Origin of the sequence: Actinomadura logoneensis (genome assembly GCF_003428695.1) — a bacterium.
Lineage (GTDB): Bacteria > Actinomycetota > Actinomycetes > Streptosporangiales > Streptosporangiaceae > Spirillospora > Spirillospora logoneensis.
This window is the reverse complement of record NZ_QURH01000211.1, coordinates 1-54905: the sequence shown is the minus strand read 5'-3', so window position 1 is coordinate 54905 and position 54905 is coordinate 1. Positions and strand designations below refer to the sequence as shown.

Here is a 54905-nt window from a genome sequence, read left to right as displayed (position 1 = left end):
AGGGCGGCCGCGATCACCGGACGGCGCTGCACCGCGGTCGCCCAGCGCTCGGCGGGCGTCCGCCGGGCCGGGCCGGCGCCCTCGCCCCGGGCCGCGCGCCGGGGCAGCCGCAGCGCGTTGATCCGGTGGCCGGTGAAGCCGAGGAACGCGGGTAGCAGCGTCACCGCGGCGACCATCGTGACCAGCACGGTCACGGACGCGGCGACGCCCACGCCGGTCATCAGCCGCTGTCCCATGGCGACCAGGCCGAGCAGCGCGATCACGACGGTCGTCCCGGCGAACAGCACGGCGTGCCCGGCGGTGGTGATCGCCCTGACCGTCGCGGCCTCCGGGTCGTCACCGTCCTTCAGGGCGTCCTTGTAGCGCGTCACGATGAACAGTGCGTAGTCGATGCCGACGCCGAGCCCGATCAGGGCGGAGACGATCGCGGTGAAGTCCGGCGCGGGGAAGACGTACCCGACCAGCTTCATCAGCGCGATCCCGCCGACGATCGCCATCAGCGCGGTGACGATCGGCAGGCCCATCGCGACGAGCGAGCCGAACGCGATGAACAGGATGATCGCCGCCGCCAGGATCCCGACCGCCTCACCCGGTCCCTGCGCGGGAGCCTCGGCCTTCTGCGCCTGCTCGCCCGCGAGCCCGAGGGTCACGGCGCCGCCCGACGCGTCCTTGACCGCCGTGACCAGCGACGCCACCTCGGACTTCTTCACGTCCTGGCTGGTCAGCGGGATGGTCGTGCGGGCGATCCGGCGGTCCTTGGTGACCAGCGACGGATCGGTGTAGGGCGAGGTCACCGGGCCCGTCACGGGCGAGGCGTCCAGGACGGAGACGACCTTCTCGATCCGCTGCCGGGCGGCCGGGTCGTCGATCCCGCGGTCCGCCTTGATGGCGAGGGTCAGCGTGTCACCCTGCTGTTCGGGGAAATGCCGCTTGATCAGTGTCTGCGCCTCGGCGGACCCGGATCCGCCACCGGAGAAATCGTTGTTCGAGGCGGCCCCGAAGCCGAACCCGCCGACCGCCACCGCGAGCACGCCCACGATCCAGGCCAGCAGGACCAGGCGTCGTCGCCGGTAGCAGAAGCGGGCGAGTCCCGCCAGGACGCCGCCCTCGCGTGGGGTCTCGGTCGTCATCATCAAACTCCTTGTGCCGTTGTTCCGCGGCCGAACGGAATTGATGATTTCGCGCGCATTCGTGAAAGTCGTCCGCCCGTCGTGGTGAATTCGCGCTACGCCCGGCGCCGCATTTCTCCGGCCCTTTCTGCTGCGGACGCCGTGGGCCTACTGCGCTCGCGGTAGTGGCCCCCTCGTCCGCGGGCAGGAGGTGCCGCCGCCCGGTTTTGGTTAGGTTGCGCCTATGAGCACCGGACTGTCCGCCGTCTGGTCCAGGCACAGGGACTGGCTGATCGCCGTCTTCCTCGCGGCGGCGCTGCTGATCACCGCCGCGGGCGAGGGGCACCCCGCCGTCGGGCTGGACCTCTGCGGCTACGCGCTGATCGCGGTCAGCGGCCTCGCGATGGCGTTCGTCCGCCGGGCCCCGGTCCCGGTGCTGGTCGTCGCCTGGATGTGCGTCGCCGGCTACCAGGCGGTCGGGTTCGAGGTGCCCGCCGTCGCGTACCTGTTCGCCACCTACACCGCGGTCCGGGCCGGGCACCGGCTCGTCACGGTTGCGGCGAGCGTGATGCTGCTGCTGACGCTGCCGGTCGCGGCGATGGTCTCGCCGCACCACTGGTCGGTGGGCGAGTCGTTCGTGCAGGCCCGGGGCGTCCTGGAGATCGCGTGGCTGATCGCCGCCGGGGCCGCCGGGGAGGCGCTGCGGCAGGCCGAGCGGCGCGCGGACGAGGCCGAGCGCACCCGCGAGGAGGCGGCGCGGCTGCGCGCCAGCGAGGAGCGGCTGCACATCGCGCGCGAGCTGCACGACTCGCTCACCCACCAGATCTCGATCATCAAGGTGCAGGCCGGGGTGGCCGTCCACCTGGCGCGCAAGCGCGGCGAGCGGGTGCCCGAGGCGCTGCTGGCGATCCAGGAGGCCGGACGGGAGGCGTCCCGCGAGCTGCGCGCCACGCTGGAGACCCTGCGGGACGACTCGGGCTCCCCGGCGTACGGCCTGGACCACGTCCCCGACCTGGTCGAACGCGCCCGGGGGACGGGCCTGAACACCGTCCTGACGATCGAGGGCCGGCCGCAGGACGTGCCGGCGGCGGTGGACCGCACCGCCTACCGGATCGTCCAGGAGTCGCTGACGAACACCGCCCGGCACGCCGCCGCGACGACGGCGTCCATCGTGATCGACTACCGTCCGGACATGCTCGCGATCCGGGTCGACGACGACGGCGGCGCCGTCCCCGGCAGCCCGCCCGTTCCCGGCGTGGGACTGCTCGGGATGCGCGAGCGCGTCACCGCGCTCGGCGGGCGGCTGCGCGCCGAGCCCCGCGACGAGGGCGGTTTCAGCGTGCGGGCCGAGCTGCCCGTGTCGCCCGCGGCGCCCGTCCCGTGATCGGCGTGCTGCTGGTGGACGACCAGCCGCTGCTGCGCGGCGGGTTCCGCGCGCTGCTCGACGCCGAGGACGACATCGAGGTGGTCGCCGAGGCCGGCGACGGCGCGGAGGGGCTGGCGCTCGCCCGCGAACGGCTCCCGGACGTCGCGCTCGTCGACATCCAGATGCCGGTCATGGACGGCATCGAGACGACCCGCCGCATCGCCGCCGACCCCGCGCTGGCCGGGGTGCACGTCGTCATCCTGACCAACTACGGCTTCGACGAGTACGTGTTCAACGCGCTGCGCGCCGGGGCCGCCGGGTTCCTGGTGAAGGACATCGAGCCGGAGGACCTGCTGCACTCGGTGCGGGTCGCGGCGCGCGGCGACGCGCTGCTCGCGCCGTCCATCACCCGGCGGCTGATCGGCGAGTACGTCACGCGGCCGGTCCGCCCGGGGCCGGGGACGGGCCTGGAGAGGCTGACCAACCGGGAGCGGGAGGCCGTCGCGCTGGTCGCGCAGGGCCTGGCCAACGACGAGATCGCGGTCCGGATGGACATCAGCCCGGTGACCGCGAAGACGCACGTCAACCGGGCGATGGTCAAGCTGGGCGCCCGGGACCGCGCCCAGCTCGTCGTCCTCGCCTACGAGTCCGGCCTGGTCACCCCGCGCGGCTGAGCCACGCGGCGGCTGAGTCACGCGCGGCCGGCCTGCTCAGGGGCGGAGTGGTCATCCCGCACGGTGGCTGGAGCTGGGCGCGGGGCGGTGGGCGAGGGTGGCGAGGATGCGGAGCGCCGCCTCGGACGGGGAGTCCTCCTCGACGGTGTGCGCGACGAGCGCCTGGTCCGGGTCGTCCGGGAGGCGCAGGGTCTCGTAGCCGAGGTCGATCCGGCCGACGACCGGGTGCAGGTAGACGTAGCGTCCGTGGGTCTTGTCGCGGACGCGCTGCTCCGCCCACGCCGCCGCGAACTCGGGGGTGCCCGCCGACAGCTCCTCGACGAGCGCGGCGAGGCGCGGGTCGTCCGGGTGCCGGGACGCGTCGAGCCGCAGGTAGGCGGCGACGTCGGCGACCTTGCCGGGCCAGTCCTCGTAGAGCGCGCGCATGCCCTCGTCCCGGCAGACGAGCCGGGCGAGGTTGCGCTCCTCCGGCGGCAGCGCGCCGAAGTCGATGACGAGCGCGGCGGCGAGGTGGTTCCAGGCGAGGACGTCCGTGCCGCGCCCGACGATGTACGCGGGGACGTCCGACGCCGTGTCCAGCAGCCGCCGCAGTCCCGGCCGGACGGTCTGCGGCCCGGCGGGCGCGCCCGTCCCGGACCACGGCCGCGCGAGGCGGGCCAGGTGTTCGCGCTCGGCCGCGTCCAGCCGCAGCGCGCGGGCGACGGCGTCGATGACCTCCTCGGAGAAGTGCAGCGTGCGGCCCTGTTCCAGGCGGACGTAGTGGTCGACGCTGACCCCGGCGAGCCGGGCGAGCTCCTCGCGCCGCAGACCGGGGACGCGCCGCCGCCCGCCGTAGTCGGGCAGCCCGAGCTCCTCGGGCCGCAGCCGCGCCCGGCGGGATCGGAGGAATTCGCCCAGTTCGGCGCGTCTGTCCAAAGCCATGGCCCCAGTATCGCGGGCGAGGACCACCGCAGCCTGGTCACGCGGTGCCCAGGCACGGGCGGGCACTGGGTAGGCCGTTCGCGCCCGGCCAGGGTTCTGGTCAGCGGAACCCACCGAGCAGGAACGGAACGACGAAGATGACCGACAGCAGGATCAACGAGACGGTGCGGTTCGGCGGCACCGACATGGACGTCACCCGCCTCGGCTTCGGGTCGTGGGCCGTGTCCGGGGCGGGCTGGACGTTCGGCTGGGGCGAGACGGACGACGCCGACTCGGTCGCGGCGATCCGGCACGCGCTGGAGCTCGGCGTCAACTGGATCGACACCGCCGCCGTCTACGGCCTCGGCCACTCCGAGGAGCTCGTCGGCCGGGCGATCGCCGGGCTGCCCGAGGCCGACCGCCCGTACGTGTTCACCAAGGCGGGCCTCGTCTGGGACCCGGAGAACCCGTCGGCCGCGCCCCGCCGGATCATGAGGCCGGAGAGCGTCCGCCGGGAGGTCGAGGACTCGCTGCGCCGCCTCGGCGTCGAGCGCATCGACCTCTACCAGGTGCACTACCCCGACACCGGCGAGTCGCTGGAGTACGCGGGCGGCGGGTTCGGCGCGGTGTCGCCGAACGCGACGCCGCTGGAGGAGTACTGGCAGGTCATGGCCGACCTGAAGGCGGAGGGGAAGGTCCGCGCGATCGGCCTGTCGAACCACTCGGCCGAGCAGCTCGCCGCCGCCGAGAGGATCGCGCACGTGGACGCCGTCCAGCCGCCGTTCTCGGCGATCAACCGGTCGGCCGCCGCCGAGATCGCGTGGGCGAAGGAGAACGGGACCGCGGTGATCGGCTACTCACCGCTGCAGTCCGGGCTGCTCACGGGCACGTTCTCGGCCGAGCGCGTGGCGAACCTGCCGTCCGACGACTGGCGGACCGCGCACGCCGACTTCACCACCGGTCTCGCCGCGAACCTGCGGCTCGCGGACGCGCTGCGGCCCATCGCCGAGCGGCACGGAGTGAGCGTCGCCGAGGTCGCGATCGCGTGGGCGCTGGCCTGGCCCGGCCTCACCGGCGCGATCGTCGGCGCCCGCTTCGCGCGGCAGGTGGACGGCTGGATCGGCGCGGCGGACGTCCGCCTGACCCGGGCCGACATCGACGAGGTGGCCGACGCCATCACCGCGACGGGAGCGGGCACCGGCCCGGCCCGCCCGTGAAGGTCGCGAGACGGATGCGAGAAAAAACGAAGGGGCAGGACATGAGTGAGCCGAACGTGAAGGAAAAGGACGTGACTCTGTTCGTCGTCGCGGAGCTCCGCGCGATGGGAGGGCAGGAGGACCGGCTTCGCACCGCGCTGGAGGCGATGGTCGAACCGTCGCTGGACGAGCCCGGATGCCTCGCCTACCGGCCGTACGCCGATCCCAACGACCCCTCCCGGATGGTGGTCGTCGAGGAGTGGACGGGCCCGGCGGCCCTCGGCGCCCACTTCGCGACGCCGCACTTCCGGCATGCCGAGATGGTGTTCGACCGCATCCTCGCCGAGCCGATGACCGTCCGGCGTCTGGGCGCGGTCACGCCCTGACGAGGTCGTCGCCCAGGGGCGTGCGGCGGTAGAGGACCTGGCGGCCGTCGCGGGCGCGGCTCACCAGGCCGGTCGCGTGCAGCACCCGCAGGTGCTGGGAGACGGCGCTCGGCGTGACGCGGAGGCGGCGCGCGACCTCGACGGTCGGCAGCGGCTCGGCGAGCAGCAGGAGCAGGCGCGCTTTCGGCGCGCCGAGGAGTTCGCCGAGCGCGTGCCGGTCGGGCGGCGGCGCGGCGGCCCACAGCGTGGCCACACCCCGGGACGGATAGGCGAGCATCGGCGGCTCGTCCGGGCCGAGCGGCGGGGCGGGCTTGTGGGCGAACACCGACGGCATCAGCAGCAGGCCGCGACCGCCCGCGACGACGTGGTGGCGGCTGATCATCCTGCTGATCCGCAGCACGCCGTCGTTCCAGCGCAGGTTCGGGTGCATGTCGGCGAACAGCAGGCGCGCGCCGCCGACGGCGAGGCGGCGCGCGCGGTAGGTCATGTCCGCTTCCAGGACGAGCCGTACCTGCTGCCAGTGCGGCTCGACCGCCAGTCGCCAGTACCGGTGCAGGACGTCGCAGATCGCGGCGCGTAGTTGTTCGGCGGCCGTCTCGTCCGCCGGCTCGTCCAGCGCTTCCCGGAGCGGCGCGGGCAGGGCGCCGGGCGCGTGGGCCGCCTCCAGATCGCCGCGGACGACCGGACCGGGCGTCCGCCGGACGACGGACGACCGGACCGGGCGTCCGCCGGACGACCTCCAGCTCCGCCTCGAAGGCGGAGGCGAACACCTCGGGACGCGGCGTCAGGAAGTCCGGCAGGGTGAGGCGGTCGCTGACCAGGGAGAGCAGGAGCCGCAGGTCGGGGGGGTCCAGTTCGGCGAGGACGGCGCGCCGCCACGGCAGGTGCAGCGCGAACAGGGCCGGGTCGCGCAGCACGCGCAGGCTGATGACGGTCTCGTGCAGCGGGGACAGCGCGAACCTGGTGTCGGCGAGGTCTTCGACGTCCAGCTCGAAAGTGACCATTTAGCCGCAGGCTACATCGATTGGCCCGCGCGTCCCCGGCCGGTGGACTCGGCCGTATGACGCTCATCCTCCACCGGGCGGACGCCGGCCGCGGCGTGATCCCGCTCCTCGCCCTGACCTGCGGCGTGGCCGTGGGCAACGTCTACTTCCCGCAGGCGGTCGGCCCGTCGGTCGCGGCCGGGCTGGGCGTCCCGCCCGACACGGCCGCGCTCGCGGTGACGGCGACGCAGTTCGGGTACGCGGCCGGGATCTTCCTGCTGGTCCCGCTCGGCGACCGGATCCCGCACCGGCGGCTGGTCGTGGCGCTGCTCGCGCTGACCGGGGCCGGGCTGGTCGCGGCCGGCGCCGCCCCCGGCATCGCACCGCTGGCCGCCGCGTCGGCGCTCGTCGGCGCGGCCACGGTCGTCGCGCCGATCCTCGGGCCGATGGCGGCGGGCCTGGTCGATCCCGGACGGCGCGGGACGGTCAGCGGCGTCCTGCTCGGCGGGTCCATCGGCGGGATGCTGCTGTCCCGGACGCTCGGCGGGTTCGCCGGGGAATGGCTCGGCTGGCGCGCCCCCTACTTCTGTGCCGCGGCGCTGACGTTCGTGTCCGCGCTGGTGCTGGCGCGCGTCCTGCCGGACACCGAGCCGGGGACGCGCGAGCGCTACCCGGCCCTGCTGGCCGCGCCGCTGCGGCTGCTGCGTGCCGAGCCGGCACTGCGCCGGTCGTGCTTCTACCAGGCCGCGGTCTTCGGCGGGTTCTCGGCGGCGTGGACGGGCGTCGCGCTGCTGCTCACCGGACCGGGCTACGGCCTGACGACGCGCGCGGTCGGGCTGCTCGCGCTGGTCAACGCCGCCACGATGTTCTGCACACCGCTCGCCGGACGCCTCGCCGACCGGCACGGCCCGGAGCCGGTGAACCGCGTGAGCATGGCGGCGGTCGTCGCGTCCGCCGCGGTCCTCGCCCTCGGGACGGCGGGCGGGACGGCCGGGATCGCCGTCCTCGTGGCGGGCTTCCTGGTCCTGGACGTCGCGATGCAGTCCGGCATGGTCGCGAACCAGGTGCGCAACTACGCGCTGCGCGACTCCGAGCGCAGCCGCGTCAACACGGCCTACATGACGTGCGCGTACCTGGGCGGCGGCGTCGGCTCGTGGCTCGGCGCGCAGGCGTACGCGCGGATCGGCTGGCTCGGCGTGTGCGCTCTCGTGGGCGGTCTGGCCGTCCTCGCGCTGGCGAGGTCGGTCGGCGTCCGCCGCGCGGCGGCCCCGTCCCGCTGACCACGCACTACAACGGCCAGTTGCGATCATCCCGCGTCTCCGTTGTGGGACAGCGTGCTCACCGCGCAGAGGGGATGCCCGGAGGGGCGGGCTGTTCGGCGCGCAGGCGATCGACCCGGCCGGGTGACGGCCGGGTCGATCGGAGGAGCAGGGGCGGGACGGTCAACGTCCGCGCTTGAGGGCCGCGGCGGCGACAACGGCCCCGGCGGCGACGAGGGCGGCGTTGACGCCGATCGCGACGCGGATGCCGGGCAGGACGTCCGCCGCGGTGGAGCTCGCGATCACGACCGCGCTCATGACCGGCGTGCCGAGCGTGATGCCGATCTGCTGCGTCATGGTGGCGACGCCCGTCGCGCGGCCCTGGTCGGCGTCCGGCAGCCCGGACGTGGCGGTGACCATGAAGGCGACGATCATCAGCATGTTGCCGACGCCGCCGGCGAAGGTCGCCGCGAGCAGCAGGGCGATCCAGGCGTGCGACGTGCCGAGCGCCACCAGGGTCGCGGTGGCCGCCGCCTGCGCCAGGCCGCCGCCGAGGAGGGTGGCGCGGGTGCCGAACCGGCCGACGACGCGTCCGCCCAGGGTCCCGCCGAGGACGGTGCCGAGCCCGAGGACGCCGAACGCCAGCCCGGTCGCCAGCGGCGAGTAGCCGAGGACCTTCTGCAGGTAGAGCGTGAGCAGGAAGACCAGCGAGGTCTCGGTCACGAACGCGACCAGCCCGGCGGTGTTGCCCCAGATGACCGTGCGCCGCCTGAGCAGGGCGGTCGGGACGAGCGGTTCGGCGGCGCGCTTCTCCACGAACCAGAACGCGACGACCAGCACGGCCCCGGCGGCGAGCGGGCCGAGCGTGCCGGGCGCGGTCCAGCCGTGCTCGCCCGCCCGGGTGAGGCCGAACACCAGCAGCAGGAGGCCGGCGGTCACCGAGGCCGCGCCGGGCACGTCCAGCCGGGGCCGGACGGCCGGCCGCGACTCGGTGATCATCCGGGGCGCGAGCGCCACCACCAGCGCGGCGACCGGCACGTTGACCAGGAACGCGAAGCGCCAGGACAGCAGGCTGGTCAGCAGCCCGCCGAGGATCGCCCCGGCGGTGAACCCGGCCGACATCAGCGCGCCGTTCAGGCCGAGCGCGCGCTCGCGCAGCGGCCCCTCGCGGAACGCGGTGGTCAGCAGGGCGAGGCCGGCCGGGGTGACGGCGGCGGTCGCGAGGCCCTGCAGGACGCGCGCCGCGAGCAGCACCTCGGGGCCGGTCGCGAGCCCGCCGAGCAGGGAGGACGCGCCGAGCACGGCCATCCCGCCGACGAACAGCCGCTTGCGTCCGACGAGGTCGGCGAGGCGGCCGAACAGCAGCGTGAACCCGGCGGCGGCCAGCGCGAACGCGGTGGCGATCCACTGCAGGTCCGCCAGCGCGAAGCCGAGGCCCGCGCCGACCTCGGGGAGCGCCACGTTCAGGATCGAGAAGTCGACGGCGACCATGAACTGCGCGCCGAGCAGCAGGGTGAGCAGCAGCCGCTGCCGCCCGGTCATCCGGTGCGGCGCGTCGGCCGGACGAGCGGCGGGAGGTGCCGTGCTGGGCGGTGCCGTGCTGGGCGGTGCGGACGCGGATGATGCGGTGGTGGGTGTGGCCATGGGGAAGCCTCCGGCTCTAAACGGTTCTGTAGTTCCGTTAGGATGGGGCGACCGTACCACCCGTCGCGCCTAAATGGAACTGGAGACCCGTTATGCCCGAACCGGAGACCGCGCCCGGCACCCTGCGCCCCGGCGGGCGGACCGCCCGGGTGCGGGCCGCCGTGCTCCGCGCGGCCGAGGACGCGCTGATCGAGTGCGGCTTCGACGGCATCGACCTGGCCGAGGTCGCGCGCCGCGCGGAGGTCGGCAAGACGACCGTCTACCGGCGCTGGGGCAGCCCGCGCGTCCTGGTCGCCGACCTGCTGGACGACATGGCCGAGCAGTCCGTCGCCCGCGCGGAGACCGGCTCGCTGGACGGCGACCTGCGCGCGAACGCCCGGCTTGTCGTCCGGACGCTCACCGACGAGCGGCAGGGCGCGCTGTTCAAGGCCGTGATCGCCGCCGCGACCGGGGACGAGCGCACCGCCGAGGCGCTGCACCGCTTCTACGCCACCCGCATCGCCGAGTGGGCCCCCTGCGTGACGGAGGCCGTCGAGCGCGGCGAGGTGCCGGAGGGCACGGACGCCGCCGAGGTCGTCCGCGCGGTGTCGGCCCCGCTGTACTACCGCTTCCTGGCCAGCGGAGACCCCCTGGACGAGGCGGTCGCGGACCGCGCCGCGCACGCCGCCTGCTGTGCCGCGCGCGCAGGAGCTTATGTCGAGCCTAGGAGCTCGCTTGCCGAGTAGTTAGGTCGAACCTAAGATTCCGCGCATGACGTTGCGACTGATGACCGTGCACGCCCACCCGGACGACGAGTCGAACAAGGGCGCGGCGACGCTGGCCAGGTACGCGGCCGAGGGCGTGGACGTGCTGGTCGTCACCTGCACGGGCGGCGAGCGCGGCGACGTCCTCAACCCCGCGATGGACCGTCCCGGCGTCCGGGAGGACCTGCCCGCGATCCGGCGCGCGGAGATGGAGGCGGCGCGGAGGGTGCTGGGTGTCGGGCACCGGTTCCTGGGGTTCACGGACTCGGGCCTGCCCGGTCCCGGTGAACCGCTGCCGGACGGGTGCTTCGCGCGCACGCCGCTGGAGGAGGCCGCGGGCCGGCTCGTCGCGGTCATGCGGGAGTTCCGTCCGCACGTGGTCGTCACCTACGACGAGACGGGCGGGTATCCGCACCCCGACCACGTGCGCACGCACGAGGTGACCGTCGCCGCCTTCGACGCGGCGGGTGACGGTGGCCGGTTCCCCGGCGGCGGTGAGCCGTGGCAGCCGCTCAAGCTCTACTACCACGGCGCTCTGTCGAAGGCGTGGTTCCAGGCGCTGCACGACGGGATGACCGCGCGCGGTCTCGCATCGCCCATGGCGGACGTCCTGACGGAGTTCCCCGACGACGTCCCGGCGCCGGAGTTCACCACGCGCGTCCGGTGCGCCGAGTACTTCGCCGTCCGGGACGAGGCGCTGCTCGCCCACGCGACGCAGGTCGGTCCGCACAGCGGGTTCATGCTGCACGACCGGGACGTCGAACGTGAGGTGTGGCCGACCGAGGACTACTTCCTCGCGAAGGCGCTCGTTCCCGTCACGCTCCCCGAGGACGACCTCTTCGCGGGCGTCCCTACGGAAGGCTGACGGGCAGCAGCTCGGGGCGCTTGGCGGTGCGGCCGTCCGCCGACGAGCGTCCCCGGACCCGCCGCCACACCCACGGACCGAGGAACCCGGCCGCCCAGGCCAGCTCCCCTCCGACGCGCCGCCATCCCGGGACGGGCGGCAGCGGCGGCAGCGGATCGGCCCAGGACGCGTCGCTGCCCGGCAGGCCCAGGGCGTGCGCGGCGGCGGCGGCGATGCGCGCGTGCCCGAGCGGCGACGCGTGCAGGCGGTCGGGGTTCCAGATGCGCGGATCGGTGACGACCGGCCGCCCCCACGTGTCCACGAGGACGGCGCCGTGCCGCTCGGCCATCGCCCGCACCCGTTCGTTGAACGCCACGATCCGGGGACGCAGCCGCGCGACCAGCGGCGCGATCTCGCCGACGTCCGGGAAGGTGAAGGCCACCACGGTCGCGCCCGACGCGGTGAACGCGGCGAGCATCGCGTCCAGCTCGGCGGCGACCGCGTCGATGTCGCATCCCGGTCTGATCAGGTCGTTCATCCCGGCCGTGACGGTGATGAGGTCCGGCTCCAGGGCGAGCGCGGCGTCCATCTGGTGCGCCCGGACCGCCGCCGCCAGATGCCCCCGGACGGCGAGGTTCGCGTACCGGAACTCCGGTTCGCGGGCGGCCAGCATCTCGGCGAGCCGGTCGGCCCAGCCCCGGTAGCCGGACACCTCGTCGCCGTCCATCAGTCCCTCGGTCTGGCTGTCGCCGACCGCCACATAGCGCAGGTAGCGCATGGTCCTCACTCCACTCGCGAGCGGCGGGCCTCCAGGACGGCGAGCGCCCGCTCGCCCCACCGCAGGTTCTCCCGCTCGAACTCCAGGCCGCGCATGAGCGTCAGGTAGGGGCCGACCCGCTCGGCCTCGGCGAGGTGCTCCCCCTCGGTGCGTCCGGCGAGCAGCCGCACGCGCAGCCGCTCGAACCGCGCGACCTTCGCCTCGGCCCACGCCATCCGCTCCCGGACGGCCTCGATCACGGCCTCGACGTCGCCGCCGTCCACCGCCTGGACCTTGACCATCAGCTCGTCCCGGATCGCGCCTGGACGCGGCGGCGCGGCCGTGAACTCGCGCAGCGCGCGGCGCCCGGCGTCGGTGAGCGAGAAGAGCCGCTTGTTGGGCCGCCGCTCCTGCTGGACGACCCGCGCCTGGATCAGGCCCTCCCCGGCCATCCGCTCCAGCTCGCGGTAGAGCTGCTGCGGCGTGGCCATCCAGAAGTTGGCGACGCCCGCGTCGAAGTTCTTGGCGAGGTCGTAGCCGGACGCCTCACCGTCCAGGAGCGCGGCCAGCACCGCGTTGCGCAGCGACATGGCACCATCGTAGTGATTATTCAATTTGTTGACTAGGTGCGAGCGGCGAGGCACCGTTTCAGTGCGCCGGGAAGGTCCAGAGCTTGGTGACGCCGCTCGCCCCGCCGCTGGCGAAGGAGCGGCCGTCCGGGGCGAAGGCCACGCACTCGACCTTCCTCGGATCGCCGTGCACGGCCGCGACCGGCCGCCCGGTCGGGACGTGCCAGAGCCGGACGGTCCCGTCCTCCCCGCCGCTCGCGAGGACCCGGCCGTCCGGGCTGAACGCGACGGCGGTGACCCGGCCGGTGTGCCCTTCCAGCGTCCGGACCGGGGAGCCGTCCGGCGGGCCGAGGGAGATCGTCGAGTCGGAGCCCGCCGCGAGCGCCAGGGTCGAGCCGTCCGGGCTGACCGCCGCGACCGGGACGCCGATCTCGGCCGCCGGGCTCGGGACGGCGGCGGGCGCTCCGGCGACCGGCTTCCCGGTCACCCTCGTCCGGGTGGTCCGGCCCTGGTCCAGGCGCAGGACGTCCCGCCCGTCCCGGCTGAACAGCAGGCGGGAGCCGGTGTCCGCGCCGCCTGCCGGGGCGGGCTCCGACTTGACGATCCGCTTCGCGGCGACGTCCCAGATATGGAGTGCGCCGTCGTCGCCGAGGTAGGCGAGCAGCCGTCCGTCCGGGCCGAGGGCGACGGTCCGGGGACGCGTGCCGGACGGCAGGCCGCCGATGGCCTTCCCGGTCAGCGCGTCCCGGATCGTGAACGGGCCGTTGCGGGTCGCGCCCGCCGCGATCCGCCCGTCCGCGCTGAGCGTCTGCGGACGCGTCCAGTCGTCGAACTGGAAGGTGGTGGACGAGCCCTTGCCCGTCGCGAGGTCCCAGTGCCAGATCTGGTCGAACGCCGCGCCGGTGAGCCGCCCGCCGTTCGCGCCGTAGGCGAGTTGGAGCATGTCGACGGCCGTGTTCGGGAGCACCGTCGGGACGGGCACGGCGAGCGGCGTCTCGGGGAGCGCGCTTCCCGTCCCGCCGTCCGGCCACAGCAGGACGGCCGCCGGAACGCCCACGGCCGCCGCCACCGCCGCAGCCGCGCCCCCGATGAGCACACCCCGCCGCGAGACCCCGCCCGGAACCGGCTCCGAGTCCGGGGCCGTGGGGAGAGCAGGGGGCCGGGGCGGCTCCGGTGCGGTGAGGCGTTCGATGAGGTCGGGGACGGTCGGACGGGCCGCCGGGTCCTTCCGCAGGCAGGCGGCGACGATCTCGCGCAGGTCGCCCGTCAGGCCGTCCAGCGTGGGCGGCCCGTCGGTGATGCGGTGGACGATCGCCGGGATCGTCGGCGCGTCGAACGGGCCGTGCCCGGTCGCCGCGTAGGTGAGCAGGCAGCCGAGCGAGAACACGTCGCCGGGCGGCCCGGTCTCCTCGGCGCACACCTGCTCCGGCGACATGAACGAGAACGTCCCGACCACCGCGCCCGCCGAGGTCAGGGACGTCGCGTCGGCGGCGCGCGCGATGCCGAAGTCGATGATCCGCGGACCGTCGGGCGCCATGACGACGTTCCCCGGTTTCAGGTCGCGGTGCACCAGCCCGCTGCCGTGGATCGCCGCCAGCCCTTCGGCGAGGCCCGCGCCGAGGCGGCGCACCTCGTGCGGCGGCAGCGGCCCCTGCCGCAGGACCACCTGGCGCAGCGACGGTCCCGGCACGAACGCGGTGGCCATCCACGGCGACGCGGCCTCGGCGTCGGCGTCCACGACCTGCGCGGTGTGGAACCCGCCGACCTTCCGCGCCGCCTCGATCTCCCGCGCGAACCGCGCCCGGAACCGCGCGTCCGCCGCGAACTCGGCGCGGATCAGCTTCACCGCGACGCGCCGCCCGCCGGGCGAGACGCCGAGGAACACCTCGCCCATGCCGCCCGCGCCGAGCCGCTCCTCCAGCCGGTACGGGCCGACCTCGCGCGGGTCGCCCGGGCCCAGTGGCGGCATCAGCGCACCTTCCACAGGTAGACGTTCGTGTCGGCGTCCGATCCCGTGCCGGAGCCCGCCGCGACGAGCGCGCCGTCCGGGGCGGTCCGCACCGACTCGATCTCCGACGACGGGCCCGTCAGCGTCCCGGCGGGGGCGCGGGTCGCGAGGTCGAACAGCCGGACGGTCCGGTCGGCGCACCCCACGACGAGCGTGCGGCCGTCCGGCGTCGCCGCCAGGCCGTGGATGACGCCGCCGCCCACGTCGACCGTCGCGGTGGTCCGCCCGGACGGGTAGTCCCAGATCCGGACGATCCCCTCGTTCCCGCCGCTCACCAGCGTCCGTCCGCCGGGGACGAAGGCGAGCGCGTGGACGCTGTCCCGGTGCCCGGTTAGGGTGCCCGTGCGGCGTCCGGTGGCCGGGTCGTACATCAGGACGCTGCTGCCCGGCGCCTTCTTGTAGAAGCCGTCGGTCACGGCCGCGACGGTCCGTCCGTCCTGGCTGAACGCGACGTCGTCGACGCCCGCGTTCCCGCTTCCGGTGAGCGTGCGGAGCCTGCGGCCGGTCGCCGCGTCCCAGATCCGGACGTCGGGGTTGCAGCCCGCGAGGTAGTGCCCGTCCGGGCTGTACGCGAGGCCGCTCACGCCGTACCGGTCGGTGGGGAGGATCTGCCGGGGCGTGCCGGTCGTCGCGTCCCACAGCCGGACGGTCCCGTCGAGCGCCGAACTCGCCACGGTGCGTCCGTCCGGGCTGTAGGCGACCGCGAGCACCGCGGACGTGTGCCCGCGCAGGGTGTGGACGGCGCGTCCGGCGGTGACGTCCCAGACGATGACGGTCGAGTCGCCGCTGCCGCTGGCGAGGAACCGTCCGTCCGGGCTGAACGCCACGCTGCGCACGCCCTGCGTGTGCCCGGCGAGGGCGGCGGTGGGCTGGGTGAACGAGACGAGGCGCGGCGTCCGGCTCTTCGGGGTGTCCTTTGCGCCGTCGGAGCCGCCGAGGAGCAGTGCGGCGGAGCCGCCGAGCGCTGCCGTGGCGAGCGCCGCGCCGCCTCCGACCAGCAATGCGCGCCTGCGCACCGCGACGGACTGAGCGGTGGCCGGCGCGGAGACGGCGTCCGCTGGGGCGACCATCGTCGCCGGACGCGCGACAGTCCGCTCCGCGAGCGTCCTCTCCGCCGCGGTCGCGTCCGTCGCGGTGGCGGGTGCGGCGTCGGCGGGTGCGGCGGGTGCGGCCTCGGCAGGGGTGGCGGGTGCGGCTTCGGCCGGGGTGGTGAGCAGCGCGGCCAGGCTCGGGGTCGGGAGCGCGCCGCCGTCCGGATCGGTGAGGTGCGCGAGGACCTGCCCGACGGTGGGACGCGCCGCCGGGTCCTTCGCGAGGCAGACCGCGACCAGCGCGCGCAGCGGCTCCGGAACGCCGCCCAGCTCGGGCGCGTCGTTGAGTACTCGGTGCACGATCGCCGGGAGGGTCGGCGCGTCGAACGGCCCTCGCCCGGTCGCCGCGAAAGCGAGCACGCAGCCCAGCGAGAACACGTCGGCGGGCGGCCCGGCAGGTCCGGCGAGCACCTGCTCGGGCGCCATGGACGCGTACGTGCCGACGACCACGCCGTGCGAGGTCAGGGACGTCGCGTCGGTGGCGCGGGCCACACCGAAGTCGATGATCCGCGGTCCGTCCTCGGCCATGAGGACGTTCTCCGGCTTCAGGTCGCGGTGCACCAGCCCGCAGGCGTGGATCGCGGCCAGGCCTTCGGCGAGCCCCGCGGCGAGCGCGCGCAGGTCGTCCCCGGCGAGCGGGCCGCGCTCGTCCACCAGCCGGCGCAGCGAGGGGCCGGGGATGTACGCGGTGGCGAGCCACGGCTCCGGCGCGTCCGGGTCGGCGTCCACGACCTGCGCGGTGTGGAATCCGCCGACCCTGCGGGCGGACGCGATCTCGCGGGCGAAGCGGCGGCGGTAGGCGGGGTCCTCGGCGTGCGCGGCCTCGATGGCCTTCACCGCGACGCGCCGTCCGCCGGGGGAGACGCCGAGGAAGACGCGGCCCATCCCGCCCTGGCCGAGGCGCGCCTCCAGCCGGTAGGGGCCGATCCGCCGGGGGTCGCCGGGCCTCAGCGCTTCCACGAAGGCTTTCTAGCAGACGCGGTTGTCTCTCAGGTACCGATGTGACCGACCCCATCCGGGCGGACGGCCGCGTCCGAGGGCCGGTCGGGGCAGGCGGACGGCAGCCGGTCGGGTCAGGCGTGCGCCGGCCGACCAGGGTCAGGCGTGCGCCAGCCGGTCGAGAAGCTCCTCCAGCAGCAGCCGCTCGCCGGGGGTGAAGGCGGCGGACGACTCGTCCAGAACGGCCCGCAGCGCCACCGCCCGCCGCGCCGGTTCCCGGTCGCCGCGGTGCGCGCCCTCGCGCGCACCCGCCGGCTCGTCGCCGGGCCCGGCGACGTCCGACGTCACGGCGGCGTCCGACGTCACGGCGGCGATCACGGCCTCGCGGGTGCGCTCGGACAGGGCGGTGTTCCGGCGCTCGGCCGGCTGGTCGAGCAGGGTCAGCGTCACGCCGAGACCGGTCGCCAGCACCATCTCGACGGCCTGCTCGACCGCGACCGAGAGCCGTCCGGCCTCGGCGACCCGGTCGACCAGGCCGCGCAGGATGTCGCGCGACGCCCGGGCCGCCGGGAGGTCCGACCCGGGGCCGAGGAACTCGCCCATCAGCCGGTACCGGGCGGGGTTCTCCAGGCCGAAGCGGACGTGCAGGTCCCAGCCCGCGCGCAGGTCGTCGACGGGGTCGCCGGTCCGGGGCTGGGCCTCCTTGAGGGCCAGGTAGCGCCCGAACGCCTCGGTGGCGACCGCCTCCAGCAGCCCGCTCATGTCCCCGAACAGGCGGTAGATGGCGGGCGGCTGGACGCCGGCGGCGGCGCTCACCGCGCGCGTGGTCACCGCGTCGCGCCCGCGGGCGGTCAGCAGCTCGTCGGCGGCGGCGACGATGCGCTCCCGGGTCTGCGTGCGGTCGGTCATGTATCGATGTTAACAAATCAGCGATAACGCTGTATGGTAACGTCGAAAGCGCGAAACAGTTATCGCTGTTACCGACCGTGCGGCCGGAACACCCTTCCGAGGAGGAACCCCATGAGCAGCAGCACGATGCGGACCGTCCGGGCCGTCGCCGCCGGGAAGCCGTTCGAGCCCGCGACGCTTCCCGTGCCCGAGCCCGGACCGGGCCAGGTGCGGGTGAAGGTGCACGCGTGCGGCGTGTGCGGCGGCGACGGCGTGACCCGGTTCGACGCCCTCGGCCTCGGCACGCCCCGCACGCCCGGCCACGAGGTCGCGGGCGTCGTGGACGCGGTCGGCGACGGCGTCACCGCGTGGCGGCCCGGCGACCGGGTCGGCGCGGGCTGGCACGGCGGCCACTGCTTCACCTGCCGCGCCTGCCGCCGCGGCGACTTCGTCAACTGCGCCGAGCGGCTGATCACCGGCGCGAGCTTCGACGGCGGCTACGCCGAGTACATGGTCGCGCCGCAGGCCGCGCTCGCCCGCGTCCCGGACGCCCTGGCGCTGGAGGAGGCCGCGCCGCTCATGTGCGCGGGCCTCACCACCTTCAACGCGCTGCGGCACAGCGGCGCGCGGCCCGGCGACACCGTGGCCGTCCAGGGCATCGGCGGCCTCGGGCACCTGGCCGTCCAGTACGCCGACAAGATGGGCCTGCGCGTCGTCGCCGTGAACCGGGGCCGCGCGAAGGAGGAGCTCGCGCGGCGGCTCGGCGCGGACGAGTACGTGGACAGCGAGGAGTCGAGCGCGGGCGCGCAGCTCGCGCGGCTCGGCGGCGCGCGGGTCGTGCTGGCCACCGTCGGGTCCGCCCAGGCGCAGGCCGACATCGCGACCGGCCTCACGCCGAACGGCCGGATGGTCGTCATCGCCAACGACCACGACCCGATCCCGGTCCCCGGCGACCTGCTGATGTTCGGCCGCCGCGAGGTGACCGGCTGGTACAGCGGGCACGCCGCCGACGCCGAGGACGCCATGGAGTTCGCGGTGCTGACCGGCGTCCGGCCGATGGTCCAGACGCGTCCGCTCGCCGAGGCGGAGGACGCGTTCCAGACCATGAACCGGGCCCGCTTCCGGACCGTCCTGACCATGGACCGGTGAGCGGACCCGTTCCGCCGGCTAGGCCGCCCGGGCCGCGTCGTGCATCGCCGCGAGCAGGTCGTCGGTGGACGGCGCGCCCGGCGGCAGCGTCCGGTCGCCGATGACGAAGCGCGGCACGCTCGTCACGCCCTCCGCGCGCACCCGTCCGACCGCCGCCCGGACCTCGCCGGAGTCGCCGTCCGGCGCCCAGGGGACGCCGAGCTCGCCGGCCAGCCGGGCCAGCACGTCCGGCGCGGCGACGTTGAGACCGTCCTGGAAGTACGCGCGGAACAGCCGTCCGGCGGCCTCCTCGCCCCGGCCGTGCAGGGCGGCGGTCGCCACCAGCCGGTGCGCGTCGAGCGTGTTGGCGAACACGGCGCGGTCGAAGCGCATCGTGAACCCGTCGCGGGCGGCGAGCGCGGTCATCCGGGCGGTGTTGCGCTCGGCCTCCGGACCGAACACGCGCCGGTGCACCTCGCTCAGCGGCTCCCCGTCGGGCGGCGCGTCCGGGACGATCTGGAACGGCCGGTAGACGACCTCCGCCTCGCCGCCCCCGGCGCGGAACCGCTCGAGCGCGTTCTCCAGCCGCGCGTGCGCGAGCGCGGACCACGCGCAGGCGATGTCCTGGGTCATCTCGATGCGGACCTTCATCACGACTCCTTCTCGGTGGAACGGCGGTGGATCAGCAGGGCGGGCACGAGCGCGGCCACGACCAGCGTCAGCGGGAGGGCGTAGGTGAACCGGAAGGCGTCCGCGAGGGCGGGGGCCGCGGCCTCCCGGGCGGCCTCCGACATCCGGTGGACGGCCTTGATGCCGCCGTCCGGCAGCCGGGCGGACAGCAGCGCGCTCGCCGACGCCGTCCCGACCGCGGCCATCGTGGTCGTCACCAGGTTGACGGTGGTGCTCGCGGCGGGCGCCTGGTCGTGCGAGACGCCGCGCGTCGCGGCCGTCATCGCGGGCATGATCGTGGCGCCGCCGCCCGCGCCGACCAGCATCGTCGCGCCCGCGAGCGCCCAGTACGACGCGTCCGCGGTCAGCAGGGCGGTCAGCAGCGCGAACCCGGACGCCGCGACCGCGACCGCCACCGGGACGATCCGTCCCGGGCCGATCCGGTCCGCCAGCCGGCCCGCGACCTGCATGGCCGTCCCGGACGCGAGCGCGCCCGGCATCGCCAGCAGCCCGGCGACCGTCGCGGACTCGCCCCGCACGAGCTGGAAGTACAGCGGGGCCAGGATCATCGTGCCGAAGTACCCGGCGCAGAACACCGTCATCGTCCCGGTCGCGGCGGAGAACGCCCGCGTGCGGAAGAGCCGCAGGTCGATGAGCGGATGCGCGGCGAACCGGGCCCGCACGGCGAACGCGGCGGCGAGCCCCAGCCCGAGCGCGATCCACGCGAACGGGGCCGCGCCGGACGCGCCGTCCCCGAACCGGGTGACGCCGTAGATCAGCGCGACGAGCCCGGGGGAGAGCAGCAGCAGTCCGGGGACGTCCAGCGAGCGCCGCGCGCCGGTCACGTCGGCCGGGAACAGCCGTCCGGCCAGCAGCAGGATCGCCAGCCCGACCGGCAGGTTGATGAAGAACATCCAGCGCCACGACACCTGGTCGATCAGCCAGCCGCCGAGCGCGGGCCCCGCGAGCGGCCCGACGAGGATCGCCAGCCCGTTGGTGCCCATCAGCTTGCCGAGCTCCTCCGGCTTCGCGGCGCGGATGAGGATGGTCATCCCGGCGGGCATCACCAGCCCGCCCGCCAGCCCCTGCACCACCCGGAACGCGATCATCGACGGGACGTCCCAGGCCAGCCCGGCCAGCACGGAACCGAGCGCGAACGCGGACACGGCCGTCAGGTACAGCCGCTTCGCCCCGAACCGCCCGACGGCCCACGCCGCCGTCGGCACCATCGCGCCGAGCGCCAGCGAATAGCCGGTGGCGATCCACTGGATCGTCGCGAGCGAGGCGTCGAACGTCTGGGACAGCCGGTCGACCGCGACGTTCACGACCGTGGTGTCGAGCGAGACCATCACCCCGCCGAGCACCAGGACCAGCGCGATCGTCATCGGCCGCGGTCCGTGCGGCGCCGCGGCGGTCGTCCCGCCGCGCGTCATCGTCGCGGCCATCGTCACACCGCCTCGTACGGGCGGACGGCGCGGGCGTCGCGCAGCGCGCCGCCCCACCAGCCGAGCTGGTCCAGCATCCGGTGCGCGGCGGCCCGCGCGTCCGGGCAGGCGGCGTCGAACGTCGTCCACGGGTTGTGGACGCTCACCACGTTCCGGACGGACGTGGCGTGCAGTTCGGCGAACACCTGGCGCAGGTGCTCGACCGCGCGCAGCCCGCCCGACATCCCGCCGTACGACACGAACGCGACGGGCTTGGCGGCCCACTGCGTCCGGTGCGCGTCGATGAACTCCTTCAGCCCGCCCGGGAAGCTGTGGTTGTACTCGGGCGTGACCACCACGAACGCGTCCGCGCGGGCCAGCTTCCCCGTCGCCTCGGCGAACGCCTGGACGCTCTCGGCGGCGGACGGGCGGGCGGCGGCGTCCGGCGGCGGCATGGTCTCGGCGAGGTCGATGACCTCGAACTCCATGTCGTCCCGGGTCCGGGCGACGCCGGTGAACCAGTCGGCGATCGTGGGGCCGTACCGGCCGGGCCGCGTGCTGCCGACGATCGCGACGACCCGCAGCGGCCGGGATGCGGACGACGGTCGCCGCGGATCGAGCGTGTGGGTCTCGCTCATCTCTGCGTCTCCAGGGGATCGTGCGTCCCGCTGGTCGGGACGGCACGCCCCACTCTGGGACCTCAAGAATGGTTGAGGTCAACCGCGAATCCGACGTGACGGTCGTCTCACACCCCGTGCGCCGGACTCACCACCCTCCGCCGCCGCTCCCGCTCCCGCCGCCGCCACCGTCGTAGCCGGAAGCGCCGCCGTCGGACGGGCTGTAAAGGCCGCCACGGTCGCGCCCGTCCGCCACCGGGTGGCGGCGCAGCCAGCGGACGGCCGCCAGGTCCGGGTCGGGCGTCGTGAAGATCCGGCGGAGCCGTTCGTCCGCGATGCCGGGCTCCCCGAGCACCGCGACCCGCTCCGGCGGCGTTCCCGGATCGAGCTCCGCCCGGCGGCGGCGTCCGCGCGGAGTCCGGAAGCCTCCCAGCAGCAGGCCCTGTGCCGCCAGGCCCCGCCGGACGTCCGCGACCGCGTCCGAGCGGGCCACCCGCCGCCTGAGCTCGCCGAGCAGCGCGCCCGTGGCCGGAAGCGCGGCGAGCACCGCGGCCTCCACCGGGTCCGGCGCCGCGCCGGAGGCCGGCGAACCGGCCGTGACCCGGTGCCGGGCCGGCGCGATCGCGATGCGGCCCTCACCGGCCGCCCGGACGAGGGCGACGAGCGCGACGCGGTCGCGGCCTCCGCACAGGTAGGCCGTCTCGTAGAGGTCCATCGCGCCTCCTGGCGTCCGGTCGCCGTCGATCACAGCGTGACCGCCCGGCGGACGTCCGGCAAGGGCGCGTGACTAGGCTGGCCAGGTGGACGAATCCGGCACCGGGACGGACGAGCGGACGATCCTTACCGCCCTCCTGGAGGGGCGGCGGGACGCCCTGGCGATGGTCTGCGCGGGGCTGTCCGAGGACGAGATGGCCGCCCGCGCCGCCGCCCCGTCCGCGCTCACGCTCAGCGGCCTCGTCGGGCACATGGCGGAGGTCGAACGCGCCTGGTTCCGGCGCGTCTTCGCAGGTGAGGACGTGCCGCTGCGGTGGTCCCGGTTCCCCGGCGACGACTTCGGCTTCACCGGAACCGCCGACGCCGCCTACGACGCCTGGTACGAGGAGTGCGCCCGGTCGCGCGCGATCGTCGCCGCCGCGCCCGGCCTGGACGCGACGGGCGAGCACCCGAGGCGCGGGGCGGTCTCGCTCCGCTGGATCCTCTGCCACATGATCGAGGAGTACGCCCGCCACCACGGCCACGCCGAGGTGCTGCGCGCCGCGATCGACGGAACCGCCGTCCCCCTGGACCGCTGAGAACTCCTTCTCACGGGCGCCGTCTGAGCGCCCCTGGCGTCAGCGGCGCCGCCTCACTCGCCGGTGACGCCGTCGATGTGCTCGCGGAGCAGGTCGGCGTGCCCGTTGTGGCGCGCGTACTCCTCGATCATGTGGGTGACCACCCAGCGCACCGAGTACGTCTCGTCCCGCCAGCGGACGGCCTGGTCCAGGTCCCGTTCGGCGACGACGGCGCGCGAGTTCTCGCACTCCCCGCGCCACACCGCGAACATCTCGTCGGGATCGGCGTCGTCCACGTGGAAGTCGGTGTACCCGCCGTCGGCCGCGCGCGGCCACAGGCCCGCGCGGTCGTCGCCGCAGACCACGACGCGGAACCAGTCGTGCTCGACCTGCGCCATGTGCCGGACGAGTCCGAGCAGCGACAGCTCCGAGGGGAGGAGCGCCTTGCGCCGCAACTGATCGGCGTCCAGCCCCTCGCACTTCAACGCGAGCGTGGCGCGCTGCCAGTCGAGGAACCCCGCCAGCGTCTCGCGCTCCCCGGACGTCCGCGCGGGCTCGTACCGCCCGTGGTCGGCCAGCGTCCGGACGACCCGGAACCGCTCGGTCACCACGAGGGTGTCGTCGTCCACGGTGAAGTCCGGGTCGCCGAGGACCGCGCGCATCTCCGCGCCGTGCCAGAAGTCCTCGTGCGCCGCCCGCCACTCGGCGACCGACCGGTGGCCCTCGCCCTCGTCCCGCGCGTGCTCCCAGCCGACGTCCGCCAGCCGGACCGTCCCGACCTCGACCGTCTCCAGCACCGCCACGTCCCGCTCGGCGGAGTCGACCAGGACGCCGCGCCGCCCGGGCTCGGGCAGCGGATCGCCGCCGGCCTCGTACTCGGCCAGCAGGCCGGTCGTGCTCGTCTTCGCGCCGGAGAGGATCGCGGCGACGAGCCGGTCGCGCAGCGGCCCCGGAAACGCGAACTCCAACCGCTCCAACCCGCGCAGATCACCCATACCGGTGAAGCTAGCCCACCGCCGCGGGCCGGCGACGTCCGCGCCCCCGCCTAAGGCACGTAGAGCGAGAGCGTTTCGGCGACGCAGGCGGCGCGCCGCTCACCCTCGACCTCGACCGTCAGCTTGACCGTCGACAGCTTCCCGGCCGGAGAGTTCTTGATGTCGACGAGCCGGGCGCCGCCCCGGATCCGCGAGCCGACCTTCACCGGAGCCGGGAACCGCACCCGGTTCAGCCCCACGTTCACGCCCATGGACAGTCCGTCGATGTGGAAGATCTCCGGCATGAACGCGCTGACCAGCGACAACGTGAGGTAGCCGTGCGCGATCGTGGTGCCGAACGGGCCGTCCTTGGCCCGTTCGGGGTCCACGTGGATCCACTGCCGGTCGTCGGTCGCCTCGGCGAACAGGTCGATCTGCCGCTGCTCCACCGTCCGCCACGGGCTGTACCCCAGGTGCTCGCCCTTGGCGGCGGCGAACTCGTCCACACTCGCGAAACGCCTCATGGTCCGATCCTTCGGCGTCGGCGCGAACCGCGGCAAGGCGGCACCCGACAAACCCGCGCCCCCGCTCTTGTCGCCCGTCCGCTCGCGTCACGCCGTCCGGCCGGCTCAGATGAGGCGGAGGACGGCGGTGGTCGCCGCGGCGGCGAGGACGGCGACCATGAACGACGCCTTCCGCCAGGCCAGGACCCCTCCGACCAGCACTCCCGCCGGACGCGCGGCGTCCGCCGGGCCGCCGCCCTCGGTCAGCGCGGTCACCGCGACCAGCGCGGTCAGCAGCACCACCGCCGCCACGTCGAGCAGCCGCTCGGCACTCGGCGGGAAGGAGACGCGCGTCCGCAGCAGCGGCCCGGACAGGCGCAGCAGGTACGTCCCGACGGCGAGGACGAGCATCGACGCGACGATCACGCCCGCCCCCTCTCCGACTCCGCGTCCCCGCTCGTGCCCGCGCTCGGGCCCGCGCTCGGGCGCGCGTCCGCGCTCGGGCTCGCGTCCGCGCTCGCGCTCGGGCTCGTGCCCAGGCCGCCGAGGAGGGGGACCGCGGCCAGGGCAGCGAGGCTCGCCAGCAGCGGCAGTCCGGTGGGCAGCAGCGGCGCGCACACGAGCGCGATGACCGCGCCGAGCAGCGCCGGACGCCGGGCCACGCGGTCCCGCAGCGACGGCAGGATCAGCGCGAGGATCACGACGGGGAACATCGCGTCCAGCCCGAACGCGTTCGGGTCGCTGACCGTCGAGCCGAGAGCCGCGCCGAGCAGCGCGCCCAGCGGCCAGCACACCAGGACGCCGATGCCGGACGTCCAGTAGGAGCGCGCCGCGTTCTCCTTGCGGGTGAGCGCGAACACGACCGACTCGTCGTTCATGACGTGGACGCCGAGCGCCCGCCGCCAGCCGCGGCCGAGGACGTCGGGCAGCGCCAGCCCGTACGGCAGGTGCCGGGCGTTGACCAGCAGCCCGGCGAGGGCCCCCGCGACCGGCGAGCCGCCCGCGCCGACGATCCCGACGAACAGGAACTCCGACGATCCGGCGAGGACCAGCGTCCCCATCACCACCGGGAACCAGAACGGCAGCCCGGACGCCACCGAGACCGCGCCGTAGGACACCGAGGTCACACCCACGGCCAGGCACACCAGCGCGATGTCCCGGTCGACTGTTCTCCATATCGAACGCACGTAGTCCAAAATGAACGATTCGGGCGTTGTTCGTCAAATCGAACCTCGTTCACTAGGATGAACGGCCATGAGCGAGCAGCCCGCCCGTCCGCCGATGGAGTTCATCGCCGCCGCGCTGCGCCGGGAACGCGCCCGCGGCGGCCTGTCCCTGACCGAGGTCGCGCGCCGCGCCGGGGTCGCCAAGTCCACGCTGTCCCAGCTGGAGTCGGGCGCGGGCAACCCGAGCGTGGAGACGCTGTGGGCGCTCGCCGTCGCGCTCGACGTCCCGTTCGCGCAGCTCGTCGCGCAGCCCGTCCCGCGCGTCCAGGTGATCCGGGCCGGGGAGGGGCCCTCGCTGGCCGCCGACCGCGCCGACTACCGCGCGACCGTCCTCGCCTCCTGCCCGCCCGGCGCCCGCCGCGACGTCTACCAGATCACCGCCGAGCCCGGCCCGCCCCGCGTGTCCGACCCGCACATGCCGGGCGTCGTCGAGCACGTCGTCCTCAGCACCGGCAGCGCCCTCGTCGGCCTGCTGGACGACCCCGTCGAACTCGCGCCCGGCGACTACATCTCCTATCCCGGCGACCTTCCGCACACCTTCCAGGCCCTGGAGGCCGGAACGCGCGCGACCCTCATCTCGGAACACACCTGACGCCGGCTCGCGCATTCGGTCACGCGATTGGCGAAACCCGTTACGAAAGGTGATGCGAGCCGTCCGGAAAAGGCCGCCCCCGCCTTGTCGGGACCGCCTTCGGACGCCTGAAACCGCAGCTCGCCGGGCATCCGGGCGGCGCGTCCGACGCCGCTGACGCCTTCTGCTGTCCTGTTCCGGTCATTCGCCGTCCGCACTGCGGTAATTCGTCGGCTCATGAGCGACTATTCGTCCGGAAAGATGGTGGACGGGGGCAAGGGGGCGTTCAACGATGAGTTCGGTGTTCTCCAATGCCGTGCTGGACGACGACACACGACGGGGGCTGCTCTTCCAGGGGGAGGTGTTCGTCTATTCGGCGACCCCGGCGTCGCTGGCGCTGACCGGATTCGCCCGCGAGCTGATCGCCGAGGCGTTCGGCGACCGCGACCCGGAGACGGCGCAGCACGAGATGGAGGTCGGCGCGTTCGCCGCGCTGCTGGCGGAGCTCAAGCCCCGCTTCATCCACCATCCCCGCTGCCGCGAGCTGCTGCCCGCGCTGCTGGCCGAGATGGGCTGCGACCCGGACCGCACCTACTTCGACGTGCCGCGGCTGCGGACCTCGACGTCCGGCGACTACCTCACCACCGGCATCTCCTACGCCTTCCACCCGCACCGGGACTGCTGGTACTCCGCCCCGTTCAACCAGGTCAACTGGTGGATACCGGTCTTCGGGATCGTCCCGGAGAACGCCATGGCGTTCCACCCGCGCTACTTCGACCGCCCGGTGCTGAACGGCAGCGCGCGCTACGACTACGCCGAATGGAACCGGACGAGCCGCCGCACCGCCGCCCGGCACATCGGCACCGACACCCGCGACCAGCCGAAACCGGAGGAGCCGATCGAACTGGACCCGCAGATCCGCGTCGTCCCGGAGGCGGGCGGGATGCTGGTCTTCTCCGGCGCGCAGTTCCACTCGACCGTCCCGAACACCTCCGGCCGGACGCGCTTCAGCATCGACTTCCGCACCGTCCACCTGGACGACGTCCGCGCCCGCCGCGGCGCGCCGAACGTGGACGCCGCCTGCACCGGCACCACGCTGCGCGACTTCGTCCGCTGCTCCGACCTCGCCGCCATGCCCGAGGAGCTGGCGCTCGACTACGAGAAGCGCGCCCTGGACAACCCCCTGCGCACCGCCCCCGCCTGATGTCGGCGGCCGGGGGCGCGCCGCCACCCGCGCGCGCCCCGGCCGACCGCGCCGCCCCTCGCCTCGGACGTGTCAGCTGTAGATGCGGCCGAACAGGTGGTTGGCGGGGGATTCGGGGTCGTCGCCGTAGAAGAACTCGACCACGGCGTCGTGGTACTGCGGACGGCCCAGCGTGCCCGATCCGTCCAGGTCGAGCTGGTTGAAGACCAGCGCGCAGTCGGTGCTCGGGATCCGCATCCCCGCCGCGAAGACCTGGCTGAACTCGGCCAGCGAGATCCGCCCGTCGCGGTCGGCGTCGCCCAGGTCGAAGATGAGGTCGGCGATCCATTTGAGCTGCTCGGCGTACCGGGACCGGTCGGTGAGCGCGGCCATGAACCCCTCGGTCATCTCCGCGCGGTTCACCTGCTCGTCGCCGTTGCGGTCGTAGGGCGCGATGACCCCCGTCCAGAACCAGTCCATCGACTCGTTCAGCTGCCGGGCGTGCGGCGAGTTGGGCGCGACGCCCTGGACGGCCACGGCCCGCTCGGCGATCCGCATCAGGTCGCCGCGGGCGAGCAGCCCGTCGTCGTCCGCGTCGGCGCCCTGGAACCACTGGTGGTACTTGCGCGTGCGTAGATCACTCATGCACCCGACCATATGCAACAAGTCACTGACAGATTACTCAGAGTGGTCAAATGATGGACCGGATCCCCCCTTGTGCCCCGATCCCGGACGAGTCGGATTCACTCCAGATCCAGCCCGCGCGGCACGTCCGCCGGGTCGAGATCCCCACGGACGTCGAGCAGCCGGGCCAGATGCCGCCAGCGCCGGTCACGCTCGGTGGCGACGTCCACGGACACCTCCACCACCAGGTCCGGCCGGATCCGGTGGTACAGGATCGGTTCGGGCTGCTCGCCGTGCCAGTTCGGCGCGAGCCGGTCCGGCCACGGATGCTCCGGCGGCGCCGGGAACCGCGCCGCCAGCTCGGCCGCCAGCCCCCGCCGCAGCGGCTGCGCGGGCGCGGACGTGCGTCCGGTGATGCGCATCCGCCCGTCCGGGAAGACGCGCCCGATCACCAGCCCGGTCGGCGCGTCGAACGACCCGAGGAACCCGCCCGCGACCGCCAGCGTCGTCCACCGCCGCTTCAGCTTGAACCACCGCCGCCGTCCCGGCAGGTACGCGCCGTCCAGCGGCTTGATCACCAACCCCTCGATGCCCTGGCTGGTCAGCACCTCGAGCCACAGTTCGGCCTCGCCCCGGTCGACGGTCTGCGGCGTCAGCACCACGAGCCCGTCCGGCGGCGCGTCCGCGAACAGCCCCTCCAGAATCCGCCGCCGCTGCTGCAACGGGAGACCGCGCACGTCCCCCTCGCCGGCCGTCTCGAGCACGTCGAACACCACCACGTGCACCGGACGTTCACGCGCCTGCGCGGCCGCCCGTCCCGTCCCGCCGCGAAGCCGTTGCTGCAGAACCTCGAAGTCGAGCCGTCCGGTGGGCGCCCAGCGGACCAGTTCACCGTCCAGCACGGTCCCCGGTGGGACCAGCCGTCCGACCGCCGCGGCCGTCTCCGGGAACAGCGCCGTCAGACGTGCCAGCGCCCGCGAATACAGCTCGACCCGCCCGTCCGGCCCCACCCGCACCTGGACGCGGAAGCCGTCCCACTTCGGCTCGAACGCCATCCTCCCGTCGGGGATGCGATCGACCGTGGCCGCGAGCATCGGTGACACGGGCCCCGCGATCAGCATCGCAGCGCCTCCCCCCGCGCGTCCGCCTCCTCATCCCTATTCAGCCGCGAATCCGCGGCCCGTGGACGATCGCGGGAGGCTTCGTGCCGTTCTCATCGCCGCATCCCAGCCGCACCTTTGCCGCCCATGCCGTCCCTTGACCGGCAAGCGAACCGCGCGGCCTGAACGACGTCGCCGCGCACGACCGCTGGCCTCCGTGCTCCGCGCCCCCGACCTCCGGACGATGGGCGCGGAGCGCCGGCCGGCTCAGGCCGCGTACTCGCCCAGAGAGGGTTCGAGCAGGTCGAAGGCCCGGGTGGCCTCCGCCCCGATGATCTCGGCGATCTCGTCGTTGGAACGGCACGCCAGCGTGAGCGCCTGGATGCGGTGGAACAGCACCCGGTGGACGGTCCCGAGCAGGCCGGCGGCGGTCCGGACCGTGATGTCGTCGGCCTCCGCCCCGGTGGCCTCGGCGAGCGCCAGGGCGAGATGGTGCTCGCGCTGGTCGTGCAGGCCGCGCAGGCAACCGGTCAGGGTGGGGCTCTCGGCGACCATGCGGGCGAACTCCGGCCCCGAGAAGCCCGCGACCGGGTCCCGGGCGGCGACGGCGTCGGCGAACGCGCGGCGCAGCGCGGCCAGGGCCGACTCCCCTGCGGCGCGTCCGCCGATGGCGCCGGCCAGGGACGCGGCGAACTCCTCCTGATGGTCCAGGGCCAGGTCCTCCTTGCGGGCGAAGTAGTTCGTGACGGTCTTCTTGGCGACGCGGGCGGCGGCGGCGATCTCGGCGATCGTCGTCCGCTCGAAGCCCTGGGCGATGAACAGCCGGGTCGCATGGTCGGAGATGAGCTGCCGGGTCTCCTGCTTCTTGGTCTCGCGCAGGCCGGGGACGGGCATTGGAGTAGCCATGGGCGGAATCTTACCCTCGTAGCATCTTTATGTTGACACCACCGAACCCCTCAGGCTAAATTTACCTCCGTCGCAAGTTTGCGACGATGGAACTCGATGTTCAAGGGGGACGCCCATGCGCAAGCACACCCATGACCTCGCCGCGGTCGAGTCCGCCGCCGCGCCCCGCCCCCGGACGCGCGGCGCCGAACTGCGCCGCCTCCCGTCCGACCAGCGGGCCCGCGGCCGGCAGCAGGCCAAGGGCGTCCGCCTCGTCCCGCGCCGACGCGGCTACTGACCCCCCGTCCCTCCCCTCCAGCACAAGGAGACCCGTGCAGTTCACCGCCTCCACCGTCTCGCTGACCGTCGACGACGTCGCCGCCTCGCAGAAGTTCCTGACCACCCGTCTCGGCTACACGGTCCAGCAGGCCGCCGACGGCTTCGCGTCCCTGACCCGGCCCGACGCGTTCGACATCGTCCTGCTGGCCCGCGGCACCGAGGTGCTCCCGCCCGAGCAGCGCGACCGGCGCGCCGCCGGCCTGATTCTCGCCTTCACCCTCGCCGACGGCCTGGACGAGCAGGAGAAGCTGCTCCGCGAGGCCGGAGTCGAGATCACCATGCCGCTGCGCGAGGAGCCCTGGGGCGAGCGCCTGTTCCAGGTCACCGACCCCAACGGCGTGATCGTCCAGTTCGTCCAGTGGACCGCCTGAAAGGACACCCCCATGCGATTCGCCCTGGTCATCTTCGAAACGGATGCCTCCCGCCGCGCCATCCAGTCCGACCGCGCCGCCTACCGCGAGCAGTACCAGACCTGGATCGGCCAGATAGCCGCCGCCGGCAAGCTGGTCGGCGGGGAGGCCCTCGACACCGAGGCCACCCCGGTCACCGTCCGCAAGCCCGCCGACGGCACCGCCACCACGGCGGACGAACCGGCCCACACCACCGAGGAAACCCTGGGCGGCTGGTTCGTGGTCGAGGTGGCCGACCGCGACGAGGCCGTCCAACTGGCCAAGTCCCTCCCGACCCCGGAAACCATCGAGATCCGCCCGATCCTCGAATCGGCCTGACGAGAGAGCCGCCGCCTCGCGCCCACCCAGGCGCGAGGCGGCAGCCGCTCAGCCGCGCCGGCCCAATGCCGACGAGCACGTGGCGCTACCTGAAGACGGTCCGCCGCCCTCACCACGACCGGCCTGCCCGCGGACGAGCACCACATCACCCCGGCGTCAGGTCCAGATCGCCTTGGCCAGGATGTTCTCCAGGTCGGGGGTGCGCCAGAAGTCCGCGATGACGATCTCCGAGGCGGGGAGGTACCAGATCCGCTCGGTGTAGGTGGTGGACGTTCGCGTCTTGAAATAGCCGTCCCGGCTGTAGTCACGCGTCCACAGGGAACCGACCACTCGATGTAGCGCGCTGTGCGAGTGCCCATCCGCGCAGACCTGTCGACGGTCTGGCGCGCTCCGTAAGCCGCCGCGCCCACGCGCAGCGTGGTGTGGGCGGGACAGCTCATGCCTTCGTCCTGGAAGAAGCGCGAGGCGAACGTGTCGTTGGGCGTGTACCGGCTGGCGACGTAGAAGTCCGCCCGCCGGGGCGATCACGTTGGACGGCTTGTAGTCGCGATGCACGACCCCGGCCGCGTGCGCGGCGGCCAAGCCGAGGAGCGACCCCTTCAGAACCGCCAACGTCGCCTCCGGCGCCAGCGTCCCGTACCGGTCGAGGATGTCCCGGAACGAGACACCATCTACGGCCTCCATCACCAGCGCGAGCCCCCGCTCGCCCTCCACCAGCTGGAACAGGCGCGCGACGTGCGCGTCACGGACCCGTCCCAAAAGGACGGCCTCCTCCCGGAACCGCGCGGGCACCCGCCCCGGAACTCGCGAGCAGGTACTTGACCGCCACCAGGTCACCCGAGACGGCATGCCGGGCGAACACCACCCGCCCCTGCCCGCCACGCCCGAGCTCGCGAATCTCCTCAAACCCGTCGATGCGCCACTCCACGCCCTAAGGACGCCGCCGCCCCGCCCCCCCGGTTGCGCCGCCGCCCAGGGCCTGGACCGGCCACCAGCTATCTCAACTCTGGAGCGGTCCTCGCAAGGACGCCCCCTTCGCCCCAGACGCATTCGCCGAGGAGCCCGAAGCCCGTCTCCCCGCCCTACCGCCCCACCCGCCCATCAGGACCAGCAGCGCCAACAAGCCCTCCGCAACAACTCCATCTGCGCCCCGGTACGAACGAGCCTTCGGCGCGGCAGTGGGCGACCAGAGCAACGATCCGGCCCGCCGCCAGGTCTCGGGGACTCGAAACACCCGAGAGGACCTAGCATCACAAGGCAACTACACAGTGTCATCGCTCCAGGGTGGGGGCATAGATGGGAGGGTGCCCAGCGCAGTCGACAGAAAGGGACACTCCGTGCTGACGACCTCGATCCCTCGCCGTTGCGCGACCGCCCTGCTGGCGGCGTGCGCCGCGACGGCGCTCACCGCCACCGCCGCCCACGCCGAAGGGCAGCCGATGCGGTGCATGCAGATCCACAAGGAGGTCAGTGGCTCCACCAAGACGCTGGCCGGCCTGTTCGGCATCGTCCTTGAGCCGACCGGCCAGCCCGTCGGCCTCAACTGCGTCCCCGCGCCCGCCCCGAACCAGCACAACTTCTGCGCGACCAACAACATCAACGGGCTCATCGTGCTCGGTCGGGAGACCACCGTGCTCTGCTGACGCCTCCAACGCCGCGCAGGTGCTCAGCGCCGCCAGCCCGGCAGGGCGGGCCCGAGTCTCGGCGACCGCTGGCAACGAGGCTCCTGCCCGCCCCGGAGGCGTCCAGCGGACGCTCGGTTCGGGACTCCGCGAGGCCACTCGGCAGATCGATGCGGTCCACCGCCGCCGTCCGTCGTCCGCACCCGGAACCCCGGCGGCGATCATTCGAGCAGAGACTCGCAGCGCCTCCACCGTCACCCGGCCACGGCCGTGCTCACCGGTCTGTGAATGACCAGAAGCTCCAACCGACCAGACCCGGCGAGCCCGGCCGCCCTGCGCGTTCGGAGTCACTCACGCGTCCAGAGATCGCGGCAGCTCATCCCCCCGCTGGGACCGGCCGCCTCCGCCATCCAGGTTGATTCCGCCCCGATCAGGGAACCTCACTCTCTGTAGTCAGACCGACAACAGAGAGTGAGGCAGAAGAATGTCAAAGATGAGACGCCGGATCGCCGCTGTGGCGGCCGCTCTGCCGGTGGCGGCGGCGCTGACGACCGGAGCCGTGGCGACCGGTGCGTCCGCCCGCGCCGCCGACGACCCGGAGTGTCCCCGCCAAGACGAGATCTTCTTCTCCAAGCTCAAGAAGTGCGTGGTCCCCGACGACGACCCGACCAAGCGTCGAGCCCTTGTTGCGGACGGTCAACCCTGCATCTGGGTGTCAGGATTCGGTGTCCTCGGCCGGGTCAGCGCCAGCGCCCGCACCTATCAAGACGGCGAGAGCGACTGGAGCTGGCTCGGCATCAAGTGGACCTGCCGCAACGGCGAGTGGATAAGAGGCTGAGCCCCACCCGCCCACGCCCTACCCGCCGCCCCGGAACGCGCTCCGTGGGCGGCGGCCCGCGTCCGCCACCGTGCAAGCCGATATTCCTCCGGGACGGTGCCGTGTACAGGGCGGCCGTGGGTCTGTGCCAACGTGCGCGTCTGAAGCGCGAGCAACCCGCCCAATGCTCGGTCTCCGACCGAAAGGCGCGTGACATGGCGACGAGCCAAGAAGGCGTCGGCGGAGTGATGCAGTCGCAACAGGGGCGGGAGGGGGAGTAGCCCGGCGGGCGAGGCTGCGACCGAGCGGGCGGGCCTTGGGGGTAGCGACGGTCGCAGCGCTGCGCGGCCTCGCTGCGGTACATGCTGAGTAGCGATCTCGAGCGCCCACAAGCGGATTCTGGGAGCGGGCGCCATCCTGTGCCCACCACGTGCACTCCAGTCCCATCAAACCAGGCATTCAGGAACGCGACAGGGGCTCCGCTGAGAATCTTGCTCTCGGCGAAGCCCCTGGTCAGGTGGCGGAGGATCGGGGATTTGAACCCCGGATGGGCGGTAAACCCAAACCGCATTAGCAGTGCGGCGCCATAGACCGGACTAGGCGAATCCTCCATGTGAGCCCGTTGGGCTCAGCACAGGCTACCGGGCGGCGGGCCAACCGGCAAAGCCGATGACGAGGATAGCCTCTTCCGGTCGTGTCGGGGTCAGCCAGAGTAGCCGCAGGCCCGGCCCAGGGCGGCGGCGTCCTGGATGAAGTTGCGGCTCCCGCTCATGTTCGAGGTGCCGGTGCCGCCCGCCCCGATGTTGCCGAGCACGGTGGCCAGGGACTCGAGGTCGCTGGCGACCTTGTCCGAGGACGACTGGACGTCACCGCCCGCCTTTGCTCCTTCGCTCCGGATCTTGCCGGCCGCGTCCCGGTAGAGCCTGGCGTTGGCGGCCGAGCTGGCCCGCAGGTTGCTGGCGTCCGGCGAGGTGATCTTGGTCTTGATCGAAGCCAGCTCCGACTGGATGTTGTCGCACGCGGCCTTCTTGTTCCCGCCGGTGACCGAGTCGAGCGGCCCGCAGGCGGCGGACGCGATCAAGGCGCCGCCCAGGACGACGGTCCCGATCAGGTGGCTGGCGGACATGCGCATCTGAATGATTCTCCTTGTTTGGGGGGAGCCGAGTATCGGACGACTGCAGAGGGTCCGCCCGACTTCCGGCTCGGTCACCCTTTGGCGCACCTCGGCCCCGTCCGGTTCCCACGACATCCCGGCGCAAGCACCGTCCCAGGTGCCCTACACTGGTCATGTCGCTCGGACGGAAACCAACGGCGCAAGCACCAAGGTGCGGAGCTGGTAGACTTCCGGACGGCAACAACGCGACAGGTCGATGACCTGAAGCGGGCACCCGTAGCTCAACGGATAGAGCATCTGACTACGGATCAGAAGGTTAGGGGTTCGAATCCCTTCGGGTGCGCACAGGTGAGAAGGCACTTCCGATCTTCGGAAGTGCCTTCTTTGCTAACGGGCTTGCTAACAGCGCCCCCTACTCCATTCCTTCGCCGATCCGCCGAGCGAAGATGTCCGCCGCCTCAGCGAGCTGTTCGTTGATCACGTGCGCGTAGACCCGGAGCGTGATCGACGGGTCCGCGTGCCCGAGCCGAGCTGCGACGACGTGCACCGCCACGCCGGCCAGCAGAAGCGTCGTGGCGTGGACGTGCCGGAGGTCGTGAAGCCGGACGCGGGGCAGCGGCTCGGCGGAAGGCTCCCCCTCGCTCGGCTGGTTGTACGACTTGATCAGCGTCGCCATCAGCGACGAGACCGTGTCGGGGTGGATCGGCTCGCCCCACCCCGTGGCGAAGACGTACCGGTCGCCGGGGGCCGCGGCTCCCTTCCAGTCCTTGCCGACCAGGAGCCGCTCAGCGTCCTGCCGGGCCCGATGGGACTTGAGAACCTTCACCGTTCCCGGGGCGATGCTGACCACGCGAGACCGGCCGCTCTTGGTCGTCCCTTCGATGCGCTGCCCAGCGACGAATGAGGCCGAGCCTTTGATGTAAATCTGGCTGCCGGTGAAGTCGACGTCCCGCCACCGCAGATTGAGCAGTTCTCCGCGTCGGGCGCCTGTGTAGGCGGCGAGGTGGAAGAACGCGGAAAGGCGGTGAGCCGATGCGTGGTCGAGGAAGGTCCGAAGCTGGTCCGGCGTCCAGATCTGGCCCAGTTCTCCGGGGCGGGACTTCGGCCGCTTCGCGCGCTCGACGGGATTGGACGGAATGAGCTGCTCCACTTCCACGGCGTCCCGGAACGCCTTTCGAAGTACCGCGTGGACGTAGGCGACGGTGCGCGGAGACAGCCCGGCTCCGGAGCGTCCTCCCTCGGTGATCAGGTCCCGGTAGAGCTTGGTGATCTGCGCGGGACGGACGGCCTGGAGCTTGGCTCCGCCGATGCGCGGCTTGACGTGGCGATCGATCAGGTGCCGGTAGTCCGAGAGCGTCTTGGGCTTGATCGTGACCGCGTGGTTCTCCAACCACTCATCGAGGTAGTCGGCCACGGTGATCAGGTTCCGGTCGATGTACTCGCCGCGGCGAGCTCTGACGCGTGCTTCGTCGCGAGCCTCCTTGGCAGCTTCTTCGCTGGGGAAGCCGCCGACCCACCTGGGCTTGGAGATGCCGGTCTCGGGGTCCTTGACGCGGATGACGTAGGACCAGGTGTTGCCCCGCTTCATGACGCCGTCGCGGAGCTTGGGCGTGTTCTTGGCGGCCTTCCGCTTCTTCTTCGGGCGGTCCGGTTCGTCGGGGGTGGCGAGGGCGGTTCCCGCCACGTCACCACCGCTACCGCGGCCCCGCTCCTGGTAGCCGGTTACGCCGGATCAGGCAAGACCGAGTTCGCGCGCTTCCTGTCCGACATGACCGGCTGGTCCGTCCTGGACAAGGACGCCATGACCCGTCGCATGACCGAACGCCTGCTCATCTCTTTGGGCGGCTACCCCCACGACCGCCACACCACCCTCTACCAGCGCGAGATCCGCTCCCACGAGTACCGGTGCCTGTTCAACAGCGCCTACGCCAACATCGACGCCAACGTCTACATGATCGTCTCCGCGCCCTTTGCCACCGAGCTCCACACCCCGGGATGGCTGGACCGCCTCACCCACCGCTGCAAGGCCAGAGGCGTGGACGTCGCCGCGATCTGGATCCACAGCGACAACGACACCATGCACGACTACATCGAAACCCGAGACGCCCCACGCGACGCCTGAAAGCTCAACCACTGGGACGAGTACAACCCTCCAGGACAGCCCGCCGCCCGGCATCACCACCACGATCGACAACCGTCACGGCGCAGCCCTCAGCCTCGCCGACCAAACCCGCACAGCCCTCCACAAACTCACGCCCTAACCCACGTGACACCCGTGACACCCGAGCCGGATGAGAACTCTCTCTACGTCTTCAAGTGCGCCCGCTCCGCGATCGCCGGCCTCCTGAGTGCCAGGCGCGCGGCTCCCGCGGCCGCTCCCCGTCCTCAGGAGCCACAACTGGCCATAGAGACATTCGAAAGACGTTCACAAGCGGTAACGTAGTGTCATACTTGGGAGGGTGCTTAGCTTGGCGGGCAAAGGTCCTAGGCCTAGAGTTTGTCCTTCGCATGAAGCGGAAAAGCACACTATAAGCGGGATGTCTCATGAAGGAAGCGTGAAGCCATGTCTGCCGCTGGACTCGATACACAACCAAGCGCAACAACTTATGAGCTTGAAGATCTGGTGGGCGAAGCCTGGAGCGGACGAGTTCGCGTTCCTCATTTTCAGCGAGATTTTCGCTGGGGTACTCAGGATGTAATTAGACTCTTCGACAGCATAATAAAGGGTTACCCCATCGGTAGCCTTCTGCTGTGGGTTCGCCAGTCGGGGCGCGACCGTATTACATTGGGCTCACTTTCAATCGATGCGCCAGGCGGGGACAACATCCTGTGGGTTGTCGATGGCCAGCAGCGCATCACTAGTCTAGCGAATGCTCTTCATCCCAAAGGAAATGAACATTCTCCATTCTCCATCTACTATGATCTAGCGAATCGAGAATTTATCGACTGCCCCAAGTTTCCGGATGCGAGCCAAGTTCCACTTCCGGTGCTTTTCGATCTAGACGAGTTGCTAAATTGGTTTTCCGGGCCCGGGCAGTCGAGTTCAGAGTACTTCCCTGAAGCGCGTCGTGTGGCCAAACTGCTTCGCCAGTATAAGGTTCCAGCATACTTGGTCCGTCAGCACGACGAACGAATTTTGACCGATATTTTCGACCGGATGAATAACTATGGGAAGCGGCTTAGTAGGGCCGAGATCTTCTCAGCTCTTTTTGCCGGACCAGAGGAAGGCGCGCCGGATCGTCTATCGATCCCTCGAATTGCGGAGCGTGTCGCTGCGCGTACTGGGTTCGGTATCATTGACGATAACACCGTGTTGCATACGATTTTGGCTCGGCGGGGCCCGGACCCGATGCGCGATATTCGCAGCGAATTCGACGACAGCAGTCGACGCACTGCACCGGAATTTCCTGGCGAGAAGCAAGATGCCGCTTATGAAGAGGGCGAGCAAGCTCTGGTCCGAGCAGTTACCTTCCTCCAGAACAGTGCAGGAGTCCCGCACCTCTCTTTGCTCACCTACAAGGCACTTCTTGTTGTCCTTACCAGGTTCTTCGCCCACTTTCCGAATCCCAATGAGCGAAACCTCCTGCTGCTTCGCCGCTTTTACTGGCGCGTGGCAGTGAGTGGACCCACAGTCTTCAAGGGTAGCTTCACACAAATGAGCCGCGTACTCTGTGCACTGGTAAAGCCAGGCGACGAGGAGGGCTCAATTACGGGGCTCATAAATTCAATGAATGAAGCGAATCCAGCCACTCCTAATAGTGAGCGCTTCCGAACTAACGAGGCTGTCGGCAAGATTATTCTATGTTCCTGGTGGGCGCTAAACCCTCGCTCTCCTGTCACGGGGCAGATTTATGATACTCGTGAATTGACCACTTTGCTCTCGGAACAGTCCACGGCAGCCTTGGCAGTTCATCGTTTCTATCGTCACGGGCTGACTGGTCGCCAGCAGCTCTGGGCAGCGAACCGGCTCTTCGTGCCAAGTGAGACCGACTCGGCGGACACGTTCCTTGAGGGAATAGCCCAACAACCGTTGGACATGGAAGATGACGTCTGGGAGCGCGTCCTCATATCCTATTGCCTTGATCGCACATCTGTGAAATTGTTCTCACAGGGCCACAAAGAACCGTTCCTTCTCCGCCGGCAAGAGGCAGTCACTGCAAATCTCGCGACATTCCTTGCTCGAATGGCAGAATGGAATTACGAGGACACTCCGCCGCTTGATTCCCTTGACCTGGACGAACTGGACGAATCTTCAAATGGCGTTGACTGAGAACTATTATGCAGTGTTGTTGCATGGGCAGCGCATCGGCACTCTCTGCCAAAAAGGCGACTATACCAGGTTCATGTTCAATGAAGACTACGTTGTAGATCCTTCACGTCCCGTTCTGGGACTGCGTTTTGAGGAAAATCTGCGTCGCCCTTATGCTTCTGCTTTACGACTTCCGCGCTGGTTCTCAAATCTTCTCCCCGAAGGGCCTCTCCGCGAGTGGATAGCGCAAGATCGGGATGTCGCCCTGGATCGCGAAATGGAGTTGCTAGCTCAGGTTGGTAGTGACCTGCCAGGTGCCGTGCAAGTATTTCCGGCAGACGGTCCGGATGGGAGTTGGCAGTGGCCGCTAGGTGAAATAATACCCGACCCACAGCAGTATTCGTCCTCAGCTCTCTCGCCTTGGCGTTTCTCCCTCGCTGGAGTTGCGCTTAAATTTTCGATGCTGGCCAGAGGTGATCGACTAACTGTGCCAGCGGTAGGCGAGCGTGGAGATTGGTTGGTCAAGTTTCCGGATTATCGCTTCCCGGATGTTCCGCGGAATGAGTTCTGCATGATGTCCCTTGCGCGCGAAGTAGGAATCAATACTCCTGATGTGCGCCTTATACATCGTGACGAACTAAGCGGTCTTCCAGATCGCATGTGGCCTAATAGTGAAGAATGGGCTTACGCGACACGTCGTTTTGATCGTCTTCCCGATGTAAATAGATCCACCGTTCATATTGAAGATCTTGCTCAGGTGCGAGACAAATACCCCCAGAATAAGTATGAAGGATCTTTTGAAACAGTCGCAGCACTGGTGTATCGAGGGCGTGACCTAGGTGCGCTGCAAGAGTTTGCTCGGCGCCTTGCCTTTGGAGTAATGATCGGCAATGGCGATTCCCATCTTAAAAACTGGTCGCTAATATATGCCGACCGTCGCATGCCGACACTGTCGCCGGTTTATGACCTGGTTTCGACTATGCCGTACTACGAGTCGGGCGAACAAAGAGAAGATCTTGGGCTGACCTTCTGCGGCAGTCGACGATTTGAATCAGTCTCTCTTGCATCGTTCCAAATTCTGGAGAGCAGGCTAGACCGGCGCTTCGGATTGACTGGCGCCAATTTGACCGATGTAGTGGCATCTGTTCGCGACAAAATGAGCGATGCTTGGAGTGAGCATCAGGAAAAGCTCAAGGATAGCCCTGGGTTGCTGTCTGCGGTTTCTGCTTGGCTTGCTAAGCATAATTTGAGCTGAGGGTGCTTTCGGCGCTGCGCTTCGGGGCACGGGTCGTACGCAAAGCGAGGGCTCGCGGCCGCGGCCCGCAATCCCTGGGAGCTTTGGGGTACGCCCGCACGGATCTGTTTGCCACACGCCTCGCCGTTCGCGGGCGCGCACCCCTCGGGACGGTGTGCGCGCTGATGGCGGTGCTAACCGAAGGCGTCTGATGACCTTGGATAGAAGTGGACGAGAGTGGGAGCTTGCAACGCTGGTCAGGAGACCGTGGGGGACGTCTGTTGACGGACTCGATCTTGCTGTGGATTAGAAGCCTAGTGCCTGGAATCCTTCTAGTGTGCACTATTTAAGGCTCTTTCTTATTATAGAAATGGGCCTTTGGATTGCCGAGGGAGCTTCGGCCTTCTGGATGGCGTAAGTTGCACTGCTGGGGGTTCGCTGCCGACCTTGTTAGGCGCCATCAGGTACCCGTAGGCATCCTTCCTATTCGCGATGCTCGTTCAAGCTCGGACAGCATGTGCGGCCACGCTCGCGTGGTCTGACAGGTTCGGGAGAGGAAAGCGGGGCCTGCGGTCCGAGGCAGGGTGGCGCTGCGGGAGGTCGAGGTCTTTGCTTGGATGGGCGCGGGTACCGCCAAGCGTGCCTGCGCTGGCGGTCTGCTGCGCGGCGAAGGACAGTGGGGACCAACCCATCGCCTGGCAGTAGGTCGGGCGGCCACGTACCCCCCTCCCGGATTCGACGTCGCCGACGGTGATCTTCTGTGGTCCCTTCCGTGGCAGTGCCACTGAACCTTCACCACCTCACGGTCTCTAGGAGCACCTTGGGGCAGGCATGGCGGACGATCCACACGGGGACGGTTCAGCGGCAGTTTGTTGGCCGCGAGCCGAGCTTGTGAAGGCGCGGTAGCGGTTCTGGCGAGGGCTTCGGTGCCGGGCGTTGCCGTCGAGGCACTTGTTTGGGATGGGTGGTTGTGTCGTTGGGGTGAAGATTAGTGGAGGCGGTCTGCGGTTTTTTGGGCTTCTTTTCTTACGGCCTCCAGGAAGGCGGTGTGGACCTGTTCGTCGAGTTCTTCTGCGTAGGCCTCGTCTTCGGTGTCCGGGATGTCGAGGTCGGCGGATTCTGAGTAGATCAGCCAGCAGGCCCGGATTCCGGTGAGGAGGTCTTCCAGGAGGTCCAGGGCGGGGCGGGTGGGGTCGAGTGTGGTCAGTCTGACCTCCGCGAGCAGGGAGGCGGGGAGGTCGGGGTAGCGGTCGGCGAGTTCGTCCAGTTCGGCGAACCTCACCTGGAGTTCCTCGACGTCGTAGACGTAGCCTTCGGCGACGGCCATGGCTTCGGCGAGCAGGTGTGTCACCGCGTCGTAGGGCGAGAGGCCCTCTTGCATGAGTTCGAGGACGATCGTCGGCGTGCGGTAGGGGAGCGCTTCGATGTTGTCGGCGTCTCGGACGATCGCCGTCGGAGCGATGCCCGAGGCTTTGGCGGTGACGTCGGCCGCCGCCTGGAGCCAGTGGGCGGCCGCTACGGCCGAGGCGGCGGGGTCCAGGTCGGTGAACAGGGCGGGGTCGCCGAGGGGGCCGGTGCGGAGGAGTTCGTCCGCGGCGGCGATCTGGGCTGGGGAGGCGCCTGCTCGGGTCAGGGTGACGGCGTGGGCGGCCCGTCCGGTGAGGTCGCCGAGGCCGGCTCGTTCGATGGCGTCCAGCTCGGTGCGGACCTCACGGATCACGGCGTCCGAGAGCTTGTCGTCGGAGATGGCGTGGAGGGCCCTTCCGACGTGGTGGGCGCTCTCCTCGACCGGGTCGTAGGAGACGACCATGGTTCCCCCGTCGGGGAGGTTCGGATTCTCCAGGATCTCGGGGACTTTCGGCAGCACGGCCTGGGTCTGGGCGCGTCGCCAGCCTTCGCTGTTCTCCTCCAGGCTTCCGGCGGCTTCGGGCGGGTGCGTGTACGTCCGCCACAGGGCGCCCGACAGCGTGGTCAACGCCTCCGCCAGGCGCAGGGCGTCCCTGTCTTTGGTGCTCTCCGGGACTGCGGCCACCGGCGCGAGCCGGTGGCCGGTCCCGGTTCCCCAGATGGCCGACAGCGAACGTTGCTGGTCGTCGTATGCGTACAGCGTCACCGTGTGGTCCTTCCGCTGCGGTAAAGGGCAGGTGCCCCTTCGCATTATCGGGAAAAGGACCGTGGCTCGTGGGCTATTGCGGTTGTGAGTTTTGTGCTGTTATCGCTCCTTTGAGCGGGAAATGGGGTCGATATTGGCCCCCGCGGGAGCGGGCTATGCGGGGGTCGAGTAGAGGACGGAGAGGAAGCGGATCAGGAGGGATTCGCGGGTGGTGGGAGGGAGGGCGTTCAGGACGGTGTTGACGAAGGCCATCTCCGGAGTGGCCTCGGAGTTCAGGTCCACGCCCACCGAGGTCAGCAGGGCGGCGAAGTCGGCGTCGGTCACGGCGGTCAGGTCCAGGGTGGCCAGGGCGTCGATCAGGTCGGACGGGACGTCCGGCGGGCCGGCTTCGCGGGCGGCCTTGGCGGAGTCGGCCAGGGCTGCGAGGAGGGCCTCGACGTCGGTGACGCCGGTCAGAGTGAAGTGGAGGTTGGCGGGGAGGCCCTGGTAGGTGAGCTGGGGCTGGAAGAACCAGCCGCGGGTCCGGGCCTGGTCGGCGAGGACGAAGACGTCCAGGCCGGGGTCGTCGGAGGTGACGGCGACGAGGGGGACGGACGGGTCGCCCAGGACGCGCAGGCCCGGGATGTCGGCGATGCCCGCGCGGAGGCGGTCGGCGGCGGCCATGGCGGCGGCGGTCAGGTCGCGGTAGCCGTCCGCGCCGAGCGCGCGGAGCGTGGCCCAGGCGGCGGCGAGGGGGCCGGCGCTGCGGCTGCTCTGCACGGTCGAGTTGATCACGGTGTAGCCGGGCCACTCGGCGGACGCGTAGTAGGCGTGGCGGCGGAGGGCCTCGTCCGCGAAGAGGACGACCGAGGCGCCCTTCGGCGCGTAGCCGTATTTGTGCAGGTCGCAGGAGAGGGACGTGACGCCCGGGACGGACAGGTCGAAGGGCGGGACGGCGCGGTCGGTCATCCAGGGCAGGACCCAGCCGCCGACGCAGGCGTCCACGTGGCAGAGGATCCCGGCTTCGGCGGCGAGCGCGGCGAACTTCTCGACCGGGTCGAGCACGCCGTGCGGGTAGGACGGCGCGGAGCACACGACCAGGACGGTCCGCGGGGTGAGGGCGGCGCGGGTGGCCTCGGGGTCGGCGCGGAAGGTGTCCGGGTCGACCGGGATCGTCACGACCTCCAGGCCGAGGTAGTGCGCGGCCTTGCGGAAGGCGGGGTGGGCGGTGGCGGGCAGGACGAGCTGCGGGCGTCCCTCGACCGGACGGGCGTCCCGGGCGGCCTTCACCGCGAGCATGATCGACTCGGTGCCGCCGCTGGTGAAGACGCCGGGGGTGGCCGGCGTGCCGCCGAGCCGGACGGCGACCGCCGCGACGATGGACCGCTCCAGCGCCACGATGCTGGGGAACGCGGTCGGGTCCAGGCAGTTGACCTCCAGCAGCTCGCGGTGCGCGGTGGCGGCGAGGTCGTGCACGGCGTCGCGTCCGGTGTCGTAGACGTAGGCGGTGACCCGGCCGCCGCGTACGGGCAGGTCCCCTGCGCGGAGGCGGGCGAGCTCGGCGAGGACGTCGGCGGCCGGACGTCCGGACTCGGGGAGGGCGGTTTCAGGCGACATGGGGGTGGGGCTCTCCGGTGGGTCGGTGGGCGGCGGCCAGCCCGCGGTAGGCCAGCAGGAGGGGGACGCTCAGCAGGAGGAGGACGGCCGGGACCAGCGTGTATCCGGCGGTCAGCCCGGTCAGGGCCGAGTCCGGCTGCCGGACGGGGGTGTCGAGGTCGGACGAGTGGAAGGACGTCACCGCGAGGATCAGCGCGAAGACGCCCGGCCCGAGGGCCATCGCGCCGGTCTCGGCGGCCGTCCAGATGCCGGTGAAGGCGCCGGGCTGCGCCTGTCCGGTGCGTCCGGCGTCGGCGCGGACGGTCTCGGGCAGCAGGGACAGCGGCAGGAGCTGGAGGGCGGCGTAGCAGACGCCGACCAGCGCGGTCAGCGCGAGGACGGTCGCGGTCGATCCGGCGGTGACGGCGGGCAGCAGGGCCACGTCCGTGACCGCGAACAGAGCCACCGCGGTGATGTAGCAGCCGACGTGACCGTACCGGGCGGCGAGACGGCGCCACAGGGGGACGGCCACCGCGCTGGGTCCGACCATGCAGACGAACATCACCGAGGTCAGGCCGTGGTCGTCCAGCCGGTAGACGGCGACGTAGGGCGCGCCCGCCAGCATGATCGCGACGGCGAGGGACTGGGCGGCGAACGCGCCGAGCAGCGCGAAGAACGGCCGGTTGCCGCGGGCGGCGCGCAGCGCGGCGGCGAGGCCGAGCGGACGCGGCCCCGGACGCGCCGGGATCCACCGGGTGGCGAGGGCACTGACCAGCATCGCCGCGCCCATCAGCAGCCCGATCGCGACGCCCATGACGGCGTGCCCGCCGCGTCCGCCGCCGGCGGCGTCCGACAGCGCGGGGGCGACACCGCCCGCCAGCAGGATGCCGACCGTGAGGCAGACGATCCGCCACGCCATCGCGCGTCCGCGTTCGGCGGGAACCTCGGAGATCTCGGCGGGCAGCGCGACGTACGGCACCTGGAAGCACGCGAACGCGCTCGCGGCCAGCAGGAACGCCAGGCCGGACCAGATCGCGGCGAAGCCCGGGCCGTCCACCGGCGCGGCGAACATCGCGGCGAACAGGACGGGCAGGGTGACCGCTCCGGCGAGCAGCAGCCGGGTGCGGTGCCCGGTGCGGACGGCCTCGCGGTCGCTGGCGGCCCCGACGACCGGGTTGAGCAGGACGTCCCATGCCTTCGGGACGACGAGGACGGCGCCCGCGATCCCCGCCGCGACGCCCATCACGTCGGTCAGGTAGTAGAGGAGGAGCAGGCCGGGGACCGCGGAGAACACGCCCGTCCCGACCGAGCCGATGCCGTAGCCGAGCAGCCGGCGGCGCGACAGGGCGGTGGTCACGGGGTGATCCCGAGCGTGGCGGTCACCATGCGCCGCATGTGGGCGCGGAAGCGGATCAGCGCGCTCGGGTCGTCCATCCGGTGCCGCTGGCCGTCCTCGCGCAGGACGCCGCCGCGGGCGAAGCCGTGCGTGCACCAGATGACGCTCCACACGACGTACTCGAGGTCGATGTCCTCGCCGGCGACCTTGCCGATGGCCTCCCCGACCATCTCGATCAGCGGCTGGACGTAGGCGTTCTCCAGATGGGCCACGTCCGAGGCGTCCGACTGCCACCGGTGCACCCACAGCGCGGGGATCTCGGGGTTGGCGGCGCAGAAGTCGACGTAGTGGTCGAGCAGCAGCAGGACGCTCTCGAGGTCGGGGGTGAGGCGGGCGGTCACCTCCTCCAGCGCGGCGCGTTCCTTCCGGTGCGCGCGCTCCATGACCGCCAGGTACAGGTCGCGTTTGCTGCCGACGTGGTAGGCGACCGTGGCGATGTTCAGCCCGGTCGCCTCCGCGATCAGCCGCGTGGAGGTCCCGTCGTAGCCGAGGTCCGCGAAGAGCCGGGTCGCGACCTCGAGGATCCGCTCGCGTGCGGAGTCGCCGCTCATGGGGTCAAACTAGGACCCGGCTCCCATCTCCGTCAATCACTTGATGGAATGTCCTGGACGGCTCGCGGTCGGGCGGTTCCGAGCTCCAGAGACTCCGACTCGGGGCTGTAAGCTCCGTTGTCCCCTGGTTTGGAGGAGATCGGTGTGGCGGGTCTAGGGATCATGGAAGTCCTACTGCTGCTGTTCGTCCTCGGTGGCGGGGTGCTCCTGCTGGTCGGGCTCGGTTTCGTGTTCGGGCGGATGAGCAAGCGGCGCTGACGCGTGATCCGGGGGTGGGGGTGAGGCGTCCGGAAGAGGCGAGGCCGGTACTTTGTCGGCCCTCACCCCCCCAGCCGGTAGGAGGAGATCTCCTTGTCGATCGCTTTTCTCGGTTTTGCTGGTCCTGCTGCTCCTCGCAGTGCTGGAGCTTCTCGGAGGGTTCGTCGTCCTGCTGGTGATGCTGCTCAAGCGACGCTGACGGACGCGCGCTCATGAAGCGGGCGGACGGGTGCCTTGGGTCGGTGGGCGGGCTCGGCGGCATCGCGCGACGCTCTTTTGGGAGGTTTTGTCGGGAGGGTGTCGGAGTCTGCGCCTAGTGTTCCGGCTATGGGCGGGATCCGGTATGTGCGCGGAGACGCGACCTCTCCGCAGGCCAAGGGCGTGAAGGTGATCGCGCACGTCTGCAACGACCTCGGCGGCTGGGGGAAGGGGTTCGTGCTCGCCGTGTCGCGCCGGTGGGACCAGCCGGAGCGCGCCTACCGCGAGTGGCACCGGAACCGGGCGAAGAACGACTTCGGCCTCGGCGCGGTGCAGTTCGTCCAGGTCGAGCAGTACGTCCACGTGGCGAACATGGTCGCGCAGCGCGGGACCAAGCGCGGCAGCAAGGGCGTGCCGATCCGGTACGACGCGCTCGGCAGGTGCCTGGACGGCGTCGGCGCGCGCGCCCTCGAACTGGAGGCGTCCGTCCACATGCCGCGCATCGGCTGCGGGCTGGCGGGCGGACGCTGGTCAGAGGTGGAACCGCTGATCGAACGGCACCTGGTCGAGCGAGGCGTCCCCGTGACCGTCTACGACATCGACTGACCACCGGACCGTCCGACGCGGCACGTCCCCCCAACGCGGCAACTCCGACGCGGCACGTCCGACGCGGCACGTCCGACGCGGCACGGCCGACGCGGCGCGGCCGGAAGGTCGGCCGGGCTGTTCCGCGGTGCTCGTGGATGGACGGCGGCGGCGCGGGGCTGATGGCCGCGTCGCGTCTCGTCCCCCTGCGGAGGGCGGGCAACGGGCTCCGCGCCGCGCCGTCGGCTACATGAGCGATGCGGCGGCCGGCCGGGTCAGTTCGGCTTCTTCTGCGGCTCGCGGACGGCGAGGGCGGTGCGGACGTCGCCGGTCCGGTCGCCGAACACCACGACCTGGTCGCCGTTCGCCACGGCGTTCAGGTCGGCCTTGGCGCGGGCCTTCATGACCCGGGTCTTGCCGTTGACCGTCCACGTCCAGCTCACGCCGTCCGCGCTCTTCACGGTCAGGGTGGTGCCGGACTTGCCGGTGACCTGGCCGCGCTGCCAGGAGACCAGCTTGAACGTGTTGTCCTTGGCCTTCACGGTGGCCTCGCCATGGACGCCGCGCATGCCGCCGCCGAAGCCGCCGTGCCCGCGCATCCCGTCCTTGCCGCCGTGACGCCAGTGGCCGCCGTCGTGGCCCTTTCCGTCGTGCGCCTTTCCGGACGCGGACGGGGACGGGGACGGGTTCGCCGCGAAGGCGGGAACCGCGGCGTACAGACCTACACCGAGCAAACCAGCGGCGGCGACACCGGCCGCCATCGTCTTCTTGTTGGCTCTCATGGCACCCAGCGAACCCGACCGTCCTGGAAGTTGGGCCGGGAAGACCCTGAGAAAAACCTGAGAATGGCCGGAAAGCCGCCCCGGGGCCGCCCCGAACCCGTCGTGACCTGCCGGGTTACGCTCGGACGGACGGGACGGACCCGGAGGAGGATGGCCTTGGACGCGTTCATCGCCGGAATGCCCAAGTGCGAGCTGCACCTGCACATCGAGGGCACCCTCGAACCCGAGCTCAAGATGCTGCTCGCCGAGCGCAACAACGTGAGGATGCCGTACCGGACGGTCGAGGAGGCCCGCAACGCCTACAACTTCGACAGCCTCACGTCCTTCCTGGTCGGCTACTACGAGAGCATGAACGTCCTGCTGACCGAGCAGGACTTCTACGACCTGGCCACCGCCTACCTGACCAAGGCCGCGTCGCAGAACGTCCGGTACGCGGAGATCTTCTTCGACCCGCAGGCGCACACCTCGCGGGGCGTGCCGTTCGACATCGTGATCCGCGGGCTGCGCCGGGCGATCATGGACGGCGAGCGGCTGCACGGCGTCCGCGCCCAGCTGATCATGTGCTTCCTGCGGGACTTCTCCGCCGAGTACGCGATGGCGACGCTCCTGGAGTCGCTGCCGTACCGCGAGTGGATCGTCGGCGTCGGCCTGGACTCCGACGAGCGCGGCAACCCGCCGGTGAAGTTCGAGAAGGTGTTCGCGCGGGCGCGCCGGGAGGGCTACCTGCTCACCGCGCACTGCGACATCGACCAGCCCGACACCCACGAGCACATCCGGCAGTGCCTGGACGTCCTCGGCGTCGACCGCATCGACCACGGCTCCAACGCCCTCGAGGACGAGTGGCTCACCGAGGAGATCGGCCGCCGGGGCCTCGGCTTCACCGTCTGCCCGGTGTCGAACGGCTTCGTGACGTCCGACATGAAGGCCGCCGAGATCCGCCGGATGCTCGACCTCGGGCTCAAGGTGACGATCAACTCCGACGACCCCGCCTACTTCCTCGCCTACGTCACCGAGAACCTCCAGGCCGTCCAGCGCAAGCTGGACCTGACCCGCGACGAGGTCCTCCGCTTCGAGCGCAACGCCTTCGAGATCGCCTGGCTCCCGCGCGCCGCCAAGGACGCCTACCTGGCCGAACTGGACGAGTACGCGGCGACGGCCGCCGCGACCGCCGCCACCCCGGCCGACGCCGCCGACTGACCCCACGGCTGACGGACCCCCGCCGGACTGACGGACCGCCGGACTGCTCGACGATCAGTGCCGACTGAGCCTGCTGCTGACGGAGCACCGGGACTGACGGATCACCGGGGGGTGATGGATCACCGGGACTGATGGACCACCGTGGCTGAAGGGCCACCGTGGCCGACTGATCCCGCGGTCGCCTGATCCCGCGGTCGACGGAGCACTGCGGCTGACGGACGACCGGGCTGACCGGGCAGCGCGGCTGACTGGCGACTGGGGGCCGGCGGTCACCGTCGGCCATCCGCGTCCGCGCGGACGCATCGACCGGCGGCCGGCCCTTCCGGCCTCCTGGCCGGTCCGTGTGTCCAGGCGGGCCGTGTGTCCGGGCGGGCCGGTGGGCGGCCGGTGTGTCCGGGCGGGTCGGCGGGCGGCCGGGGAGTCCGGGCGGGTCGGCGGGCGGCCGGTGTGTCCGGGCGGGTCGGCGGGTGGTCGGGGTGGCTGCGGGTCAGGGTTCGGTGGTGAGGACCTCCAGGACCTGGTCGCCGAACTTGGCGAGCTTGTTCTCGCCGACGCCGCTGATGGTGCTGAGCTCGGCGAGGGACGTGGGGTTGGCCGTGGCGATCTCGCGCAGGGTCGCGTCGTGGAAGATGACGTAGGCGGGGACGCCCTGCTCCTTGGCCGTCGCCGCGCGCCAGGCGCGCAGGCGCTCGAAGAGCGGCATGGCCTCGGCGGGCAGCTCGACGGCGGCCTTGCGCTCGCGGGTCGACTTCGCGGCGGCCTTCGCCGGGGTCGCGCGTTCGGGTTCGCGGCGCATCAGGACCCGGCGGTCGCCGCGCAGCACCGTGGCGCTCTGCTCGGTGAGCACGAGGGTGCCGTGGTTGCTCTCGACCGCGAGCAGGCCCTGCGCGAGGAGCTGCCGGATCACGCCGCGCCACTCCACGTCGCGCAGGTCCGAGCCGACGCCGAAGACCGACAGCGAGTCGTGGTCGAACTGGATGACCTTGGCGTTCTTCTTGCCGACCAGGATGTCGACGATGTGGCTCGCGCCGAACTTCTGCCGCCGCTCGCGCTCCAGCCGGACGATCGTGGACAGCACCTTCTGCGCCGGGATCGTCCCGTCCCAGGACTCGGGCGGGGACAGGCAGGTGTCGCAGTTGCCGCACGGCTCGGACGGCTGCCCGAAGTAGTTCAGCAGCTGGACGCGTCGGCACTCGACCGTCTCGCACAGCGCGAGCATCGAGTCGAGGTGGAGGGCCTGGCGGCGCCGGTGCTGCTCGTCGCCCTCCGAGCCGTCGATGAACTTGCGCAGGTTGACGACGTCCTGGAGGCCGTAGGCGAGCCAGGCGGTGGACGGCAGGCCGTCGCGTCCGGCGCGCCCGGTCTCCTGGTAGTAGCCCTCGACGGACTTCGGCAGGTCGAGGTGCGCGACGAACCGGACGTCCGGCTTGTCGATGCCCATCCCGAACGCGATCGTCGCGCAGACGACCAGGCCGTCCTCGCGCAGGAAGCGGGACTGGTTCGCGGCGCGGACGGGCGCGTCGAGGCCCGCGTGGTACGGGATCGCCTCGACGCCGTTCGCGGTCAGGAACTCGGCCGTCTTCTCCACCGACGAGCGGGACAGGCAGTACACGATGCCCGCGTCACCGGCGTGCTCGGTCTTCAGCAGCTGGAGGAGCTGCCGCTTCGGGTCGCTCTTCGGGACGATCCGGTACTGGATGTTCGGCCGGTCGAAGGACGCGACGAAGTGCCGGGCGTCGGTGAGCTTCAGCCGGGTCGCGATCTCCTGCCGGGTGGCCGGGGTGGCGGTCGCGGTGAGCGCGATGCGCGGCACGTCCGGCCAGCGTTCGTGCAGGTGGGACAGCATGAGGTAGTCGGGCCGGAAGTCGTGCCCCCACTGCGACACGCAGTGCGCCTCGTCGATCGCGAACAGCGCGATCGTGCCCCGGTCGAGCAGCTCGACCGTCGCCGGGACGCGCAGCCGCTCGGGCGCGAGGTAGAGCAGGTCGAGCTCGCCCTGGAGGAACTGGGCCTCGACGACGCGGCGCTCCTCGAAGTCCTGGGTGGAGTTGAGGAAGCCGGCGCGGACGCCGAGCGCGCGCAGCGCGTCCACCTGGTCCTGCATGAGGGCGATCAGCGGGGAGATCACCACGCCGACGCCCTTCCGGACCAGCGCGGGGATCTGGTAGCACAGCGACTTGCCGCCGCCGGTCGGCATCAGCACGAGCGCGTCGCCGCCGTCCGCGACGTGCTCGATGATCTCCTGCTGGCCGTCCCGGAACGCGTCGTAGCCGAAGACGCGGCGCAGCACCTCGATGGGCGTGCCGTACTCGGGGTGCGGCGGCGGGAGCTCGCCGCGCTCGGCGGGTCCGGGACCCGGCTCGCCGTACGCGTCGAAGTCCGGCGGAGGGAGGCCCTCGTCGGCGTAGGCGAGGTCGGCCTCGCTCAGGTACTCGTCGTACGGGGGCGGGAACCCGTCGTCCTCGGGAGAAGCCACCGAGTCATACTATGAGCGCCCGCCGACAGCCGAGGCCCTTCCCGCCGACCTGTGGACAACCTCCGCCGACGGGACGGACCGGGCACCCGCCGAAGCCGTCCAGGCGCTCCTTGATCGCCGTCCAGGCACTGCCCGAAGGCCGCCTGCGCACTGGCCGTGGGCCGCCCGCAGACCTCTGAAGGCCGCGTGCGCGCTGGCCGATGGCCGTTCCGGTCCTGGCCGATGGGCGTTCCGGTCCTGGCCGATGGGCGTTCGGGTGCGGGGCGTGCGGGGAAGGGCGGCCGGGCCGTCGGGGACGGTCGGCCGCCGGGTTCCAGGGGATGGGCTAGAGGTCCCTGAGGACGGTCGGTGTGAGTTCGTCCAGCGAACTGATCTTCAGGGACGCGAGCGCCAGCGCGTCCTCCGCCGGGGGATAGCGCGGGTGGGGGACGGCGACGACCCGCATCCCGGCCGCGTGCGCCGAGCGGAGGCCGTTGCTGGAGTCCTCGACCGCCACGCACGCCTCGGCCGCGACCTCCAGCCGCGCGGCGGCGGCGAGGTAGCCGTCCGGGGCGGGTTTGCCCAGGTCGACGTCCTCGGTGGAGACCAGCGTGCGGAAGCGCCCGGCGATGCCGAGGCGGCCCAGCACGAGCTCGATCAGGACGCGCGGCGACGAGCTGGCGACCCCGAGCGGCCGGAACTCCGCCAGCCGCTCGACGGCCTCGACGGCGCCCGGCATCACCGGGACCTCGTCGGCGTAGCGGCGGGACATCCGGTCCACGACCTCGTAGGCGACCTGCTCGGCCGTGGCGTCGCCGCCGATCACGTCCGTGGCCAGGTACGCGGCCCACTCGGGGGTGTTCATGCCCATGAGCCGCTCCTGGGTGTCGGAGTGCCAGGTTCCGCCCCTGTCGGCGACGTAGCCGCGGCGGACCTCCTCCCACACCGGCTCGGAGTCGACCAGCACGCCGTCCATGTCGAAGACGACGGCCTGCGGGATCGTCATCAGGGGGTCCCTCCTTCCGGCCGGACCGCGACCGGACCGAAACGTGGCTCGGGAACGACCCTTACCCCGGCCGGGCTTCCGTCAACCGGGCTGACCTGCACAAATCTTCGGAAATGGGCATAGAACGGGCGACTTCTGGCATGGTGGGGCACCCCCGCTACAGGAGAGGAGAACGCCCAGATGCTGTTCTTCGGACTGATCCTCGCCGTCGCCGCCGTCGCGTTCGGCACGGCGGTCGTCGTCTTCGACACCGGTCCCGCGCACCTGACCCTCTTCGACCGGCAGGTCCCCGGAATCACCTCCCTCTGGCAGGTCTTCCTCGCCGGAGCGGGCACCGCCGTGCTGTTCGTGCTCGCGATGATCATGCTGTGGGTCGGCTTCGGCCGGATGCTGGCGAACCGCCGGGACCTGCGCGACTCCCTGACCACCCTGGAGATGGAGAAGAAGGAGCTGCAGGAGCAGCTTGCCCGCGCGCGGCGCGGTGACGGACCCGACCGTCCGGGCCGCCGCGCCGCCGACGCCCCGACCGCGGACCGTCCCGCCCGTGGGGACGGTCCGCGCTGGTCGGAGGCCCCTGCGCCGGTGAACGCCGGACCGGCGCCGGAGGGCGACGCTCCCGTGTCCGCTCCCGGGCGTCGCCGCCGCCGGCCTGCTCCCGCCCCCGCCGGTGCTCCCGCTTCGGCCGGTGCTCCCGCTTCGGCCGGTGCTCCCGCGCCCGCTCCGGCCGGTGCGCCCGTTTCCGGCGGTGCGCCGAGGCCGGTTCCGACCTCGTCCGCGCGAGGCGGTCAAGGCGGCCCGCCCCGTCCGGCGGGCGATCCCGCCGCGACGACCGTGGCCGGACGCGGCGGACCGTCCCGGCAGGGCGGCCCGCGCATCGACGCGGCGTCCCCGTTCTTCGACAGGGCCGAGTGACGATGGCGCGGGTCGTCCTCGCAGAGGAGGACCGGGCCGTGGAAGTAGCCGTGCGGAGGGATGACCGCCGCACGTCCGGGAGTGAAGGATCGTAGTCGTGCGAATCATCATCAAGGTTGCGATCACGGCGGTCGCGCTGTGGGTGGCGGAACTGCTCATCCGCGGCATCACCGTCACCGGCGACAGCGCCGGAAGGCGCGCGCTCACGCTGCTCGGCGTCGCGGTGATCTTCGGCGTGGTGAACGCCGTCCTCAAGCCCATCATCAAGACCCTCGGATGCGCCTTCTACGTCCTCACCCTCGGGCTCATCGGCCTGGTCGTGAACGCGCTGCTGCTGTTGCTGACCAGCTACCTGGCCGGCAGGTTCGACCTCCCCTTCCACGTCGACGGCTTCTGGCCCGCCTTCTGGGGCGCCATCGTCGTCGGGGTCGTCGGCTGGCTGCTGCACGTCCTGATCCCCGGTGACGACGACGAGGACGACTGACGGAGCGGCCCCCGCCCGCGACGAGAACACCCGCGCCTCCTGCCTCCGCAGGACGGCGCGGGTGTCGTCGTTTCCAGGCCGTGTTGATCGCAGCCCCGGCCCACTCCGCTCGCCCAGGGGCTCGCTACGTGACCGTGCCTGGGCGAACGCGGCATCGCTTCGCGATCTGCCCGGCTCCGCTCGCCTCCGGCTTCGCTTCCCCGGGCAGGTCACGCGTTCGCGCGTGTGGTCGAGGCCCCTCGAGACAGGCCCTTGCCTAGGCCGGGTCGTTCGAGGAGTCCCGCTCTCGACGGCCGTGCGCGACGTCCTCGGGATGAGCGGCGGGGGCGTCGGCGGGGACGGGCGCGGGGAGCGTCGCGTCCGTCGCCCCTGCTCCCGCCAGGTCTGAGGGCGCGGGTGCGGGCGCGGGAAGCGTCTCGTCCGCCGGTCCGGCCTCGGGTGCCGTCAGCTCTGTGGGGACGGGCGCTGGGAGGGTGGCGTCCGCCGGGCTCGCCTCGGTCGCGGGCAGATCCGCCGGGTCCGCTGCGGGGTGCGCGGCTTCGGCCGGGCCTGGCTCGTTGCTCGGCAGGTCGGCAAGGACCGGCTCCGGAAGGGTGGCGTCGGCCGGTCCCGGTTCGGAAGTGTGCAGCTCCGCCGGCGCCGGCGCGGGCTGCGTGGCGTTCGCCGGGCTCGGTTCGGGGGCGGGGAGATCGGCGGGGGCGGATGCGGGACGCATGGCCTGTGTCGGGTCCGGCTCCACGTCCGGCAGATCGACCGGTGCGAGGTCTACCAGCGTGGCGTCGGCCGGCCTGGGCTCCGGAGCGTGCAGATCCGCGGGATGCGTGGCCTCCGTCCCCTCCGGCTCCGGCAGGTCGGTAGGCAGCGGCTCCAGACGCGTCGCGTCGGCCGGTTCTGACGGTGATGCGGGGAGGTGCGCCGGGGACGGCTCGGACGACGGGAGGGCGTTCGTCGGGTCGGACGGCGCGTCGTCGGCGTCCACAGAGGATTCCGGCACGTCCGCGGTGTGCGCGGCGGAGTCCGGTGTGTCTGCGGCGTGCGCGGGGGAGTCCGGCACGTCCGCGGCGTGTGCAGCGGAGTCCGCCGTGTCCGCGGCGTGCGGGGTGGACTCCGGTACGTCCGCGGCGGGTGCGGGGGATTCGGGCGTGTCCTCGGTGGGAGGCTGCGCGTCCTCGGGGGTGGGGCCGGTGAGCAGGGTCCAGTGGGGGGCGTGGACGGCGCCGATGAGCAGGTCGTCCGGGGCCAGCCGCTCGGTGCCGGTGACCAGCAGTTCGTCGAAGTCGCCGGGGTCGGCGGACGAGACGGCGAGCGGTGAGCCGCCGACGACGCTCGCGCGCCGCAGCAGCGTCCGGGCGAACTCGGAACCGGCGTCGTGCGGGCTGTCGTCGAGCGCGGCGAGGAAGCCGGTGAGCTCCTCGATCCGGGACATCGCGCGCTCCTGGACGGCGGGGAGCCGGGCGGTGTCGGGCTCCTCGTCGCCGCAGAGGGCCGCGACCTGGTCGCGGGAGCGCTCGGCGGCCTCGACGGCGACGGCGAGGTCGGCCTCGTCCTCGGCGTTCTCGGTCTCCGCGGTCGAGCGGCGCTCGGCGAGCGCGGCCTCGGTCTGGCCGATCCGGTCCGTGGTCGCCGCGACGTCCGCCTCGGCCCGGGTCAGGGCCGCCTCGGCGAGCTCGCGGGCGGTGCGGGCGACGGCGAGCCGTTCCTCGGCGGCGCGCGCGGTCTGCTCGGCGTAGCGGGCCGCCGCGCCCGCCTGGGTGGCGTG

At 71.8% G+C, this 54905-nt stretch carries 53 protein-coding genes, 2 tRNA genes and 2 pseudogenes; 24 read left to right on the top strand and 33 right to left on the bottom strand.

The genetic code is table 11. The features are described 5' to 3' along the window. Positions 1-1133 (bottom strand): MMPL family transporter (locus DZF91_RS11905; protein WP_199486570.1); only part of this gene is annotated, 1133 nt, incomplete at its 3' end. Positions 1134-1353: 220 nt separating this feature from the next. Here DZF91_RS11905 and DZF91_RS11900 point away from each other — a divergent pair. Both DZF91_RS11900 and DZF91_RS11895 read left to right on the top strand, forming a co-directional pair. After that, entirely contained in the window at positions 1354-2493 is a 1140-nt protein-coding gene (locus DZF91_RS11900) for a sensor histidine kinase (RefSeq protein WP_117357527.1), read from the top strand. Further along, on the top strand, positions 2490-3149 hold the full coding sequence (locus DZF91_RS11895) for a response regulator (protein ID WP_117357526.1): 660 nt from the start codon (positions 2490-2492) through the stop codon (positions 3147-3149). Before DZF91_RS11900 ends, DZF91_RS11895 begins: the two co-directional genes overlap by 4 nt. 51 nt (positions 3150-3200) lie before the next feature. Here the strand turns inward: DZF91_RS11895 and DZF91_RS11890 are convergent, their stop codons facing one another. Further along, positions 3201-4070: a helix-turn-helix transcriptional regulator gene (locus DZF91_RS11890; protein WP_117357525.1), complete on the bottom strand. Its 870-nt coding sequence runs from the start codon at positions 4068-4070 to the stop codon at positions 3201-3203. Positions 4071-4207: 137 nt separating this feature from the next. Between DZF91_RS11890 and DZF91_RS11885 the strand changes: the two genes are divergently transcribed. After that, positions 4208-5266, top strand: a complete 1059-nt coding sequence (locus tag DZF91_RS11885; RefSeq protein WP_117357524.1) for an aldo/keto reductase — start codon at positions 4208-4210, stop codon at positions 5264-5266. A gap of 71 nt (positions 5267-5337) precedes the next feature. After that, a complete protein-coding gene (locus DZF91_RS11880) occupies positions 5338-5631 on the top strand; it encodes a putative quinol monooxygenase (RefSeq protein WP_117357538.1) in 294 nt (97 codons plus the stop codon). Here DZF91_RS11880 and DZF91_RS41960 read toward each other — a convergent pair. Further along, the gene (locus DZF91_RS41960) at positions 5621-6118 is read right to left on the bottom strand and encodes an ArsR/SmtB family transcription factor (protein WP_235834221.1); all 498 of its coding nucleotides are present in this window, start codon (positions 6116-6118) and stop codon (positions 5621-5623) included. The two genes, DZF91_RS11880 and DZF91_RS41960, sit on opposite strands and share 11 nt — an antisense overlap. Before the next feature lie 573 nt (positions 6119-6691). Between DZF91_RS41960 and DZF91_RS11870 the strand changes: the two genes are divergently transcribed. Next, complete coding sequence (locus tag DZF91_RS11870; RefSeq protein ID WP_117357523.1) at positions 6692-7894, top strand: MFS transporter; 1203 nt, start codon at positions 6692-6694, stop codon at positions 7892-7894. A 162-nt stretch (positions 7895-8056) separates the two neighbouring features. On the opposite strand, the gene DZF91_RS11865 is transcribed toward DZF91_RS11870, so the two are convergent. Continuing rightward, positions 8057-9517, bottom strand: coding sequence for an MFS transporter (locus DZF91_RS11865; protein ID WP_117357522.1), 1461 nt, complete (start codon positions 9515-9517; stop codon positions 8057-8059). Positions 9518-9609: 92 nt separating this feature from the next. Here DZF91_RS11865 and DZF91_RS11860 point away from each other — a divergent pair, with 92 nt between their 5' ends. Further along, positions 9610-10242, top strand: coding sequence for a TetR/AcrR family transcriptional regulator (locus tag DZF91_RS11860; RefSeq protein WP_117357521.1), 633 nt, complete (start codon positions 9610-9612; stop codon positions 10240-10242). Between the two features lie 25 nt (positions 10243-10267). Beyond that, positions 10268-11125 carry a mycothiol conjugate amidase Mca gene (mca, locus tag DZF91_RS11855; RefSeq protein WP_117357519.1) on the top strand — a complete coding sequence of 286 codons (858 nt, stop codon included), beginning with the start codon at positions 10268-10270 and terminating at the stop codon, positions 11123-11125. On the opposite strand, the gene DZF91_RS11850 is transcribed toward mca, so the two are convergent. From DZF91_RS11850 to DZF91_RS11830, 5 genes are all read right to left on the bottom strand, one after another. After that, complete coding sequence (locus DZF91_RS11850; protein WP_117357518.1) at positions 11112-11882, bottom strand: SGNH/GDSL hydrolase family protein; 771 nt, start codon at positions 11880-11882, stop codon at positions 11112-11114. The genes mca and DZF91_RS11850 overlap by 14 nt on opposite strands. Positions 11883-11887: 5 nt before the next feature. Beyond that, positions 11888-12451: a PadR family transcriptional regulator gene (locus DZF91_RS11845; RefSeq protein WP_117357517.1), complete on the bottom strand. Its 564-nt coding sequence runs from the start codon at positions 12449-12451 to the stop codon at positions 11888-11890. Between the two features lie 58 nt (positions 12452-12509). Continuing rightward, complete coding sequence (locus DZF91_RS11840; protein ID WP_117357516.1) at positions 12510-14399, bottom strand: WD40 repeat domain-containing serine/threonine protein kinase; 1890 nt, start codon at positions 14397-14399, stop codon at positions 12510-12512. Then, entirely contained in the window at positions 14399-16489 is a 2091-nt protein-coding gene (locus DZF91_RS11835) for a WD40 repeat domain-containing serine/threonine protein kinase (protein ID WP_117357515.1), read from the bottom strand. Before DZF91_RS11835 ends, DZF91_RS11840 begins: the two co-directional genes overlap by 1 nt. Before the next feature lie 138 nt (positions 16490-16627). Further along, positions 16628-17377 (bottom strand): TetR/AcrR family transcriptional regulator, encoded by a 750-nt coding sequence (locus tag DZF91_RS11830; RefSeq protein WP_117357514.1) that lies wholly within the window; start codon positions 17375-17377, stop codon positions 16628-16630. A gap of 111 nt (positions 17378-17488) precedes the next feature. Between DZF91_RS11830 and DZF91_RS11825 the strand changes: the two genes are divergently transcribed. Next, positions 17489-18505, top strand: a complete 1017-nt coding sequence (locus tag DZF91_RS11825) for an alcohol dehydrogenase catalytic domain-containing protein (protein ID WP_117357513.1) — start codon at positions 17489-17491, stop codon at positions 18503-18505. Positions 18506-18523: 18 nt separating this feature from the next. Here the strand turns inward: DZF91_RS11825 and DZF91_RS11820 are convergent, their stop codons facing one another. The 4 genes from DZF91_RS11820 to DZF91_RS11805 form a co-directional block, all read right to left on the bottom strand. Further along, a complete protein-coding gene (locus DZF91_RS11820) occupies positions 18524-19135 on the bottom strand; it encodes a DsbA family oxidoreductase (RefSeq protein ID WP_117357512.1) in 612 nt (203 codons plus the stop codon). Next, positions 19135-20538, bottom strand: coding sequence for a DHA2 family efflux MFS transporter permease subunit (locus DZF91_RS11815; RefSeq protein WP_235834220.1), 1404 nt, complete (start codon positions 20536-20538; stop codon positions 19135-19137). The genes DZF91_RS11820 and DZF91_RS11815 overlap by 1 nt, the downstream gene beginning before the upstream one ends. Positions 20539-20600: 62 nt before the next feature. Next, entirely contained in the window at positions 20601-21215 is a 615-nt protein-coding gene (locus DZF91_RS11810) for an NADPH-dependent FMN reductase (protein WP_117357511.1), read from the bottom strand. A gap of 127 nt (positions 21216-21342) precedes the next feature. Then, positions 21343-21942 (bottom strand): TIGR04222 domain-containing membrane protein, encoded by a 600-nt coding sequence (locus tag DZF91_RS11805; RefSeq protein ID WP_268915933.1) that lies wholly within the window; start codon positions 21940-21942, stop codon positions 21343-21345. A 52-nt stretch (positions 21943-21994) separates the two neighbouring features. On the opposite strand from DZF91_RS11805, the gene DZF91_RS11800 reads away from it, so the two are divergent. Continuing rightward, a complete protein-coding gene (locus DZF91_RS11800; protein WP_235834219.1) occupies positions 21995-22486 on the top strand; it encodes a DinB family protein in 492 nt (163 codons plus the stop codon). A gap of 53 nt (positions 22487-22539) precedes the next feature. Here the strand turns inward: DZF91_RS11800 and DZF91_RS42930 are convergent, their stop codons facing one another. From DZF91_RS42930 to DZF91_RS11780, 4 genes are all read right to left on the bottom strand, one after another. Continuing rightward, a complete protein-coding gene (locus DZF91_RS42930) occupies positions 22540-23460 on the bottom strand; it encodes a mycothiol transferase (RefSeq protein WP_117357509.1) in 921 nt (306 codons plus the stop codon). A 50-nt stretch (positions 23461-23510) separates the two neighbouring features. Next, a complete protein-coding gene (locus tag DZF91_RS11790) occupies positions 23511-23963 on the bottom strand; it encodes a MaoC family dehydratase (protein ID WP_117357508.1) in 453 nt (150 codons plus the stop codon). Between the two features lie 105 nt (positions 23964-24068). Next, entirely contained in the window at positions 24069-24368 is a 300-nt protein-coding gene (locus DZF91_RS11785; RefSeq protein WP_235834218.1) for an AzlD domain-containing protein, read from the bottom strand. Continuing rightward, positions 24365-25129, bottom strand: a complete 765-nt coding sequence (locus DZF91_RS11780; protein WP_117357533.1) for an AzlC family ABC transporter permease — start codon at positions 25127-25129, stop codon at positions 24365-24367. Before DZF91_RS11780 ends, DZF91_RS11785 begins: the two co-directional genes overlap by 4 nt. 67 nt (positions 25130-25196) lie before the next feature. Here DZF91_RS11780 and DZF91_RS11775 point away from each other — a divergent pair, with 67 nt between their 5' ends. Both DZF91_RS11775 and DZF91_RS11770 read left to right on the top strand, forming a co-directional pair. Further along, positions 25197-25760, top strand: coding sequence for a helix-turn-helix domain-containing protein (locus DZF91_RS11775; protein WP_117357507.1), 564 nt, complete (start codon positions 25197-25199; stop codon positions 25758-25760). A gap of 271 nt (positions 25761-26031) precedes the next feature. Beyond that, the gene (locus tag DZF91_RS11770) at positions 26032-26943 is read left to right on the top strand and encodes a phytanoyl-CoA dioxygenase family protein (protein ID WP_117357506.1); all 912 of its coding nucleotides are present in this window, start codon (positions 26032-26034) and stop codon (positions 26941-26943) included. A 72-nt stretch (positions 26944-27015) separates the two neighbouring features. Here the strand turns inward: DZF91_RS11770 and DZF91_RS11765 are convergent, their stop codons facing one another. From DZF91_RS11765 to DZF91_RS11755, 3 genes are all read right to left on the bottom strand, one after another. Continuing rightward, positions 27016-27567, bottom strand: a complete 552-nt coding sequence (locus DZF91_RS11765; RefSeq protein WP_117357532.1) for an EF-hand domain-containing protein — start codon at positions 27565-27567, stop codon at positions 27016-27018. 98 nt (positions 27568-27665) lie between these two features. Continuing rightward, on the bottom strand, positions 27666-28667 hold the full coding sequence (locus DZF91_RS11760; protein ID WP_117357505.1) for an ATP-dependent DNA ligase: 1002 nt from the start codon (positions 28665-28667) through the stop codon (positions 27666-27668). A 246-nt stretch (positions 28668-28913) separates the two neighbouring features. Next, on the bottom strand, positions 28914-29552 hold the full coding sequence (locus DZF91_RS11755) for a TetR/AcrR family transcriptional regulator (RefSeq protein WP_235834217.1): 639 nt from the start codon (positions 29550-29552) through the stop codon (positions 28914-28916). Between the two features lie 115 nt (positions 29553-29667). Here DZF91_RS11755 and DZF91_RS39700 point away from each other — a divergent pair, with 115 nt between their 5' ends. From DZF91_RS39700 to DZF91_RS11745, 3 genes are read left to right on the top strand one after another with little or no spacing between them, the layout of a single operon-like run. Next, positions 29668-29829 (top strand): hypothetical protein, encoded by a 162-nt coding sequence (locus DZF91_RS39700; protein ID WP_158587920.1) that lies wholly within the window; start codon positions 29668-29670, stop codon positions 29827-29829. A 34-nt stretch (positions 29830-29863) separates the two neighbouring features. Continuing rightward, complete coding sequence (locus DZF91_RS11750) at positions 29864-30241, top strand: VOC family protein (RefSeq protein WP_117357503.1); 378 nt, start codon at positions 29864-29866, stop codon at positions 30239-30241. 12 nt (positions 30242-30253) lie between these two features. After that, positions 30254-30598 (top strand): YciI family protein, encoded by a 345-nt coding sequence (locus DZF91_RS11745; RefSeq protein ID WP_117357502.1) that lies wholly within the window; start codon positions 30254-30256, stop codon positions 30596-30598. 156 nt (positions 30599-30754) lie between these two features. On the opposite strand, the gene DZF91_RS41950 is transcribed toward DZF91_RS11745, so the two are convergent. Both DZF91_RS41950 and DZF91_RS43140 read right to left on the bottom strand, forming a co-directional pair. Next, on the bottom strand, positions 30755-30928 hold the full coding sequence (locus tag DZF91_RS41950; RefSeq protein WP_235834216.1) for a hypothetical protein: 174 nt from the start codon (positions 30926-30928) through the stop codon (positions 30755-30757). 204 nt (positions 30929-31132) lie between these two features. Then, positions 31133-31447 (bottom strand): annotated as a pseudogene (locus DZF91_RS43140) (protein kinase domain-containing protein); the annotation flags it as partial. 488 nt (positions 31448-31935) lie between these two features. On the opposite strand from DZF91_RS43140, the gene DZF91_RS11735 reads away from it, so the two are divergent. Then, on the top strand, positions 31936-32241 hold the full coding sequence (locus tag DZF91_RS11735) for a hydrophobin family protein (protein ID WP_117357501.1): 306 nt from the start codon (positions 31936-31938) through the stop codon (positions 32239-32241). A gap of 472 nt (positions 32242-32713) precedes the next feature. Beyond that, positions 32714-33058 (top strand): hypothetical protein, encoded by a 345-nt coding sequence (locus tag DZF91_RS11730; RefSeq protein WP_147341112.1) that lies wholly within the window; start codon positions 32714-32716, stop codon positions 33056-33058. 497 nt (positions 33059-33555) lie between these two features. On the opposite strand, the gene DZF91_RS11725 is transcribed toward DZF91_RS11730, so the two are convergent. Both DZF91_RS11725 and DZF91_RS11720 read right to left on the bottom strand, forming a co-directional pair. Then, a tRNA-Ser gene (locus DZF91_RS11725) sits at positions 33556-33648 on the bottom strand. 92 nt (positions 33649-33740) lie between these two features. After that, entirely contained in the window at positions 33741-34169 is a 429-nt protein-coding gene (locus tag DZF91_RS11720) for a hypothetical protein (protein ID WP_117357499.1), read from the bottom strand. 252 nt (positions 34170-34421) lie between these two features. Here DZF91_RS11720 and DZF91_RS11715 point away from each other — a divergent pair. Further along, a tRNA-Arg gene (locus DZF91_RS11715) sits at positions 34422-34494 on the top strand. A 69-nt stretch (positions 34495-34563) separates the two neighbouring features. Here DZF91_RS11715 and DZF91_RS11710 read toward each other — a convergent pair. Further along, positions 34564-35835 (bottom strand): tyrosine-type recombinase/integrase, encoded by a 1272-nt coding sequence (locus tag DZF91_RS11710; protein ID WP_235834215.1) that lies wholly within the window; start codon positions 35833-35835, stop codon positions 34564-34566. Between the two features lie 27 nt (positions 35836-35862). On the opposite strand from DZF91_RS11710, the gene DZF91_RS41105 reads away from it, so the two are divergent. The 3 genes from DZF91_RS41105 (at position 35863) to DZF91_RS11695 (ending at position 39655) form a co-directional block, all read left to right on the top strand. Next, positions 35863-36273 (top strand): AAA family ATPase, encoded by a 411-nt coding sequence (locus tag DZF91_RS41105; protein ID WP_117357529.1) that lies wholly within the window; start codon positions 35863-35865, stop codon positions 36271-36273. A gap of 441 nt (positions 36274-36714) precedes the next feature. Then, entirely contained in the window at positions 36715-38421 is a 1707-nt protein-coding gene (locus DZF91_RS11700) for a DUF262 domain-containing protein (RefSeq protein ID WP_117357498.1), read from the top strand. Further along, on the top strand, positions 38408-39655 hold the full coding sequence (locus tag DZF91_RS11695; RefSeq protein WP_117357497.1) for a type II toxin-antitoxin system HipA family toxin: 1248 nt from the start codon (positions 38408-38410) through the stop codon (positions 39653-39655). Before DZF91_RS11700 ends, DZF91_RS11695 begins: the two co-directional genes overlap by 14 nt. A gap of 967 nt (positions 39656-40622) precedes the next feature. Here DZF91_RS11695 and DZF91_RS11690 read toward each other — a convergent pair. The 4 genes from DZF91_RS11690 to DZF91_RS11675 all read right to left on the bottom strand — a co-directional run bounded on the left by DZF91_RS11690 (position 40623) and on the right by DZF91_RS11675 (position 45269). Then, positions 40623-41747, bottom strand: a complete 1125-nt coding sequence (locus DZF91_RS11690; protein WP_117357496.1) for a hypothetical protein — start codon at positions 41745-41747, stop codon at positions 40623-40625. A 153-nt stretch (positions 41748-41900) separates the two neighbouring features. Continuing rightward, positions 41901-43343, bottom strand: a complete 1443-nt coding sequence (locus DZF91_RS11685) for a pyridoxal phosphate-dependent decarboxylase family protein (RefSeq protein WP_117357495.1) — start codon at positions 43341-43343, stop codon at positions 41901-41903. Further along, positions 43333-44679 (bottom strand): MFS transporter, encoded by a 1347-nt coding sequence (locus DZF91_RS11680; RefSeq protein WP_117357494.1) that lies wholly within the window; start codon positions 44677-44679, stop codon positions 43333-43335. The genes DZF91_RS11685 and DZF91_RS11680 overlap by 11 nt, the downstream gene beginning before the upstream one ends. Then, positions 44676-45269 carry a TetR/AcrR family transcriptional regulator gene (locus tag DZF91_RS11675; protein ID WP_117357493.1) on the bottom strand — a complete coding sequence of 198 codons (594 nt, stop codon included), beginning with the start codon at positions 45267-45269 and terminating at the stop codon, positions 44676-44678. Before DZF91_RS11675 ends, DZF91_RS11680 begins: the two co-directional genes overlap by 4 nt. Before the next feature lie 585 nt (positions 45270-45854). Between DZF91_RS11675 and DZF91_RS11670 the strand changes: the two genes are divergently transcribed. Then, positions 45855-46331 (top strand): macro domain-containing protein, encoded by a 477-nt coding sequence (locus tag DZF91_RS11670; protein ID WP_117357492.1) that lies wholly within the window; start codon positions 45855-45857, stop codon positions 46329-46331. 254 nt (positions 46332-46585) lie between these two features. Here DZF91_RS11670 and DZF91_RS11665 read toward each other — a convergent pair whose 3' ends face one another. Next, positions 46586-47092 carry a hypothetical protein gene (locus DZF91_RS11665; RefSeq protein WP_117357491.1) on the bottom strand — a complete coding sequence of 169 codons (507 nt, stop codon included), beginning with the start codon at positions 47090-47092 and terminating at the stop codon, positions 46586-46588. 156 nt (positions 47093-47248) lie between these two features. Here DZF91_RS11665 and add point away from each other — a divergent pair, with 156 nt between their 5' ends. Then, positions 47249-48289, top strand: coding sequence for an adenosine deaminase (add, locus tag DZF91_RS11660; RefSeq protein WP_235834214.1), 1041 nt, complete (start codon positions 47249-47251; stop codon positions 48287-48289). Positions 48290-48776: 487 nt separating this feature from the next. Here the strand turns inward: add and recQ are convergent, their stop codons facing one another. Together recQ and DZF91_RS11650 are read right to left on the bottom strand one after the other, a co-directional pair. Next, positions 48777-50765, bottom strand: a complete 1989-nt coding sequence (gene recQ / locus DZF91_RS11655) for a DNA helicase RecQ (RefSeq protein WP_268915932.1) — start codon at positions 50763-50765, stop codon at positions 48777-48779. 325 nt (positions 50766-51090) lie between these two features. Next, the gene (locus tag DZF91_RS11650; protein ID WP_117357489.1) at positions 51091-51750 is read right to left on the bottom strand and encodes an HAD family hydrolase; all 660 of its coding nucleotides are present in this window, start codon (positions 51748-51750) and stop codon (positions 51091-51093) included. A gap of 180 nt (positions 51751-51930) precedes the next feature. Here DZF91_RS11650 and DZF91_RS11645 point away from each other — a divergent pair, with 180 nt between their 5' ends. Together DZF91_RS11645 and DZF91_RS11640 are read left to right on the top strand one after the other, a co-directional pair. Beyond that, positions 51931-52662: a hypothetical protein gene (locus DZF91_RS11645; RefSeq protein WP_117357488.1), complete on the top strand. Its 732-nt coding sequence runs from the start codon at positions 51931-51933 to the stop codon at positions 52660-52662. Between the two features lie 97 nt (positions 52663-52759). Then, positions 52760-53146 carry a phage holin family protein gene (locus DZF91_RS11640; RefSeq protein WP_117357487.1) on the top strand — a complete coding sequence of 129 codons (387 nt, stop codon included), beginning with the start codon at positions 52760-52762 and terminating at the stop codon, positions 53144-53146. 256 nt (positions 53147-53402) lie between these two features. Here the strand turns inward: DZF91_RS11640 and DZF91_RS39695 are convergent. Continuing rightward, positions 53403-54905: pseudogene (locus tag DZF91_RS39695) on the bottom strand (hypothetical protein); the annotation flags it as partial.

Coding starts and splice junctions, on each gene's coding strand:
- DZF91_RS11900 (WP_117357527.1), top strand. CDS start 1,354: ATGAGCACCGGACTGTCCGCCGTCTGGTCCAGGCACAGGGACTGGCTG.
- DZF91_RS11890 (WP_117357525.1), bottom strand. CDS start 4,070: ATGGCTTTGGACAGACGCGCCGAACTGGGCGAATTCCTCCGATCCCGC.
- DZF91_RS11885 (WP_117357524.1), top strand. CDS start 4,208: ATGACCGACAGCAGGATCAACGAGACGGTGCGGTTCGGCGGCACCGAC.
- DZF91_RS41960 (WP_235834221.1), bottom strand. CDS start 6,118: ATGACCTACCGCGCGCGCCGCCTCGCCGTCGGCGGCGCGCGCCTGCTG.
- DZF91_RS11870 (WP_117357523.1), top strand. CDS start 6,692: ATGACGCTCATCCTCCACCGGGCGGACGCCGGCCGCGGCGTGATCCCG.
- DZF91_RS11865 (WP_117357522.1), bottom strand. CDS start 9,517: ATGGCCACACCCACCACCGCATCATCCGCGTCCGCACCGCCCAGCACG.
- DZF91_RS11860 (WP_117357521.1), top strand. CDS start 9,610: ATGCCCGAACCGGAGACCGCGCCCGGCACCCTGCGCCCCGGCGGGCGG.
- mca (WP_117357519.1), top strand. CDS start 10,268: ATGACGTTGCGACTGATGACCGTGCACGCCCACCCGGACGACGAGTCG.
- DZF91_RS11850 (WP_117357518.1), bottom strand. CDS start 11,882: ATGCGCTACCTGCGCTATGTGGCGGTCGGCGACAGCCAGACCGAGGGA.
- DZF91_RS11845 (WP_117357517.1), bottom strand. CDS start 12,451: ATGTCGCTGCGCAACGCGGTGCTGGCCGCGCTCCTGGACGGTGAGGCG.
- DZF91_RS11840 (WP_117357516.1), bottom strand. CDS start 14,399: ATGCCGCCACTGGGCCCGGGCGACCCGCGCGAGGTCGGCCCGTACCGG.
- DZF91_RS11830 (WP_117357514.1), bottom strand. CDS start 17,377: ATGACCGACCGCACGCAGACCCGGGAGCGCATCGTCGCCGCCGCCGAC.
- DZF91_RS11825 (WP_117357513.1), top strand. CDS start 17,489: ATGAGCAGCAGCACGATGCGGACCGTCCGGGCCGTCGCCGCCGGGAAG.
- DZF91_RS11820 (WP_117357512.1), bottom strand. CDS start 19,135: ATGAAGGTCCGCATCGAGATGACCCAGGACATCGCCTGCGCGTGGTCC.
- DZF91_RS11815 (WP_235834220.1), bottom strand. CDS start 20,538: ATGACGATCGCGCTGGTCCTGGTGCTCGGCGGGGTGATGGTCTCGCTC.
- DZF91_RS11810 (WP_117357511.1), bottom strand. CDS start 21,215: ATGAGCGAGACCCACACGCTCGATCCGCGGCGACCGTCGTCCGCATCC.
- DZF91_RS42930 (WP_117357509.1), bottom strand. CDS start 23,460: ATGGGTGATCTGCGCGGGTTGGAGCGGTTGGAGTTCGCGTTTCCGGGG.
- DZF91_RS11790 (WP_117357508.1), bottom strand. CDS start 23,963: ATGAGGCGTTTCGCGAGTGTGGACGAGTTCGCCGCCGCCAAGGGCGAG.
- DZF91_RS11775 (WP_117357507.1), top strand. CDS start 25,197: ATGAGCGAGCAGCCCGCCCGTCCGCCGATGGAGTTCATCGCCGCCGCG.
- DZF91_RS11770 (WP_117357506.1), top strand. CDS start 26,032: ATGAGTTCGGTGTTCTCCAATGCCGTGCTGGACGACGACACACGACGG.
- DZF91_RS11765 (WP_117357532.1), bottom strand. CDS start 27,567: ATGAGTGATCTACGCACGCGCAAGTACCACCAGTGGTTCCAGGGCGCC.
- DZF91_RS11760 (WP_117357505.1), bottom strand. CDS start 28,667: ATGCTGATCGCGGGGCCCGTGTCACCGATGCTCGCGGCCACGGTCGAT.
- DZF91_RS11755 (WP_235834217.1), bottom strand. CDS start 29,552: ATGGCTACTCCAATGCCCGTCCCCGGCCTGCGCGAGACCAAGAAGCAG.
- DZF91_RS39700 (WP_158587920.1), top strand. CDS start 29,668: ATGCGCAAGCACACCCATGACCTCGCCGCGGTCGAGTCCGCCGCCGCG.
- DZF91_RS11745 (WP_117357502.1), top strand. CDS start 30,254: ATGCGATTCGCCCTGGTCATCTTCGAAACGGATGCCTCCCGCCGCGCC.
- DZF91_RS11730 (WP_147341112.1), top strand. CDS start 32,714: ATGAGACGCCGGATCGCCGCTGTGGCGGCCGCTCTGCCGGTGGCGGCG.
- DZF91_RS11720 (WP_117357499.1), bottom strand. CDS start 34,169: ATGCGCATGTCCGCCAGCCACCTGATCGGGACCGTCGTCCTGGGCGGC.
- DZF91_RS11700 (WP_117357498.1), top strand. CDS start 36,715: ATGTCTGCCGCTGGACTCGATACACAACCAAGCGCAACAACTTATGAG.
- DZF91_RS11695 (WP_117357497.1), top strand. CDS start 38,408: ATGGCGTTGACTGAGAACTATTATGCAGTGTTGTTGCATGGGCAGCGC.
- DZF91_RS11685 (WP_117357495.1), bottom strand. CDS start 43,343: ATGTCGCCTGAAACCGCCCTCCCCGAGTCCGGACGTCCGGCCGCCGAC.
- DZF91_RS11675 (WP_117357493.1), bottom strand. CDS start 45,269: ATGAGCGGCGACTCCGCACGCGAGCGGATCCTCGAGGTCGCGACCCGG.
- DZF91_RS11670 (WP_117357492.1), top strand. CDS start 45,855: ATGGGCGGGATCCGGTATGTGCGCGGAGACGCGACCTCTCCGCAGGCC.
- DZF91_RS11665 (WP_117357491.1), bottom strand. CDS start 47,092: ATGAGAGCCAACAAGAAGACGATGGCGGCCGGTGTCGCCGCCGCTGGT.
- DZF91_RS11650 (WP_117357489.1), bottom strand. CDS start 51,750: ATGACGATCCCGCAGGCCGTCGTCTTCGACATGGACGGCGTGCTGGTC.
- DZF91_RS11645 (WP_117357488.1), top strand. CDS start 51,931: ATGCTGTTCTTCGGACTGATCCTCGCCGTCGCCGCCGTCGCGTTCGGC.